Source organism: Lacinutrix sp. MEBiC02404, assembly GCF_053601575.1.
Map to the genome: position 1 here is coordinate 1 of NZ_JBSHNV010000183.1, position 57,671 is coordinate 57,671.

Annotated in this window: 50 protein-coding genes; 22 read left to right on the plus strand and 28 right to left on the minus strand. The window is 33.0% G+C overall.

The window, feature by feature from the left end; translation table 11 throughout:
• The first annotated feature begins 276 nt into the window (after window positions 1–276).
• Window positions 277–2,886 carry an ATP-dependent chaperone ClpB gene (gene clpB, locus ACVCXO_RS10395; RefSeq protein ID WP_452229527.1) on the plus strand — a complete coding sequence of 870 codons (2,610 nt, stop codon included), beginning with the start codon at window positions 277–279 and terminating at the stop codon, window positions 2,884–2,886.
• A 353-nt stretch (window positions 2,887–3,239) separates the two neighbouring features.
• Here clpB and ACVCXO_RS10400 read toward each other — a convergent pair whose 3' ends face one another.
• The 3 genes from ACVCXO_RS10400 to ACVCXO_RS10410 all read right to left on the minus strand — a co-directional run bounded on the left by ACVCXO_RS10400 (window position 3,240) and on the right by ACVCXO_RS10410 (window position 8,164).
• Complete coding sequence (locus tag ACVCXO_RS10400; RefSeq protein ID WP_452229528.1) at window positions 3,240–4,688, minus strand: T9SS type A sorting domain-containing protein; 1,449 nt, start codon at window positions 4,686–4,688, stop codon at window positions 3,240–3,242.
• A 1,225-nt stretch (window positions 4,689–5,913) separates the two neighbouring features.
• Complete coding sequence (gene mqo / locus ACVCXO_RS10405; protein ID WP_452229529.1) at window positions 5,914–7,398, minus strand: malate dehydrogenase (quinone); 1,485 nt, start codon at window positions 7,396–7,398, stop codon at window positions 5,914–5,916.
• Window positions 7,399–7,507: 109 nt separating this feature from the next.
• The gene (locus tag ACVCXO_RS10410) at window positions 7,508–8,164 is read right to left on the minus strand and encodes an OmpW/AlkL family protein (protein WP_452229530.1); all 657 of its coding nucleotides are present in this window, start codon (window positions 8,162–8,164) and stop codon (window positions 7,508–7,510) included.
• A 172-nt stretch (window positions 8,165–8,336) separates the two neighbouring features.
• Between ACVCXO_RS10410 and deoC the strand changes: the two genes are divergently transcribed.
• Window positions 8,337–9,005, plus strand: a complete 669-nt coding sequence (gene deoC, locus ACVCXO_RS10415; protein WP_452229531.1) for a deoxyribose-phosphate aldolase — start codon at window positions 8,337–8,339, stop codon at window positions 9,003–9,005.
• 68 nt (window positions 9,006–9,073) lie between these two features.
• Entirely contained in the window at window positions 9,074–9,772 is a 699-nt protein-coding gene (deoD, locus tag ACVCXO_RS10420; protein WP_452229532.1) for a purine-nucleoside phosphorylase, read from the plus strand.
• A gap of 31 nt (window positions 9,773–9,803) precedes the next feature.
• Here the strand turns inward: deoD and ACVCXO_RS10425 are convergent, their stop codons facing one another.
• The gene (locus ACVCXO_RS10425) at window positions 9,804–10,541 is read right to left on the minus strand and encodes a DUF6503 family protein (protein ID WP_452229533.1); all 738 of its coding nucleotides are present in this window, start codon (window positions 10,539–10,541) and stop codon (window positions 9,804–9,806) included.
• An 85-nt stretch (window positions 10,542–10,626) separates the two neighbouring features.
• On the opposite strand from ACVCXO_RS10425, the gene smpB reads away from it, so the two are divergent.
• Window positions 10,627–11,088 carry an SsrA-binding protein SmpB gene (smpB, locus tag ACVCXO_RS10430; RefSeq protein ID WP_452229534.1) on the plus strand — a complete coding sequence of 154 codons (462 nt, stop codon included), beginning with the start codon at window positions 10,627–10,629 and terminating at the stop codon, window positions 11,086–11,088.
• A gap of 132 nt (window positions 11,089–11,220) precedes the next feature.
• Here smpB and ACVCXO_RS10435 read toward each other — a convergent pair whose 3' ends face one another.
• Window positions 11,221–11,862 (minus strand): protein-L-isoaspartate(D-aspartate) O-methyltransferase, encoded by a 642-nt coding sequence (locus ACVCXO_RS10435; RefSeq protein WP_452229535.1) that lies wholly within the window; start codon window positions 11,860–11,862, stop codon window positions 11,221–11,223.
• Between the two features lie 119 nt (window positions 11,863–11,981).
• Window positions 11,982–12,254, minus strand: a complete 273-nt coding sequence (locus tag ACVCXO_RS10440) for a hypothetical protein (protein ID WP_452229536.1) — start codon at window positions 12,252–12,254, stop codon at window positions 11,982–11,984.
• Window positions 12,255–12,463: 209 nt separating this feature from the next.
• On the opposite strand from ACVCXO_RS10440, the gene ACVCXO_RS10445 reads away from it, so the two are divergent.
• From ACVCXO_RS10445 to ACVCXO_RS10495, 11 genes are all read left to right on the plus strand, one after another.
• On the plus strand, window positions 12,464–13,423 hold the full coding sequence (locus ACVCXO_RS10445; protein ID WP_452229537.1) for a Gfo/Idh/MocA family protein: 960 nt from the start codon (window positions 12,464–12,466) through the stop codon (window positions 13,421–13,423).
• 211 nt (window positions 13,424–13,634) lie between these two features.
• Window positions 13,635–14,525 carry a 3-hydroxybutyryl-CoA dehydrogenase gene (locus ACVCXO_RS10450; protein WP_452229538.1) on the plus strand — a complete coding sequence of 297 codons (891 nt, stop codon included), beginning with the start codon at window positions 13,635–13,637 and terminating at the stop codon, window positions 14,523–14,525.
• 118 nt (window positions 14,526–14,643) lie between these two features.
• Window positions 14,644–15,012 (plus strand): four helix bundle protein, encoded by a 369-nt coding sequence (locus ACVCXO_RS10455; protein WP_452229539.1) that lies wholly within the window; start codon window positions 14,644–14,646, stop codon window positions 15,010–15,012.
• 69 nt (window positions 15,013–15,081) lie between these two features.
• Window positions 15,082–16,320: a DUF1015 domain-containing protein gene (locus tag ACVCXO_RS10460; protein WP_452229540.1), complete on the plus strand. Its 1,239-nt coding sequence runs from the start codon at window positions 15,082–15,084 to the stop codon at window positions 16,318–16,320.
• An 84-nt stretch (window positions 16,321–16,404) separates the two neighbouring features.
• The gene (locus ACVCXO_RS10465; RefSeq protein ID WP_452229541.1) at window positions 16,405–17,067 is read left to right on the plus strand and encodes a YggS family pyridoxal phosphate-dependent enzyme; all 663 of its coding nucleotides are present in this window, start codon (window positions 16,405–16,407) and stop codon (window positions 17,065–17,067) included.
• Window positions 17,068–17,114: 47 nt separating this feature from the next.
• A complete protein-coding gene (locus tag ACVCXO_RS10470) occupies window positions 17,115–18,479 on the plus strand; it encodes an exonuclease domain-containing protein (RefSeq protein WP_452229542.1) in 1,365 nt (454 codons plus the stop codon).
• A gap of 1 nt (window position 18,480) precedes the next feature.
• Window positions 18,481–20,442: a DUF3857 domain-containing protein gene (locus tag ACVCXO_RS10475; protein ID WP_452229543.1), complete on the plus strand. Its 1,962-nt coding sequence runs from the start codon at window positions 18,481–18,483 to the stop codon at window positions 20,440–20,442.
• Window positions 20,443–20,468: 26 nt separating this feature from the next.
• Window positions 20,469–21,302, plus strand: a complete 834-nt coding sequence (locus ACVCXO_RS10480; protein ID WP_452229544.1) for an ion transporter — start codon at window positions 20,469–20,471, stop codon at window positions 21,300–21,302.
• A gap of 216 nt (window positions 21,303–21,518) precedes the next feature.
• Window positions 21,519–22,445 (plus strand): tRNA (adenosine(37)-N6)-dimethylallyltransferase MiaA, encoded by a 927-nt coding sequence (miaA, locus tag ACVCXO_RS10485; protein ID WP_452229596.1) that lies wholly within the window; start codon window positions 21,519–21,521, stop codon window positions 22,443–22,445.
• Window positions 22,426–22,941: a YybH family protein gene (locus tag ACVCXO_RS10490; protein WP_452229545.1), complete on the plus strand. Its 516-nt coding sequence runs from the start codon at window positions 22,426–22,428 to the stop codon at window positions 22,939–22,941. Before miaA ends, ACVCXO_RS10490 begins: the two co-directional genes overlap by 20 nt.
• Before the next feature lie 42 nt (window positions 22,942–22,983).
• Window positions 22,984–23,745, plus strand: a complete 762-nt coding sequence (locus ACVCXO_RS10495) for a DUF5995 family protein (protein ID WP_452229546.1) — start codon at window positions 22,984–22,986, stop codon at window positions 23,743–23,745.
• A gap of 88 nt (window positions 23,746–23,833) precedes the next feature.
• Here the strand turns inward: ACVCXO_RS10495 and ACVCXO_RS10500 are convergent, their stop codons facing one another.
• From ACVCXO_RS10500 to ACVCXO_RS10575, 16 genes are all read right to left on the minus strand, one after another.
• Window positions 23,834–24,544 carry a response regulator transcription factor gene (locus ACVCXO_RS10500; protein ID WP_452229547.1) on the minus strand — a complete coding sequence of 237 codons (711 nt, stop codon included), beginning with the start codon at window positions 24,542–24,544 and terminating at the stop codon, window positions 23,834–23,836.
• 4 nt (window positions 24,545–24,548) lie between these two features.
• On the minus strand, window positions 24,549–26,129 hold the full coding sequence (locus ACVCXO_RS10505; RefSeq protein WP_452229548.1) for a sensor histidine kinase: 1,581 nt from the start codon (window positions 26,127–26,129) through the stop codon (window positions 24,549–24,551).
• A gap of 70 nt (window positions 26,130–26,199) precedes the next feature.
• Window positions 26,200–26,793: a dephospho-CoA kinase gene (gene coaE, locus ACVCXO_RS10510; RefSeq protein ID WP_452229549.1), complete on the minus strand. Its 594-nt coding sequence runs from the start codon at window positions 26,791–26,793 to the stop codon at window positions 26,200–26,202.
• Window positions 26,794–26,833: 40 nt separating this feature from the next.
• Window positions 26,834–27,799 (minus strand): CdaR family protein, encoded by a 966-nt coding sequence (locus ACVCXO_RS10515; protein WP_452229550.1) that lies wholly within the window; start codon window positions 27,797–27,799, stop codon window positions 26,834–26,836.
• Complete coding sequence (locus ACVCXO_RS10520; protein ID WP_452229551.1) at window positions 27,799–28,803, minus strand: glycosyltransferase; 1,005 nt, start codon at window positions 28,801–28,803, stop codon at window positions 27,799–27,801. Before ACVCXO_RS10520 ends, ACVCXO_RS10515 begins: the two co-directional genes overlap by 1 nt.
• A 72-nt stretch (window positions 28,804–28,875) precedes the next feature.
• Entirely contained in the window at window positions 28,876–32,556 is a 3,681-nt protein-coding gene (locus ACVCXO_RS10525; protein WP_452229552.1) for a T9SS type A sorting domain-containing protein, read from the minus strand.
• A gap of 317 nt (window positions 32,557–32,873) precedes the next feature.
• Entirely contained in the window at window positions 32,874–34,979 is a 2,106-nt protein-coding gene (locus ACVCXO_RS10530; RefSeq protein WP_452229553.1) for a choice-of-anchor J domain-containing protein, read from the minus strand.
• A 200-nt stretch (window positions 34,980–35,179) separates the two neighbouring features.
• Entirely contained in the window at window positions 35,180–38,215 is a 3,036-nt protein-coding gene (locus ACVCXO_RS10535; protein WP_452229554.1) for a choice-of-anchor J domain-containing protein, read from the minus strand.
• 206 nt (window positions 38,216–38,421) lie between these two features.
• Window positions 38,422–39,234, minus strand: coding sequence for an enoyl-ACP reductase FabI (locus ACVCXO_RS10540; RefSeq protein WP_452229555.1), 813 nt, complete (start codon window positions 39,232–39,234; stop codon window positions 38,422–38,424).
• Window positions 39,235–39,351: 117 nt separating this feature from the next.
• Entirely contained in the window at window positions 39,352–41,004 is a 1,653-nt protein-coding gene (gene recN, locus ACVCXO_RS10545; RefSeq protein ID WP_452229556.1) for a DNA repair protein RecN, read from the minus strand.
• Window positions 41,005–41,091: 87 nt separating this feature from the next.
• The gene (gene porD / locus ACVCXO_RS10550; protein WP_452229557.1) at window positions 41,092–41,979 is read right to left on the minus strand and encodes a type IX secretion system protein PorD; all 888 of its coding nucleotides are present in this window, start codon (window positions 41,977–41,979) and stop codon (window positions 41,092–41,094) included.
• The gene (gene coaBC / locus ACVCXO_RS10555) at window positions 41,972–43,183 is read right to left on the minus strand and encodes a bifunctional phosphopantothenoylcysteine decarboxylase/phosphopantothenate--cysteine ligase CoaBC (RefSeq protein WP_452229558.1); all 1,212 of its coding nucleotides are present in this window, start codon (window positions 43,181–43,183) and stop codon (window positions 41,972–41,974) included. The genes porD and coaBC overlap by 8 nt, the downstream gene beginning before the upstream one ends.
• A 9-nt stretch (window positions 43,184–43,192) precedes the next feature.
• The gene (locus tag ACVCXO_RS10560; protein ID WP_452229559.1) at window positions 43,193–43,519 is read right to left on the minus strand and encodes a DNA-directed RNA polymerase subunit omega; all 327 of its coding nucleotides are present in this window, start codon (window positions 43,517–43,519) and stop codon (window positions 43,193–43,195) included.
• A 6-nt stretch (window positions 43,520–43,525) separates the two neighbouring features.
• Window positions 43,526–44,338 (minus strand): outer membrane protein assembly factor BamD, encoded by an 813-nt coding sequence (locus ACVCXO_RS10565; protein WP_452229560.1) that lies wholly within the window; start codon window positions 44,336–44,338, stop codon window positions 43,526–43,528.
• A gap of 472 nt (window positions 44,339–44,810) precedes the next feature.
• Window positions 44,811–45,692, minus strand: a complete 882-nt coding sequence (gene dapA, locus ACVCXO_RS10570; protein ID WP_452229561.1) for a 4-hydroxy-tetrahydrodipicolinate synthase — start codon at window positions 45,690–45,692, stop codon at window positions 44,811–44,813.
• The gene (locus tag ACVCXO_RS10575) at window positions 45,685–46,212 is read right to left on the minus strand and encodes a DUF6913 domain-containing protein (protein ID WP_452229562.1); all 528 of its coding nucleotides are present in this window, start codon (window positions 46,210–46,212) and stop codon (window positions 45,685–45,687) included. The genes dapA and ACVCXO_RS10575 overlap by 8 nt, the downstream gene beginning before the upstream one ends.
• A gap of 71 nt (window positions 46,213–46,283) precedes the next feature.
• On the opposite strand from ACVCXO_RS10575, the gene ACVCXO_RS10580 reads away from it, so the two are divergent.
• Together ACVCXO_RS10580 and ACVCXO_RS10585 are read left to right on the plus strand one after the other, a co-directional pair.
• Window positions 46,284–47,045 (plus strand): 5'-nucleotidase C-terminal domain-containing protein, encoded by a 762-nt coding sequence (locus ACVCXO_RS10580; protein WP_452229563.1) that lies wholly within the window; start codon window positions 46,284–46,286, stop codon window positions 47,043–47,045.
• 5 nt (window positions 47,046–47,050) lie between these two features.
• Window positions 47,051–47,968: a bifunctional metallophosphatase/5'-nucleotidase gene (locus ACVCXO_RS10585; RefSeq protein WP_452229564.1), complete on the plus strand. Its 918-nt coding sequence runs from the start codon at window positions 47,051–47,053 to the stop codon at window positions 47,966–47,968.
• 13 nt (window positions 47,969–47,981) lie between these two features.
• Here the strand turns inward: ACVCXO_RS10585 and ACVCXO_RS10590 are convergent, their stop codons facing one another.
• The 5 genes from ACVCXO_RS10590 to ACVCXO_RS10610 form a co-directional block, all read right to left on the minus strand.
• Window positions 47,982–48,683 carry a hypothetical protein gene (locus ACVCXO_RS10590; protein WP_452229565.1) on the minus strand — a complete coding sequence of 234 codons (702 nt, stop codon included), beginning with the start codon at window positions 48,681–48,683 and terminating at the stop codon, window positions 47,982–47,984.
• A gap of 548 nt (window positions 48,684–49,231) precedes the next feature.
• Window positions 49,232–49,924: a hypothetical protein gene (locus ACVCXO_RS10595; RefSeq protein ID WP_452229566.1), complete on the minus strand. Its 693-nt coding sequence runs from the start codon at window positions 49,922–49,924 to the stop codon at window positions 49,232–49,234.
• 115 nt (window positions 49,925–50,039) lie between these two features.
• Window positions 50,040–52,034 carry an NAD-dependent DNA ligase LigA gene (ligA, locus tag ACVCXO_RS10600; protein WP_452229567.1) on the minus strand — a complete coding sequence of 665 codons (1,995 nt, stop codon included), beginning with the start codon at window positions 52,032–52,034 and terminating at the stop codon, window positions 50,040–50,042.
• Between the two features lie 97 nt (window positions 52,035–52,131).
• On the minus strand, window positions 52,132–53,022 hold the full coding sequence (gene prmC, locus ACVCXO_RS10605; RefSeq protein WP_452229568.1) for a peptide chain release factor N(5)-glutamine methyltransferase: 891 nt from the start codon (window positions 53,020–53,022) through the stop codon (window positions 52,132–52,134).
• Window positions 53,023–53,028: 6 nt separating this feature from the next.
• Entirely contained in the window at window positions 53,029–53,520 is a 492-nt protein-coding gene (locus ACVCXO_RS10610; protein WP_452229569.1) for a GNAT family N-acetyltransferase, read from the minus strand.
• A 52-nt stretch (window positions 53,521–53,572) separates the two neighbouring features.
• On the opposite strand from ACVCXO_RS10610, the gene ACVCXO_RS10615 reads away from it, so the two are divergent.
• The 5 genes from ACVCXO_RS10615 (at window position 53,573) to ACVCXO_RS10635 (ending at window position 57,135) form a co-directional block, all read left to right on the plus strand.
• Entirely contained in the window at window positions 53,573–54,028 is a 456-nt protein-coding gene (locus tag ACVCXO_RS10615) for an LEA type 2 family protein (protein ID WP_452229570.1), read from the plus strand.
• Window positions 54,029–54,035: 7 nt separating this feature from the next.
• Window positions 54,036–55,019, plus strand: a complete 984-nt coding sequence (gene ribD, locus ACVCXO_RS10620; protein ID WP_452229597.1) for a bifunctional diaminohydroxyphosphoribosylaminopyrimidine deaminase/5-amino-6-(5-phosphoribosylamino)uracil reductase RibD — start codon at window positions 54,036–54,038, stop codon at window positions 55,017–55,019.
• Window positions 55,020–55,048: 29 nt separating this feature from the next.
• A complete protein-coding gene (locus tag ACVCXO_RS10625; RefSeq protein ID WP_452229571.1) occupies window positions 55,049–55,660 on the plus strand; it encodes an HAD family hydrolase in 612 nt (203 codons plus the stop codon).
• A gap of 131 nt (window positions 55,661–55,791) precedes the next feature.
• On the plus strand, window positions 55,792–56,520 hold the full coding sequence (locus ACVCXO_RS10630) for an EamA/RhaT family transporter (RefSeq protein ID WP_452229572.1): 729 nt from the start codon (window positions 55,792–55,794) through the stop codon (window positions 56,518–56,520).
• Window positions 56,521–57,135: an IMPACT family protein gene (locus tag ACVCXO_RS10635; protein ID WP_452229573.1), complete on the plus strand. Its 615-nt coding sequence runs from the start codon at window positions 56,521–56,523 to the stop codon at window positions 57,133–57,135. It abuts the gene before it with no gap.
• 10 nt (window positions 57,136–57,145) lie between these two features.
• Here ACVCXO_RS10635 and ACVCXO_RS10640 read toward each other — a convergent pair whose 3' ends face one another.
• Window positions 57,146–57,538, minus strand: coding sequence for an acyl-CoA thioesterase (locus ACVCXO_RS10640; RefSeq protein ID WP_452229574.1), 393 nt, complete (start codon window positions 57,536–57,538; stop codon window positions 57,146–57,148).
• Window positions 57,539–57,671 lie beyond the last annotated feature (133 nt).

The following is a 57,671-nucleotide window of genomic DNA, read 5'->3' on the forward strand; positions in this document are numbered from 1 at the left end:
TTCTATTTTTTATTTCCTCGAAAATGGAATTAATTTTAAATTAAACACCTTAATATCCATTTACTGATATAAATCATTCTTTTTGTCGAAACATTTTTGCAAACTTACTATCAGTAAACGTAATTACAGAAATAGACAAAAAGTCACCCTATTATTCACAAAAACAGACATTTTGTCTTGCAGATTAAACTGGTAAGATTGTTGCCTTAAACTAATAACAATAGAGAAAATTAAAAGATGTACATCTTATACTAAATTATAAAACACAACATAACTATGAACTTCAACAATTATACAATAAAATCACAAGAAGCCATACAACAAGCACAACAAATTGCGCAAGGTTATGGTCATCAACAAATAGAAAACGAGCACCTTTTTAAAGCTATTTTTGAAGTAGATGAAAACGTTTTACCATTTATATTAAAAAAACTGAATGTTAACGTTGCCATGCTTCAGCAAATATTAGAGAAGGATTTAGAAAGCTTTCCTAAAGTTACAGGTGGAGATATTATATTATCTAGAGAATTAGGAAAAACCTTAAATGAAGCATCTATTATCGCGAAAAAAATGAACGATGATTATGTTTCCATAGAGCATTTAATACTCGCTATTTTTAAATCGAAAAGTAAAATAGCGCAAATATTAAAAGACCAAAGCGTTACAGAAAAAGGCTTACAAGCAGCCATTGATGAATTACGAAAAGGAGATCGAGTAACCTCTCAAAGTCAGGAAGAAACCTACAACTCATTAAATAAATACGCTAAAAATTTAAATCAATTAGCAAGAGATGGAAAACTAGATCCTGTAATTGGTCGTGATGAAGAAATTAGAAGAATCCTTCAAATATTATCCCGTCGAACCAAGAACAATCCAATTTTAGTTGGGGAACCAGGAACTGGAAAAACAGCAATAGCAGAAGGTTTAGCGCATCGAATTGTAGATGGCGATATTCCGGAAAATTTAATAGATAAGCAAATCTTTGCCCTTGATATGGGAGCCTTAATTGCTGGAGCAAAATTTAAAGGGGAATTTGAAGAAAGATTAAAAGCGGTTATAAAAGAAGTAACAGAAAGCGACGGAAACATTGTTCTCTTTATAGACGAAATACACACGCTAGTTGGTGCTGGTGGCGGACAAGGAGCAATGGATGCTGCAAACATTTTAAAACCCGCATTAGCTCGTGGAGAACTGCGTGCCATTGGAGCAACCACTTTAGATGAATACCAAAAATACTTTGAAAAAGACAAAGCTTTAGAGCGTCGTTTTCAAAAAGTAATGGTGAATGAGCCAGATACCGAAAGTGCTATTTCTATTTTAAGAGGAATTAAAGAAAAGTACGAAACACACCATAAAGTGCGTATTAAAGACGAAGCTATTATTGGTGCCGTAGAACTTTCAGAAAGATATATTACCAATCGTTATTTACCAGACAAAGCTATTGACTTAATGGATGAGGCTGCTTCTAAACTACGTATGGAAATAAATTCTAAACCCGAAGAGTTAGATGTTTTAGATCGCAAAATCATGCAATTAGAAATTGAAATTGAAGCGATTAAACGAGAAAAGGACGAAACGAAATTAAAAGCATTACGTGCCGACTTAGCAAATTTAAAAGAAGATCGCAACGAGATTTATGCGCAATGGAAAACCGAAAAAGACGTTGTAGATAACATTCAAACAGCAAAGTCTAATATTGAAGAGTTTAAGCTAGAAGCGGAACGAGCAGAACGTGATGGCGATTATGGTAAAGTAGCTGAAATCCGTTACGGAAAAATTAAAGACGAACAAGAACAATTGGAGAAACTGCAAAAAGAACTGCAAGAAAACCAAAGCGAAAGTTCTTTAATTAAAGAAGAAGTTACCTATGAAGATATCGCAGATGTTGTAGCAAAATGGACAGGTATTCCGGTTACTAAAATGCTGCAAAGTGATCGTGAAAAACTTTTAAAACTAGAAGACGAATTGCACAAACGTGTGGTTGGTCAAGAAGAAGCAATTGTTGCTGTAAGTGATGCTGTGCGTCGTAGCAGAGCTGGTTTACAAAATCCGCAAAAACCTATAGGAACCTTTTTATTCCTTGGTACAACAGGTGTTGGTAAAACAGAATTAGCAAAAGCGTTGGCAGAATATCTTTTTGATGATGAAAGTGCCATGACTAGAATAGATATGAGTGAATACCAAGAACGTCATGCGGTAAGTAGACTTGTTGGTGCACCTCCAGGATATGTTGGTTATGACGAAGGAGGACAACTTACGGAAGCGGTACGAAGAAAACCGTATTCTGTGGTTCTTTTAGATGAAATTGAAAAAGCACATCCAGATACCTTCAATATCTTATTACAAGTATTAGACGAAGGAAGATTAACTGATAATAAAGGTCGTGTTGCCGATTTCAAAAACACCATAATTATTATGACCTCCAATATGGGAAGTCAGATAATTCAAGAGCGTTTTGAAGCTACCAAAGATGTAGATTCAGCAATAGAAGCAGCAAAAGTAGATGTATTAGCTTTACTGAAACAAACGGTAAGACCGGAGTTTTTAAACCGAATAGATGACACGATTATGTTTACCCCTTTAAGCAAAGAAAACATTGTTCAGATTGTTGGTTTACAGTTAAAAGGAATCACTAAAATGATTGCACAACAAGGCATTACTTTTGATGCGACACAAGAAGCTATAAATTATTTAGCAGACAAAGGTTATGATCCAGAGTATGGAGCAAGACCTGTAAAACGAGTAATTCAGAAAGAAGTATTAAACGCTTTAAGTAAAGAAATACTAGGAGGAACAGTAACTACAGATAGTATTATTCTCTTAGATGCTTTTGATGGAGAACTTGTTTTTAGAAACCAAAATAGTTTGGTTGCTGAAGAAGTATAAAATAATATATTCTTTATGGGAAAACACTTTTATATAGAATAAATCACAAAGTATTGTTAACGTAAAATAAGTTAAAAGTTTCTACGTTTTCATAATAAGTTGGTTAGTTAGTTGAAAAACAGCGCGAATCTTTTTAAGACGAGCGCTGCTTTTTTTTATGATTTAACCAGTTGTGTATTTTGATGAAATTCGTCAATTCGAGTGAATTTCACGATTGAAAATGAGTGAAATTTGTATCGAGAATAAGAATTTTAACTAATATTTAGTTCTCGATACAATTTTTCGTACCTCAAAATCACTCGAACTGACGTTTTAAAGATTTTAATTTATAATGCACAACGAGCTAATAGTTATTAGTCTACTACTAAACGCTTAGAATCTATTTTTCTTCCATCTACATACAGTGTATAAAAGTAAACTGCAGATTGTAAATTATTTTTTGTTAATGTAACAGAACCATCACCAAATTGCGTGATAGGAATATCATAAACAACTTGACCTAAAGCAGAAACCACTTGAATATTTGCAGTTTTATATTGCATTGGAATATAATAATCGATAGTTGTATTTACTTGAAACGGATTTGGAATATTTTGGTTTAATCGAATACTCGCGTTCCCATTCAAATCATCAGAAGGACTTTCTATACTTAAAGTTCCATCACAAGCACAAGCTTCAACTGCATCCATTCTAGCTATTAACGCATCAATTTGTGCCTGTTGCGCAGTATTTTCATTTTCTAAATCTGTAATTGCAGCTTGTAAAGGTGTTAAAATTGGTGCTAAATCTACAGCTACGGAAGTTCCATTTTCAATAGCAACCGTTAAAGTGGTATCTGTTAAAGAAGCAGAAGCTAAGTTTTGATTGTCTTCTGAAGGATTTACCCAATTGGTTCCATCAAAATAATAGGTTTTATTTTCATCGGTATCATACACTAACATTCCTGCAACCGCTCCCGCAGTAGCTAAGTCTCCACGACCAACCGTTGTTAAGCGGTTTAATAATAAAGCTTTATCTGTTGCAGCTAAATCTAAAGACGCATTAGCATCTGGCGTAATCGTTGCAATTCCTGCTTGACCAGCAATAAATGTATTACCAGTAATTGCAGCATTACCATTTACCTCTAGTCTTTCTGAAGGAGAAGCATCTCCCAAACTTACATTACCTGTAGCTGCAATATATAGAGAATTTGTTGCTGCTTGTGGTTGTATTCTAAAAGGAAGTAAACTTCCATTCGTAACATCTCTTACAAAAAAATTGGTTTCATTACCTGCAACATCCCAAATTTGAGGAGTCCAGCCATTAGCACCATCTTGTTCTAAACGCATTGTTGGCGAATCTCCATCTGTAACGTGTAATTCTACTGCTGGAGCTGCTGTTCCTAAACCAACATTACCAGCTGTCCCTATATATAATGCATTATTTCCTGCTCCTGCTAAAACGCGAAAAGGATTTGTTCCCGCCGTAGCATCGTCGATTGCAAAATAGTTAAGACCTCCATTAGCAGTATCGTTAATGGAAATTCTCCAGTCATTATCTGGAAAAGTCCCAGTACCAGAAGTATCATCAAAATGAATTCTTAGGTTGTTTTCTTTTAACCTAAAGGTATCAAAACCAAAGCTTTCTGCTGAAGTAACATCAAAACCAATTGCTAAACTTCCTTGAACAACTAAATCTTCGGCAATCACTTGTACACTGGTATCTACAGGAGCAAAACTACTACCTGGGTCGTCTTGTTGTGCAAATAAATTTGGGCTAAGCGCAATGCATAGCATCAAAAAATAAGTGTTTTGTTTTTTCATAATATAATTAAATTAATTATTAGCACTCGAAAGGTATATTAATTTAATAGAGGAGAAAATAATTGCTTATTGTATTTTATAAAAAACAGGGGTTTCTACGTGGTTTTAAACTTTATTTATTAAAATAATCTTTCCATAAAATATCCTGTTTAGCGAAGTTTTAGCGCAAATCTGCACCTCTCGTTTTTTAGAAACAAACTCCTCTTTCTTCCGATTTTCTATGGAAAACCAAAATTCATTCTCCTCTTAAACGTAAGAGGAGAGCTAAACACAGTTCTAAAATCTCAAAACATTAAAAAGTCAAAACGTATAATTATCATGTAATCCAAACCATAATTAGAACCTGCTCCTCTCTTTAGCTAAAGAGAGGTGGATTTATTAAAAATAAATTCGGAGCGTTTGACCTAAAACGCGAAGCAGTTTTTATCAAGACACATGCTTTATACTATTTAAAACAAACTCTCCTTTCTTCCGATTTTCTATGGAAAACCAAAATTCATTCTCCTCTTAAACGTAAGAGGAGAGCTTCTTTCTATTCTAAAACCTCATAATATTTAAAAAACCAAAACGTATAACTATCATGTAATCCAAATTACAGTTAGTACCCGCTCCTCTCTTTAGCTAAAGAGAGGTGGATTTTATGTAAAGGAAATCCGGAGAGTTTGACATAAAATGCGAAGCTATTTTTATCAAGACACATGCTTTATACTATTTAAAAACAAACTCCTCTTTCTTCCGATTTTCTATGGAAAACCAAAATTCATTCTCCTCTTAAACGTAAGAGGAGAGCTAATTACATTTCTAAAATCTCAAAACATTAAAAAGTCAAAACGTATAATTATCATGTAATCCAAACCATAATTAGAACCTGCTCCTCTCTTTAGTTAAAGAGAGGTGGATTTATTAAAAATAAATTCGGAGCGTTTGACCTAAAATGCGAAGCTGTTTTTATCAAGATACATGCTTTATACTATTTAAAAACAAACTCCTCTTTCTTCCGATTTTCTATGGAAAACCAAAATTCATTCTCCTCTTAAACGTAAGAGGAGAGCTAATTACATTTCTAAAATCTCGAAACATTAAAAAGTCAAAACGTATAATTATCATGTAATCCAAATCACAGTTAGAACCTGCTCCTCTCTTTAGTTAAAGAGAGGTGGATTTATTAAAAATAAATTAGGAGCGTTTGACCTAAAACGCGAAGCAGTTTTAAGAAATAGAAACTTTATAATCGCAATGCTTTTTTAGATTTCTCTAATTGTTCTTGAAACAAAGTAGCATCCACTTCTTTCTTCCACATAGGAACAATTTTATGCAATAATTCTTTTCCTTCGGAAGTATTTAAAATTTCAGGAAAAGCTTTTTCTAAAACTTCTAACATTACAGATGTTGCAGTCGATGCTCCAGGAGATGCTCCTAATAAACAAGTAATACTTCCGTCCTTACTACTTACTACTTCTGTTCCAAATTGTAAAACACCGCCTTCAAATACATCCTTTTTAATTATTTGAACACGTTGACCTGCCACTAGAATTTCCCAATCTTCACTTTTAGCATCCTTAACAAATTTTCGTAATTCTTCCATTCTATCTTCATGGGAAGAAGTTACTTGTTCGATTAAATATTTCGTTAAAGGTAAATTATGCCAGAATGCGCCCAATAAAGGTGAAATATTATCCAATTGCACCGATTTAAATAGATCTAGATTAGAACCTTCTTTTAAAAACTTCGGACTAAACCCAGCAAAAGGTCCAAAAAGCAACTCGCGTTTACCATCAATATATCTAGTATCTAAATGCGGCGTAGACATTGGCGGATCGCCAATTCCTGCTTTACTATATACTTTTGCGTTATGCTGTTTTATAATTTCTTCATTTTTACAAACCAACCATTCGCCACTTATTGGAAAACCGCCATAGCCTTCCTTTTCATCGATTTCTACTTTTTGTAATAATAGCAAACTTCCTCCTCCCGCTCCAATAAATACATGCTTCGATTCTAGGTTATGTTTTTCATGGGTCACTAGATTTTTCATTTCTACGGTCCAATCAATATCTGCGCTAGGATCAACATCTTGCACTTCCATATTACAATGTACAGGTGTATTATATTTCGTTTCTAGAATTTTAAAAAGTGCTTTTGTAAGTGCGCCATAATTCACTTCTGTTCCTCGATCTATTCGAGAAGCAGCCATGATTTCGTCTTCTTTCCTATTATGCATTATTAAAGGAAACCAATCGGCCATTTTACTTTTTTCTCTAGTAAAATCAATAGTATTAAACATAAAATGATCTTTCATGGTATGAAAACGCTTCTCTAAATAATCCGCATTTTCTTTTCCTAAAACCCAACTATGATGTGGTACAGAAGTAATAAACGCTTCGGGATTTTCTAGTAATCCCTCTTCGACTAGATAACTCCAAAATTGTTTAGAAAACTCAAACTGTTCACAGATTTTTATCGCTTTTTCAATAAGGACAGAACCCTCTTCATTTTCGGGACAATAATTCAACTCACAAAGTGCCGAATGTCCTGTTCCTGCATTATTCCATGCTGCAGAACTCTCTTGCGCCACGGCATCTAATCGTTCTACAATTAAAACTTTTAAATCTGGTTTTAATATTTTTGAAATAAGCGCTAATGTTGCGCTCATAATTCCTCCTCCAACACAAATTAAATCGTATTCTTTAACGGCATTTATATCTTGCATAATTATATACTATCATTTAGGCTTAAATATATGCAAGTCCTTTCATATAAATAATTTTTAAACAAAAAAAAGGCCGCATATAGCGACCTTTTATAAGAAATCATGAATATTAAAATAATCTATAACCAATACCAACACCTGCCATAAAAGGATTAATGTCTACATCAGCACCAACTGTAGCGCCTAATGCGGTAGTAGCATTTACAGTTACATCTGTGTTTAATAATAAGTACTTAGCATCTAAATTAATAAACCATTTGTCGGTAATATCGAAATCAAATCCTAATTGAAAAGCAAAACCAAAAGCGTTATCATATTCCACTTTATCTGCTACAGGACCAGAATTTTCATCATAAAACAAAGTGTAATTCACTCCTGCTCCTACATAAGGATGCACCATATCGCCATTAAAATGGTATTGTAATGTCAACGTTGGAGGTAATAATCTAACATCGCCTAACGGAATATCTCCTGCCGCAGTAGATATCGCTTTCACATCATGTTGGGTTGTTGCTAAAATTAATTCTGCTGCTATGTTTTTAGTAAAAAAATAAGTTAAATCTAATTCTGGAACGTAATCGTTTGTAATAGTTACATCTCCACCAATAGCTTCTATATTTGCAGATTCATTTGGAACAACTGCTAAAGCTCTCACTCGGAGTTGAAATTTTGTAAAACCTGTATCTTCTATTGAAATATTCTCTTGTGCGTTCGTTGAAATAAAAGCGAAACTTGCAATTAAGGCGGTTATAAATAATTTTCTCATAATAATTGGGTTTAAATTTTAAACAAAATTAATTATGTAAAACGCCCTAAAAGCTGACAAAAGTCATAGTTTGAAACCTTATTTTTTAATCCAATTTTTTAGATAAAAATTCGTAAAAACAGCCTCCGTTTTAAAAAAAATAAAGTAATTTTAATGACTATTCTAAGCTAAAATGAAATTAAACAAATACATCGATCACACGCTTTTAAAAGCAACAGCAACCAAAGAAGACATTATACAAATTTGTAAAGAAGCTATAGCACATAATTTCTTTTCGGTATGTGTAAATTCATGCTATATCCCTTTAGTTAAAGAGCAATTAAAAAACTCGGATGTAAAAGCATGCAGCGTTATTGGTTTTCCTTTAGGTGCCATGAGTACCAATGCAAAAGTAGAAGAAACCAAACAAGCTTTAAAAGATGGAGCAGATGAAATTGACATGGTTATCAATATCGGACTTCTAAAAAGCTTAGATTTTGATGCCGTTTCTAAAGATATAGAAGCTGTAAAAAAAGTAATGCCTAATCACACTTTGAAAGTGATATTAGAAACTTGTTATTTAGAAGCGTCAGAAATCCTAAAAGCCAGTGCACTTGCGATACATTCTGGTGCAGATTTTATAAAAACTTCTACAGGATTTGGAACTGGAGGCGCAACGATTAAAGATGTAAAACTAATGCAATCTGTTATTGCAAATGGCAACACTAAGATAAAAGCTTCCGGCGGAATTAGAGATACTAAAACGGCTTTAGAGTATATTGATCTTGGTGTGAATAGAATAGGAACTTCTAACGGAATTGCGATTGTAACAGGAATGTCTTCCGAAGAAAACAACTACTAATCATAAGCGTAAGAACTATTTCAACTTTAAATACTTTTTAGTACACGTACAACTTTTAAACAAAAAAAATGAGCATACATATTGGAGCCAAGAAAGGCGATATTGCAGAAACTATTTTATTACCAGGAGATCCTTTACGCGCAAAATGGATTGCCGAAACTTTTTTTGAAAACCCAGTTTGTTTTAACGAAGTAAGAGGTATGTTGGGCTATACTGGAACTTATGAAGGGAAACGCGTTTCGGTAATGGGAACCGGAATGGGAGTTCCTAGTATTTCTATTTATGCCCATGAACTGATTACGCAGTTTGGTGTTAAAAACTTGATTCGTGTTGGTAGTTCTGGTTCATACCAAGAACATATTAAAATAAGAGATGTGGTTTTCGCAATGGCTGCTTCTTCTAATTCTGGAGTAAACGAGTTACGTTTTGGAGGTGCGGACTACGCTCCTACTGCGAGTTTTGAACTTTTTCAAAAAGCGGTAGATGCTGCAAAAGCAAAAAAAATTGCCATTAAAGCTGGAAACGTTTTTACTAGTGACGAGTTTTATGCAGATGATTTTGAATCCTACAAAAAGTGGAGCAAATTTGGTGTGCTTTGTGTAGAAATGGAAACTGCAGGCTTATATACGGTTGCAGCAAAACATAATGTAAATGCACTTACTATTCTTACTATTTCTGATTCTTTAGTAACAGGTGAAACCACTACTAGTAAAGAAAGAGAAACTACTTTTAAAGATATGATAGAGATTGCTTTAGATTTAGCTTAAGCATTCGTTGTTATTACCGTAAAAAGGAACTCTATTTTACGGTAATTTCTTTCAATTCTATTTTAGAAAGCAATTTAAGTGTATCGTTTTCAAAAGCCTTGTCTGTATCCAAAAGATTAAGGCTTTCGTCTGCTGGTTTAAAATTATTATAATCTACAAAACGCAATCCATTTATAGTTCGCACATTATACGCTTCGCGGAAACGAATGCCAACACCAGAATCTTCTTGATACGAATACGCTAAATAATCTACCGTGAAAGTTTTAGTGTTTATCCAATATAAAAACTCATCTTCAAAATCTTCTCCGCCACCTTCTTGTTTAAAAGTCACTTTAATTTTATGATATTTTTTTCCTTTAATAAAAACCTCTCCTAAATCTTCTTTAATTACCGCAGCATCGTTTAAGCCGTAAGGTAGTAAAGCAAAATAATGCACAGAGTTTACAGATGCTGCATATTTTACAGCCATGGTATCGGCAACTACCATCTCTTTATTGTTGATAAATCTTTTAAAACCCTTATTATTTAATACATCACGAGTTACCTGCGTAGAATCTTTGAACTCGCGTTCATATTGATATATATCCTTTTTACGAATGGCAGTATACTGCTTATCTCTAAAATTAAATACTATTTCTGCGTCTCCATATTTTTGGCCACCAGCGACTTCTATTGCTTTCTCAATAATAGTATTTGCTGTTTCGACTTTTTCGGTTTTACAAGCTATAAATAGGACACAAACCACAATTAGGTATTTTAAATTTTGCATGAAATATAAGTTTCTTTAGATTGTCGCGAAATTAATCAATTAATAACATTTTAGTACTTAATTAAATTATGTAATTTTGGCGTACATGCAAAACAAAGTAAACATAAAAAACAAAAAGGCAAGATTCGAATACGAGATACTCGATAAGTATACCGCTGGAATTGTTTTAACTGGTACCGAAATAAAATCTATTAGAGATAGTAAAGCTTCTATTACAGAAAGTTTTTGCGAATTTAATGAGAAAGGAGAGCTGTTTGTTATCAACATGACCATTCAAGAATATGTTTATGGTAACTACTATAATCATGCGCCAAAAGCAGAACGCAAACTTTTATTAAATAAACGCGAGCTTAAAAAGTTAGAAAAAGACGTGAATACAAAAGGTTTAACGATTGTTCCGTTACGTTTATTTTTAAATGAAAGAGGTTTAGCCAAGCTAGTTGTTGCTTTAGCAAAAGGGAAGAAACTGTACGATAAGAGAGAGACGATGAAAGACAGTGATAATAAACGGGACTTAGCCAGAATCAAGAAAAGTTTTAATAATTAACTGCTTTTAATTATTAAAACTTTTCTTCTGAATTAGTTCCTTTAAACATAAAAACAAATTTCTGAATCTCATTTGGAAACCTATATTGTTTTTGTGTTCATATTGCTTCGTTTTCTAAAACTATAGAAAAGATTAGTTCTTATCTTCTAATAAGGGCACAAAACGAAACTCGCCAAATTCGTGTTTTTCAAATTCTTTTTCTCCATTTCTAATAAATAAAGTCATGGTTTGCACGTCATCTCCAACAGGAATTACTAATCGGCCGCCAACTGCCAACTGACTTAATAATGGTTTTGGGACAAATGGAGCACCAGCAGTCACAATAATACTTGCGAAAGGAGCTTCTTCTTTCAACCCTTTATAACCATCTCCAAAAATGAGTTTCTTTGCGCGATAGCCTAACTTAGGCAAAAACTTACTTGTCTTTTTAAAAAGCTCTTGTTGTCTTTCAATACTATACACTTTTGCGCCTAATTCGCACAAAACAGCAGTTTGATAACCACTTCCTGTACCTATTTCTAAAACTTTATCGGTGGGTTTTATTTGTAATAATTCCGATTGAAAAGCAACCGTATAAGGTTGTGATATCGTTTGGTCTGCACCAATAGGAAACGCTTTATCCTGGTATGCATGGTCCAAAAAACTAGAATCCATAAACAAATGTCTCGGTATTTTTCTAATAGCAGCTAGCACCTGTTTATCCTGTATTCCCTTAGCAACTAGAACATCTACTAGTTTTTGTCTTAATCCTTGATGTTTAAATGTATCTTTCAAAAAGTGAGTTAGTTTAGAATGCTAAAATTAAACAAACATTTTAAAGACCATGAATAAAAGAGCAAAAAAAAACATCAAATTATAACAACTTGATGCTTTGTCTTTTATTATAAAGAAGTTTAATTGGAAACAATTATCTTATAAGTGGTAACATCTTCTTTACCAACTAAAGCAACCATTTCTTTCGCTTTTTCAAGAGATGTAGAATAACCCGTTGCTGTACCATAATTACTTTCTACTTCCCATAAATACATATCTTTTTTATAGTTGTTTTTAAATGTCTCTAATTTCGTTTTTAAGTCGTTCGCTTGTAAAGTTTGTGTCCCGTTGCTTGCAGAAATAGTTGTTGTAATAAAAAATACTGCGCTTAATGTTATCATTAATTTTTTCATGATTCTATAAATTTTAAGTTAAACAATGTGTGCTCTTATAAGTCGTACACTATATCTACGAACTAAACTTTAACAATAGATTTCGCACAAATCACAAATTTCCGTTAAAGGGTAGTTAAGGATTTCTTAAAATGAATTCCTTTAAAAAGATTGCCAAGAATTAACAATTAAAAAATTAAAAATCTTATTTTTGTTAAAAACGTAAAAGAATGCTAAAAGCTGGAGTTCTTGGTGCTGGTCACCTTGGGAAAATTCATTTAAGACTACTTCATCAATCTGATAAATATAATCTTGTAGGTTTCTATGATGCCGATGAAGAAAACGCAAAAAAAGTAGCTGCCGAATTTGGGTACACTTATTTCAATTCTATTGACAAGCTTATTGAAGCTGTAGATGTTGTAGATATTGTAACTCCTACGCTTTCTCATTACGATTGTGCTAGAAAAGCGATTGCAAAAGGCAAACATATTTTTATTGAAAAACCAATAACCAATACGGTGGAAGAAGCCGAAACACTAAGAACCTTAGTTGCTGAATATGGTGTAAAAGGACAAGTTGGCCATGTAGAACGCTTTAATCCTGCTTTTATAGCGGTTAAAGATATGCTGGACAAACCAATGTTTATAGAAACACATCGTTTAGCCGAATTTAATCCTCGTGGTACAGATGTTCCTGTAGTTTTAGATTTAATGATTCACGATATAGACATTATTTTAAGTGTTGTAAAATCTAAAGTAAAACACGTTAGCGCAAGTGGTGTCTCGGTAATTAGTGACACTCCAGATATTGCAAATGCCAGAATAGAATTTGTAAACGGCTGCGTGGCAAACTTAACTGCGAGTAGAATTTCTTTGAAAAACATGCGTAAAACGCGTTTCTTTCAACGGGATGCTTATGTTTCTGTAGACTTTTTAGAAAAGAAATGTGAAGTAGTTAAAATGAAAGATGCTCCAAAAGAACCTGGAGATTTCGATATGATTTTACAAAACGCAGAAGGCATTAAAAAGCAAATCTATTTTGATAATCCGCAAGTAGATGGTAACAATGCTATTCTGGACGAATTAGAATCTTTTGCAGATGCCATAAATAACAACACAAAACCAATTGTAACCTTACATGATGGTACAGAAGCTTTACGTGTTGCAACGATGATAATTGATCAGTTTTAGAAATCCCAATCGTACTTTTTCCCTAAGGGAAAGACACGCAATTGGAAGAACTATTCATCAATACATAACAGTTTCCTTTCCTTTTCATGAAAAGACAGTAAAATGGTAAAATATACAAATAACGGTTTCCTTTCCTTTGGAAAGGATTAAGGATAGGAAAAACATTAACAAGATTCCCATTTTCATGGGAACAAAAAAATATATTTTTTTTATGAAAAACGTAGCAGTAATTGGCGCTGGAACCATGGGAAATGGTATTGCGCATACATTCGCACAATCGGGATTTAACGTACAACTGATAGATATTAGCGAAGCCTCTCTTGAAAAAGGGATACAAACCATTTCTAAAAACCTAGATAGAATGGTTGCTAAAGAAAGAATTACAGAAGCAGATAAAGCAAAAACTTTAGGAAATATCACCACCTTTACGAGCATTCCTGAAGGTGTAAAAAATGTTGGACTTGTAGTAGAAGCAGCAACAGAAAATGTAGATTTAAAACTTAAAATTTTTAAGCAGTTAGACGACGCTTGCGCGGAAGACACCATCTTAGCATCCAACACTTCTTCTATTTCCATCACACAAATTGCTGCGGTTACTAATCGTCCCGATAAAGTAATTGGTATGCACTTTATGAATCCGGTACCAATTATGAAGTTGGTAGAGATTATTAGAGGTTATAATACCAGTAACGAAGTTACCAATACCATTATGGAACTTTCCAGAAAACTAGGTAAGACACCAACAGAGGTGAATGATTATCCTGGTTTTGTTGCTAACCGAATTTTAATGCCAATGCTTAATGAAGCTATCGAAACGCTATACAATGGCGTTGCCGGAGTGGAAGAGATTGATACGGTTATGAAATTAGGAATGGCGCACCCAATGGGCCCCTTACAATTAGCAGATTTTATTGGACTAGACATTTGTCTTTCCATTTTGAATGTGATGTATGACGGGTTCAAAAATCCGAAATACGCTCCTTGTCCGTTATTAGTAAATATGGTAAGAGCAGGGAAATTAGGAGTGAAATCTGGTGAAGGTTTTTATGATTATTCCGAGAGTAGAAAAGCGGAGCATGTAGCGAAGCAGTTTTTGAAATAGAATGTGTTCAGTGTTCAGTGTTCAGTGTTCAGTGTTCAGTGTTCAGTGTTCAGTGTTCAGTGTTCAGTGTTCAGTGTTCAGTAAGTTTCCAAACTAGAAATGAGTTCAAAAATAAAAGATGTTAAGGTTTCAAGATTTATTAGCTTATAAAAAAGGATTCGATTTAGCAATGAAAATTTTCAACATTTCTAAATCTTTCCCAAAAGAAGAAACGTATTCTTTAACAGATCAAATTAGACGATCTTCAAGAAGTGTATGTGCTAATCTAGCGGAAGCTTATAGAAAAAGATTATATCTAAAACATTTTATTAGTAAATTAACGGATAGTGATGCAGAAAACTCTGAAACTCAAACTTGGCTAGAATTCTCGTTAGCTTGTGAATACATCAATCAAGAAACTTTTAATGAATTGACAGCGAAAAGCATTGAAGTGGGCAAACTAATTAACTATATGATTCAAAATCCAAGTAAATTTGGTTCAAAATAACAAAGTTCTGTTCACTATTTACTGTACACTGAACATGGATTACTGAGTACTGAATACTTTATATAATACATGGCTAAAATAATTCCTTTTAAAGCAGTAAGACCAACGCGGGATAAAGTAAGTTTGGTAGCATCACGCTCGTACCAAACTTACACGCAAGCAGAACGTGAAGCACGATTAGATTATAATCCGTTTTCCTTTCTACATATTGTAAATCCCGGCTATAAATATGCGCATGAAATTACGGGAGAAGAACGCTATACGTTAGTAAAAAATCGTTATTCTGAATTTAAAGAGGATAACATTTTTGTGCAAGACGAAAAAGCATCCTTTTATATTTATAAAATTGTAGATCGCGAACAGCAAGTTTTTCATGGTATTATTGCTGCTGCGAGTGCGGAAGATTATGAAAAAGACATCATCAAAAAACACGAAGACACTTTAGAGTTTCGGGAGACTATTTTTAAAGACTATCTAAAAACAGTTGGCTTTAATGCAGAACCAGTACTACTCACCTACCCAGATAATAAAACAATTGCTTCCATTTTAAAAAATACCGAAAAGAAACGCGCTGAATACGAATTCACCACAACCTACAGAGATACACATTATTTGTGGAAAGTGGAAGACGAAGCCATAATTGAAACCATCTCTCAAGAGTTTAAAAAAATGGAGACCATTTATATTGCAGATGGTCATCATCGTTGTTCCTCTTCCTATTTATTAAGTAAAGATTTAAAAGAAAATAACACAAAGCATAACGGAACGGAGCCTTATAATTTTTTTATGAGCTTTTTAATTCCGGAATCGGAATTACGGATTCATGAATTCAACCGGTTAATTAAAGATTTAAATGGTTTAACTAAAGAAACTTTTCTAATTAAATTAGATACGGCTTTCCGAATTGAAAAAAGAGGAATAATTCCATACAAGCCAAGTAAAAAACATCATTTCAGCATGTATTTAGATGGCGATTTTTACTCTTTATATTTACGCAAAACGAATTACAATTTCAATAACTCACTTGATGCATTAGATGCACAGTTGTTGTATAAAACCATTTTACAACCTATTTTAGGTATTGATGATTTAAGAAATGATAGTCGCATAAAGTATCTAAATGGAAAGACAGATATTATCAATTTAAAAAGCAGTATCGATAGTGGTGCATTTGCTGTTGGTTTTGGTATGGTTCCTGTTACTATAAATGAAATGAAAAAAATTGCAGACGAGGGTTTAAAAATGCCACCAAAAAGCACGTATATTGAACCGAAACTGAGAAGTGGCGTAACTATTTATGAGTTTTAGTTTAAGTCAAAAGGTTAAAAAAATCAGGCATTCGTTGTCATTGCGAGTGCAATTGAGTAATCTATTTAAAAGGAAAAAATACAGATGAGCATAACAAAAAATCTACAAGACATACAATCACAACTCCCAGAAAACGTAACCCTTGTTGCGGTTTCTAAAACCAAACCTGTAAGCGACATAATGCAAGCATACGAAGCTGGACAGCGCATTTTTGGCGAAAACAAGATTCAGGATATGGTAGATAAGTTTGATGCAATGCCAAAAGATATTGCTTGGCATATGATTGGTCACGTGCAACGTAATAAAGTGAAATACATGGCGCATTTTGTAAGCCTAATTCACGGTGTTGAGAATTTTAAAACGCTAAAAGAAATAAACAAGCAAGCAGCAAAACACGATAGAAATATAGACTGCTTGTTACAAATAAAAATAGCTTCCGAAGATTCTAAATTTGGAATGACTGCCGATGAAGCTTCCGAAATATTACAATCTTCAGCATTTTCAGAATTAAAAAACGTTACCGTTGTTGGAGTCATGGGAATGGCTACTTTTACCGAAGACCAAGAACAAATTAAAAAAGAATTTAGTACGCTAAAAACAACGTTCGATAACTTAAAAGAAATAAACACAGAGCTCACCACCATTTCCATGGGAATGAGCGGTGATTTTAAGTTAGCAATAGATTGCGGGAGCACCATGGTTCGCGTTGGAAGTAGTATCTTTGGCAATAGAAATTATAATAATTAAGTAAACACTGCAAGTTTACACTCAAAAGTAAAACACATAGCACTTATTTGTACACAATAGTAGACATAGAAACCACCGGAGGAAAGTATAATGAAGAAGGAATTACAGAAATTGCTATCTACAAATACGACGGTCACGAAGTAGTAGACCAATTTATAAGTTTAGTAAATCCAGAACGAGAAATACAACCTTTTGTAGTTAATCTAACAGGAATAAACAGCAATATGCTGCGCAACGCTCCAAAATTTTACGAGGTAGCAAAACGAATAGTAGAAATTACAGAAGACACCATTCTTGTAGCACATAATGCAAAATTTGATTACCGAATTTTACGTACAGAGTTTAGACGCTTAGGCTTCGAATTTAAACGAAAAACCTTATGTACTGTAGAGCTTTCTAAAGACCTTATTCCAGATCAGCCTTCCTACAGTTTAGGAAAACTTACTAGAGCATTAGGAATCCCTATAGCCGACAGACATCGCGCTTCTGGAGATGCCTTTGCCACCGTGAAGCTATTTAAAATGTTATTGGATAAAGATTTGAAGAAAAATATCATTCAAGAATCGATAAGACAAGAACCAAAAAACCAGGTAGAATCCAGGCTTTTAAATATTATAGATAGTTTACCTTCTATCACTGGCGTTTATTTTATGCATAAAGCAGATGGCGAAATTATTTATATTGGTAAAAGTAAAAATATAAGAAAACGTGTTAATCAGCATTTTACAGGCACCACGCATAAAGCTAAAAAAATACAACTACAAGTTGCAACGGTAACGTATGAAGCTTGCGGTAGTGAACTAGTTGCTTTACTAAAAGAAAGCGAAGCCATAAAACAAAATAAACCTATTTTCAACAGAGCATTAAGAAAAACGGTTTTTACGCACGCGCTTTATAGTTTTGTAGATGAAAAAGGTTACATCAATTTAACTATTGATAAAGTGGATGGCAGAAAAAGACCAATAACGACATTTAGCAATAGACAAAGCGCCAAAAACTTTATGTTTAGTAGAACGGAAGAATATAACCTTTGTCAGAAACTTACCGGTTTATACGAAACAAAAACAAGTTGTTTTAATTACAGCGTAAAAAGCTGCGACGGTGCTTGTGTGCAAGAAGAAGATCCAGAAACATACAACAAACGTGTGCAACAACTTATAGATAAAAACGCTTTTACCAACGAAAACATTGTCATCATAGATAGAGGCCGCGAAGTAGATGAACGCGCAGCCATACTAATACAAAATGGTGTTTTTAAAGGTATTGGTTTTTATAGTTTAAACTATCAAATAAACAATATCGATGTGTTAGAATCTGTAATTACTCCGATGGAAAATAATAGAGATACACAACATATTATTAAAAGTTATTTAAGACGAAATAAAAGACTGAAAGTTTTAACTTTAGATTAGAATGAAAAAAATTTATCTGCTATTATTCTTTATTAGTACTGCTAGTATTTTTAGTCAATCCCATTCGTTTAATTCCAAAGATTACACAGTTACAAGAAGCGACATAGAAACCAATACCTTTGAAAAAGATTCTACAGCAAATGCGTTAGTTCTTTATGAGTTTGGTAAAAGCTATATTGATGAAAATTCGTTTCTGCTAAAACACGAATTCAAACAAAAATTAAAAATCTTAAATAGAAAAGGATTTAACCAAGCTACCTTAACGGTTTATCTTTATAATTCGGATACGAAAAAAGAAAAAATAACGAAACTTTTCGCAACGTCTCATAGTCTTATAAATGGCAAAGTAGTAACAACAAAGCTTAAAGAAAATGAGATTTATACCGAAAAATATAACGACAACTACACCCTCGTAAAATTCACACTTCCTAATGTTAAAGAAGGCACAGTAATCACCTATAGTTACACCTTAACTTTGCCTTTTATTTATAAATATCAAAATTGGGCGTTTCAGAGTGATATTCCAAAATTATATAGCGAATATAATACGAGTATTCCTGCAAATTATGAGTATCACATCAAGTTAGTTGGCTCCATTCCGTTAACTAAAAACGAATCGACTATAACAAGAGATTGTCTAGAAGCTGGTCGCGGCGGATCTTCAGATTGTACCGAATCCATCTATATCATGAAAGATGTTCCTGCTTTTATTGAAGAAGACTACATGACCACTAAAGACAATTATTTGTCAAGAATAGAATATGAATTAAAACTAGTTCAAGGCTTTGATGGTGTTGTAGATAATATTACCAAAACATGGAAAACTACAGATAGTGAAATTAAAGGAAATAAAAATATAGGAAAACAATTAAATAAAAATATAAATAAAGAAGACCTATTAAATGCTGCTATTTTAAATGAAACAGATCCTTTAAAAAAAGCAGAATTAATATATAAACATATTCAAAACAACTATACTTGGAATAACACTTACAGCATTTTTAGTGATGTTTCGGTAAAAGAAGTCATAGAAAAGAAATCTGGTAATGTTTCCGGAATTAATATCTTATTACATAATTTACTAAAAGCATGCGATATAGATGTAAAACCAATACTTCTTTCAACAAGAAACAATGGTTTACCAACGACTATTTATCCTGTGATTTCCGATTTTAATTATCTAATTGTTCAAGCAACCATTAATAATAAAACCTATTTACTAGATGCAACCAACAAGTATTTATACTTTGGGCAAGTTCCGTTTAGATGCTTAAATCAATACGGAAGACTTTTAGATTTTAAAAATAAAAGTGAATGGGTAAATATCGAGGCAGCAAACACTTCTAATACCAGTTACCGCGTAAACTTGAGTCTAGATAAAGAATTAAATATAACTGGAGAAGTTGATTTTGTTACCAGAGGATATCATGGATTATCCAGAAAGGAATCCTATTTTGAAAATCCCAGCCAACATGAAAAGAATTTAGCAAATAAATACGAAAACATTACATTTTCGGAATATCAAGCAGAAACAACAGAAATAAACAGTTTAGATTTTAAAGAAAATTTTAAAATTAATTACGAAGTAGAAAAAATTGGAGACCATATTTATCTAGATCCTTTTATCTTTAAATTCTTTGAAGAAAACCCTTTTAAACTTCAAGAAAGATCCTATCCTATCGATTTTGGTTATAAAGATGCCTATGTGTATTCCTACAAAATAAAAGTTGATGATGCCTTCGAAATTGTAGAATCACCTAAAGAGGTTATGCTTCAATTACCAGAAAACGCAGGCAGATTGATATTTAATACTACGGTTAAAAATAATGAAATTATAATGTATTTTAAGCTTAATTTCAATAAAGCCATATATGTAAACGAGTTTTACCCGTATTTAAAAGAAATAATGAGTACCGTTGTTAACCTACAAAACAACGCTACCATTGTTTTAAAAAGAAACTAACAAACTTTTTCACTACTTTTGACACTATGACTACTTATAAAGTAAATAAATGGCGGCTTAAACTTCAAGAAATTATCTATGAAGCAGATACGCCTGCTGGTAAATTATTTGATGTAGTCTTACTAATTACCATTATTGCTAGTATTATACTTGTAATGCTAGAAAGCGTAAGAAGTATTGATATAAAATATCATAACCTTCTAAATATTTCAGAATGGGTTATCACTATCCTTTTTTCATTAGAATATGTCGCTAGAATTATTACCGTAAAAAAGCCACTAAAATATATTACTAGCTTTTATGGTGTCATCGATTTACTTTCTACCATCCCAAAATATTTATCCTTAATATTTGGTGGTGTGCATGCACTTGCCGCTTTACGTGCCTTACGTTTATTACGTGTTTTTAGAATTTTAAAACTCGCTCGTTATTTAGGAGCCTCTAATAATCTACTAACCGCAATAAAAGCAAGTCGTGTAAAAATTTCGGTTTTCCTTTTTGCTGTAGTGATTATATCTATTATTTTAGGAACCATTATGTACATGATAGAAGGTGAAGAAAATGGTTTTACTAATATCCCTAAAAGCGTCTATTGGTGTATTGTAACCCTTACAACGGTTGGCTATGGTGATATTGCACCACAAACGCCAATTGGTCAATTTATAGCATCTATTGTTATGATTTTAGGGTATGGTATTATTGCGGTTCCAACTGGAATTGTAACTTCAGAGCTAACTAAAACGATGGGACCAGATAAAAAAGTACATACCAATACACAAGCTTGTCCTAGTTGTAGTAAAGAAGGGCACAAAGACAATGCGGAGTTTTGCTATTCTTGCGGACATCAATTACATATTTAATTTTTGGGCGTTTACTACTACGCAAAAGCTTCGTAGCACCAGGCTTTCCGTTATATCTTTTTTGTCTTAGAACTTATTTAAGTGATGATTGGTCTTTCTATTTAGATCTATTGCTACCGCAGCAACCTTCCTCTAAACAAAAAAGGATGCCACTTCAATCCTTAACGCTTTTGTTTATTACGAATAACAAGTATCTTTACATCAAATCCATAAATTATCAAACCAACAACTTCACATAAAACATTAATTTCTATTGTAGGTCCAACTGCTATTGGTAAAACAAACCTCAGCATTACACTTGCAAAACATTTTAATACCGAAATTATTTCCGCAGATTCCAGACAGTTTTTTAGAGAAATGCAAATTGGTACTGCTGCTCCTACGCGATTAGAATTAGCCGAAGCTACCCATCATTTTATTCACCATAAATCTATTCTCGAACCATACAGCGTTGGTACTTTTGAAAAAGATGCTTTACAAAAATTAGAAGATCTATTTAAAAATCATGATATCGTTATTATGGTTGGTGGTTCTGGTTTGTATGTAGATGCGGTTACCAAAGGATTAGATCATTTTCCGGAAGTAGATAAAAGCATCCGAGAAAACCTAAATACCCAATTAGAAAAAGAAGGTTTAGTACCACTTCAAGAACAGCTTAAAACCTTAGATAAAATTACGTATAACACTATTGCTCTAGATAATCCACAACGTGTAATTCGCGCTTTAGAAGTTTGTATTGGTACTCAAAAACCGTATTCCTCTTTCTTAAATAAAGAAAAAAATAATAGACCTTTTAAAACCATTACAATAGGTTTAACAGCAGAGCGCGAAATTATTTACAACAGAATAAATAAACGTGTAGATATCATGCTTGAAGAAGGATTGCTAGACGAAGTAAACAAACTCACACCACACAAAAACTTAAACGCATTAAATACAGTAGGTTATAAAGAAATTTTTAATTATTTTAGTGAAGCGTGGACTTTAGAATTTGCCATTAGCGAAATAAAAAAGAATTCGCGAAGATTTGCAAAACGACAGCTTACCTGGTTTAAAAGAAATCAAGAAACCTTGTGGTTTGATTACTTAACAGCTTCCGAAGCTGTAATTAAAAAAATAACCGATGAAATTAATAAAGAGTAATATATACATACTTTTAGTTCTAACTACTTTCATCTTTATTTCTTGTGGGAAAAAAGAACAAAAAAATCCGCTTATAAATTACGAAGTACAAAACGAAATGTTTTTTGTTGCAACCATGCAAAAGCATTTAAACGCTGTTACGAAAAAAGACTTAACGACATTAAAAAGCACATTATCTCCAAACGGAAATATGCAACTCATACTGCCAAATACAGAAATAACAAATACGGTGGATGCTTTTATGGAATACCATAAAAACTGGTTTGCGGTAGAAATGCCTTGGACCTTTGAAACCAAAATTTTAAATACCGAAATTGGTAAAGACTTCGGTATTGCCATTACAGAAATAGTATACCGAGAACCAGAACGAAATGGCGAACCCTATTTTAATAGAATGCATGTTAGTTATGCACTTCAAAAAATAGAAGGAAAATGGTATATAATTAAAGATCATGCAAGTTCTATTGAAAAGTCTACAGACAAAAAGGAACTATAATTACTAACAATTTATTATCTTAATTGGATAATAATCCATGTAATGCAGCGACCAACCACCATTCAAGAAGTTCTAGATCAATTAGATAAAATTATAGAACTAGCAATTTCCAATAATGATAGAGTTGGTTTATTTGCTTTTATATATAGAAGAACTACTGCCGAAATTCAAAAAGAAATACTACTACAAAATTTTGAAGATAATGCGCGTTTAGAAAAACTAGATGTCGCTTTTGCAAACCTGTATTTAGACGCGTATAGTAATTATACAAAGCAAAAACCAATACCTAAATGCTGGAAATTTGCTTTCGATACTAAAAACGACAGTCTTACCATTTTACAGCACATTATGCTAGGTATGAATGCGCATATTAATTTAGACTTGAGCGTTTCTACAAGTATAACAATGGCTGGTGCCAGCTTAATAGCCATTGAAAACGATTTTAATAAAGTAAATGATATTCTGTTTAATATGGTTAATGAAATGCAGGACAGACTGAGCAAAGTATCTCACGCAATGTTTTTGCTAGATCTCCTTGGGGAGAATACCGACGAAAAAATCATAGATTTTAGCATGCGAAAAGCAAGACAACAAGCCTGGAACAGTTCTAACTTGTTATGGTCTTTAGGAAATAATGTAAATGCAGAAGCTATAGATAAAATAGATATACTTGTTTTAAAGCTTTCCGAAATTATTAAATCTCCAAAATCGAAGATTCTAAAATTTGCATTAAAATTAATAAGTAGATTTGAAGAAAAAGATATCGGAATTATTATCTCTAAACTGAAGAGCAACTCCTATTAAAATACCTTTTAAACCTTTTTAAGAACAATAGGAAACAAAAAAATCCAGCGTAAACGCCAGATTTTTTTATTGGTAATACGGATAAGATTTAAGCTTCGGTATTCACTACCAGTCTAAAACCTTCACCATGTATATTTAGTATTTCTACTTTTGGATCTAGTTTCAGGTATTTACGTAGCTTTGCTATATACACATCCATACTTCTAGAAGTAAAATAATTATCGTCTCTCCAAATTTTAGTTAACGCCAATTCTCTTGGCATTAAGTCATTTTCATGTAAAGCTAATAAACGTAAAAGCTCATTTTCTTTTGGAGATAATTTTACTTGATCTCCGCCATTATACGTTAAAAAACGAAGTTTAGAATTCAAATCAAATCCTCCAATTTTAAACTCAAATTGTTTACTATCGGTAACGGTATCAGAAGCTTTACGTTGTATAATTGCTTTAATTTTCATTAAAAGCACTTCACTATCAAATGGTTTATTTAAATAATCATCTGCACCAACTTTATAGCCTTTAAGTACATCTTCTTTCATTGCTTTTGCAGTTAAGAAAATAATTGGCACATCTGTGTTTTTCTCACGTATTTCTTTAGCTAGTGTGAAACCATCTTTATAAGGCATCATTACGTCTAAAATACATAAATCGAAATCGTCTTTCTTAAATTTTTCAAAGCCTTCCATACCATTTTTGGCATGCGTAACTTCGTAATCATTCATCATTAAATAATCTTTTAAAACGGTTCCAAAATTGGGGTCGTCTTCTACTAATAATATCCTCTTTTGTTGTTCATTCATAGCTTTATGATATTAGCGGAAGTCTTATAATAAAAGTACTTCCTTTGTCTTTTTCACTTTCTACAGATACATGACCTTGATGATCATCTATCATTCTTTTCACATATGCAAGACCTAATCCGTGTCCTTTTACATTATGTATATCTCCTGTGTGTTCTCTATAAAATTTTTCGAATACACGTTTTTGAGCTGCTTTGCTCATACCACTTCCATGGTCTTTAATTTTTAATAAAATATTGTCTCCTACATTTTCTGTAGAAACCTCTATTTCTGGTGCTTCTGGAGAATACTTAATTGCGTTATCCAGAATATTTACTATTACATTAATAAAGTGTGTGTCATTAGCTAAAACCGAAGTTTTTTTGGCTGCTAAATTTGTTTTTAGGTAGCCTTTCTTATCCTCTATAATTAACTCTACATGTGTAACTGCATCTTCTATTAAGTCGTGCAAGTCTACATTTTCCTTACTAATGTTTAGTTCATTTTTTTCAAGTTTAGATATCCTTAGTACATTTTCTACTTGCGCATGCATCCGTTTGTTTTCCTCTTTTATCATACCGAGATACCGTAGTACTTTCTCTTTATCGTCTATAATTTTCGGATTACGTATCGCGTCTAAAGCTAAGTTAATAGTAGCAATTGGCGTTTTAAACTCGTGCGTCATATTATTTATAAAATCTGTTTTAATTTCAGAGATTTTACGTTGCTTAAAAAGTTGTAATAAGGCGCTTGCATATGCTATAATAATAATCGTTGTAAATACTACAGACAAAATCATCATGGTAATTATAGAAGACCAGATAAACCTATTGTGCTCTGGAAAATTAACCAGCAACCTATAATTATTATTATTTAATTCGTTTTCAAAAATAGGCACACTAAAAGTGGATGCATTTTGTAATTCAAAAGCTTCACTATGTACTTTTGTTGCTAGATCATTATCATAAATTGCATATTGAAAATCTATATTAATATTATCTTCATTAAGCTGTTTTTCCAACAATCTATTAATTTCTTTTTTGGAAACTCTTTGATGAATTGGCATTCTACTTGCTATTGTTCTAAAAGCCTTTTCAAAAGATATTTTTTCTGCTTCGGTAAGTCTTCCTGAATTAGAAATACTTAAAACAGGATTCATATTTAAATCGGTATCTGTTCCGTTAGAATTAGAATAAATTTTGGTTTCCGAATTGCTTAATATTTTCTGAATATTAATACTATCTCTATCTAAACCTATGTCAAAGAACGCTGTTGATAAGGTGTAATTTTTTTCAAAAATCCCACTTTTATACACTATTGTTTCGTTCGTGTTTTGATTTTGCTGTACTATAAATAAGTTTCTAATAGCAACAGTATCTGCTTGTTTTTGCTGGTCTGCGAGTTGCTGATACATCGTGTAATACTTATCTAGCTCTTTTTTTTCTATAGCCGATGTTGTATAACTTAGTGCTTTTTTTACATTAAAGTTAAACTGCTCTTTTTTATTGTCTACGGAGTTCTTTATATAATATGCTTGTACAGAAATAATTCCTATAAGCGATAAACTCATTAAAACAATTAATAAGATGAATAGTTTTTTGCTCATCCCGTCAAAATTAACATTTTAACATTTAGGTGTTATCCCTTTTAACCTTACATTAACACAAATGTTAAAATTATAGACTTTTAATAGATTTAAGTATTTGATTATGTGTTTTTTGTACCTGAATAACGGTGTTTTCTAGAATATTATTATAAATAACAAATTGAGACAATGCTATTTTCTTTTCATCTTGCCATTGATTATTCATAATAGCTTCAATTTTAGAAACTGTAGTTTCGTCTCTTTTTAGCAAACGCTCTATTCTTGTTTCCATTGCTGCAGTAACTGTTATGATGTAATCGCATTGCTTGTAGCTTCCGTTTTCAAACAGAATAGCAACTTCTTTAATGATATAAGGTGCATCTTGTTTTTCTAACCATCTTTTAAAATGACTAGCGACTTTAGGATGTACTATCGCATTCATTTTTTCTAGTACACTTGCGTCACTAAAAATAATTTTTGCTAAATAAGGTCGGTTTAACGTGTCGTCTTTATACGCATCTTCACCAAAAAGCGCGATTAGCTTTCGCCGAATAACTTTAGACTTATTCATGAGTTTTTTAGCTTCATCATCTGCAATATAAATAGGCACACCCAGTTTTTTAAACTGTTTTGCAACGGTAGTTTTTCCGCTACCTATCCCTCCTGTAAGACCAACTATTTTCATGTATTAATTTTCTGTATATATCCTTTTTTAGTTCTGTTTTTTATTCTGCTATAATAAACTCTATATACTCTTCCTTAATTTTAAAGTGCTTCACAAATTCAGGTTTTTTATCCACTTCTGGAACTAAGTAGGATTGCCCTTTTACCAATTTACTATAGTCGCAAATAACTCTAAAGTCCTTAGCTTCTATAGTATTAAAATTAGCCAAACTGGTGTAATAAGAAACATGGACTGTTTTAGGAAAATGCTTAAGCTTGATATCTATTGGCACATTAATTATTTGTACTGTAATTGGCAATGTGCCTTCTGTATATTTTTCTACTTTAGCTTCTAATCGAACTTTATTAATAGAAAATTTTAAGTCTTTATCTAAGCCTTGAAAATTTAAATTTGTGAATTTAGAAATATTCTGTTTTATATCACTTAGCACCACAGTATCTGTTTCTATTTGATTAATTTTATCCAATATCGCTTTTGCTCCTATGATTTTAACCGAATCGGGTTGCAAAACAATAGCATTCGTAAGATTATACCCAGGACTATAACTAATTTTAGAGCGTAATTTAATAGGAACCGTTTTAACGGCATTTACATCATAAGTAAACCACAAACTATCCGGAACAATATTAACTAGCTCTATCTTTTTGCTAAATTGTTTATGTAATGCCGCAAAGGCTTTGTTTTTACTCCAAATATAAGCAGAGTCTGTTTTATCTATATGTTTCGAAAAATCTATACTAATTTTAGGTTTAGAAAAATGATACTGCAACAAATCAAAACCAAAAGTTTTTAATGTGATTTCTAGCACTTGACTACTATCATTAATAATTACTTCTTCTTCTGGAATGTTAATCTTATCAATACTAAAAACAAATGTATTGGTATAACTTTTAGATAATTTTGTTAGTAATAAAATACCAAATGCTAATGCTAAAAACAATAAAAAAACATTAATTTTTTTAGTTTTTACAAACGATATAATTTCAGATTTAATTTTTTTTATCATTATTTTTTAAAAAATAATTCTGGAAATTGAACTTCCGGATTTTTCTTTAATACACCAACGAGTATTGTCGATTTTAAAAACCCATAACCATAACCAAAAAACTGAATACAAATTGCTAGCATAGCCTGTATTGCTATTCTAATATTTTTTGTTTTTAATATAGCTAAAAGGAATGCCAAACCAAAGTATAATATATAAACATATAGTAAAGCTTGAAAATTAAAAAAGATTAAAATTATAGCTAGAATTAATCCTAAACTAAAAAGACTAGGAAACCAATACGTTATTTTTTTTGTCTGTGGATGCCAGGTATTAAGAATGGGTCTAACCATACCAAATTTAAACACTTGTTTATAAAATTTAGACCACGAAATTCTTCTTTTATGATATACATAAGCTTCCAGAATTAGTTTTGTTTTAAAACCAAGTCCCCATAAACGTATAGATAAATCTGGATCTTCTCCAGGATGTATAGACCCAAATCCTTTTGTTTTATCAAATGCTTCCTTAGACAAACCCATATTGAAACTTCTTGGCTGAAAGGTATCTACACTATTTTTATTTCCTCTAATTCCGCCAGTAGTAATAAAAGAAGTCATTGCAAAATTGATTGCTTTTTGAAGATTTGAAAAAGAAGCATCTGCTGCATCTGGACCACCAAAACAATCCACATATTCTTTTTCTAAACTAGTAATAACTTCGGTTAAATAGGTTGTTGGTAAAATACAATCGCTATCTAATATAATAAAATAGTTTCCGGTTGCTTTTTGCATCCCAAAATTTCTAGAATCCCCAGGACCAGAATTGGGTTTAAAATAATAGGCTATATCTAGTTGTTCCCTATACTTTTCTACAATCTCTTTAGAAGCGATGGTAGAACCATCTTCAATAATAACAACTTGATATTTTACATTTGTTTTTAGCAATGTAAAGCTATGTAGTAACTCCTCAATTTCTTGAGGTCTATTATACACAGGAATAATAAAAGAAAACTGTAATTGCATAACACAAATGTAGGTGTTACCCATAAAAAAAGCCACCTTAAAGGTGGCTTTTTAATATATAAAGATCTAAAATTAGTTCTTAATAACTCTTACAGTTTCTGTAGCATTATCTATTGTTACTTTAACAAAGTAAGCTCCAGATTGTAAATCAGACATATTAACCTCTGCATTAACAGTATTAGGAGCAGCACGAAGTACTTCTTGACCTAACATGTTATAAACAGATATATTATCCATTTCTTTTTGTGCTTTTAGCACCAAGCTATTATTTACTGGATTTGGAAAGTAAGTAAATGCTAAACCATTATCAAAATCATCTACCGATAAAGTAGTACAAATCACTGTAGCTTCCCAACCTTCTCTTGTTGCTGAGCCATCAGAAGAAAACACAAATGTTAAAGCTCCAGATGCATGTGAAGATGTTATTGTCATACCTTCTAAATCACCAGAACCTGAAGGCGTTGCATCATCTCTATCCCAACACCATATTGATCCGCCTGCTGGAGGATCTATTGTTGTTGCCGTAGCATCGGGACCATCATAAATGGTTAACCCATCATAACAACCGGTGCCATTATTTTCAGCACTAAAAGCATTAAAAAGCACGGAAACAATATCACCAGCAGTATCTGGCATAATAGTATATGTAACATTTTCACCACTGGTGTAATCTCCTGTTACTCCACCTGAATCTAGGAATATCTCGCTAGAACATGAAGCTGGTACAGCTACATAAGGCGTTGCAAAAGTAAATGGTCCTGTCCATGCAGACACATCTCCTGATCCACAGTCTGCTTGCACATAAAAAGAATACGAACTATCTCCTACTAAACCTGTAGCACTATATGGACTCGTAACCCCCGTTTCTGTTGCAGTACCGGTTACCATTTCTCCAGCAGTATTGTTTACTAATTCAATATTCCATGAAGTAGCTCCTCCATTTTCTGTCCATTCTAACGCTGCTGTTGTTAGTGTAATCCCAGTAGCACCTAAACCAGATGGTGCAGGACAAGTTTCTAAAGTCGTAAACGCAAAAGGTCCAACCCATGCAGATAGTCCACCTGCTCCACAATCGGATTGCACATAGAACGAGTACTCATTGTTCTCTGTTAAACCTGTTAATAAATAAGGATTTGAAACTCCTATTGCTGTTGCCGTTCCTGTCACAGTACCAGCAGCAGTTACATCTACTAATTCAATATTCCATAAAGATCCTGTTCCGTTTTCTGCCCAACCTAAATCTGCAGAACTATTTGTAATATTTATAGCTGTTAACATCGATGGATCCAAACATGTTGGTAATTCATCAAAAGTTACATCATCGATTGCTACATCATCGTAAAAACTCCCTGAATCTGCTACTGAAAATCTTGCTTGTGCAGGCCCAGTAAATGTTAATCCGCTAAGATCAATTATTTTTTGCTCCCATCCAATGGTATTGGTAGCATAGGTACCTACTGTATTCCAGGCTGCTCCATCCCAAACCGATACCGTTAAAGTTGCGTTACCAAACCCTTCATTATCTCTAATTTCATAGAAAGATAATGCTGGTGTTGTTAGTCCGGATACATCTACCAAAGCAGAACTTAATTCTGCGTTTGTTGCAGTAGGATCAGAATCGTCTACCCAAGCAAAGTAACCGCCAGAAGTAGTATTTCCATTTAATGTTCCATTATTTCCAATATGATTTCCTGCTCCCGTATTTGCGAATTTCCAATCTTCATCACCACCTTGATTCCAGCATCCTGGAAGCGCACCTGCACTTTCAAAATCCTGTGTATATGGTGCTGTAAATGCATTACAAGCAGTTACAAAGGCAAATGGGCCAACCCATGTCGATGCTCCATTTGTTCCACAATCTGCTTTTACATAAAACGTATAACTATTATTATCTACTAATCCTGAAGCATTATAAGGGTTTGCAACGCCTAAAGCTGTTGCTGTACCTGTTACGGTTCCTCCTGCTGTAACATCAACAATTTCAATATCCCATACGGTTTCTGATGCACCTGCTGTCCAACCTAAATCGGCAGATGTTGTCATTATATTAGTTGCCGTAAGCATAGAAGGCTCGGGACATGCTATTGTTGTAGTGAATGCAAATGGTCCAGCCCAATCGGATACGCCATCTACACCACAATCTGCCTGTACATAAAATTCGTAGTCGTTAGCAGGTACTAGTCCTGTTACATTAAAAGGATTTGTAACTCCTAAACTAGTTGCGGTACCTGTTACTGTTCCAGCTGCTGTAATATCTACTAATTCGATATTCCAAGATGTAGCGGTTCCTCCTTCTGTCCAACCTAAATCGGCAGAAAAACCATCAATATTTGTAGCTGTTAATCCATTTGGAAGTATACAAGCCGGCAATTCATTAAAATTCACATTATCAATTGCCATATCCCCTTCATAAGTACCAGCACTTGTCGCTCTAAAGGTTATAGAAATGGATTGACCAGCAAAGGCTGTTAAATCTATTACTGCTAATTCCCAATCTGCTGTAGCACTCGTTTGCTGCTGACCAGAAATAGTAAATACATTTGTTGTTCCGTTCACTAAAACATCTAATGTTCCCATTTGCATACCAAACATATGATAATTAAATGCTACTGAAGGTGTCGTAAGACTAGATAAATCTACTAACGGAGAGACTAAATCTGTGATATCACCACTAGCTCCTCCGGTAGCTTCCGTATAGAAATAATTACCTGTTGTAATAGTTGGATCTGGTCCTGTTCCTGCAGAACCGGTATCGGTTCCCGGAGCAGACTCCCAAAAATAGGCGCCACCTGTTCCTGCCCAACAGTTTTCTGTAGTAAATGCAGTCCCTGCTGTAGTAAATGTCTCAAAATCTTCTGTATAAGGTGTTGCAATTGCAGCACAAGCCGTTCTAAAAGTGAAAGGACCTACCCAAGCAGAAGTTCCATCCACACCACAATTAGCACGGACATAATAATCATATAATGTATTTTCTGTAAGTGTCATTGCCGTATATGGATTGGTAACTCCAGCAGTTGTTGGTGTTCCTGTTGCTGCCGATCCACTTGTTACAATTTCAACATCCCATGCTGTTGCACTTCCGCTTTCAATCCACGATAAATCTGCCATTGTATCTAGTATTCCAGTTGCAGTTAAGACCGATGGATCTGGGCAAGCTGGAGGTGTTTCTGAGCTAATAGTTGGAGATTGAAAACAAAATCCCCACTCGTAACCTGCGCCACCTACTAAATCATCAAAATAAATTCTATATCTAAATCCGGATAATTGTGTAGCACTAAATCCCACAATATTAAGGATCTCTGAGGTATATGCTTCTGAAGTTCCTGAACAAAAATTATCTAATGGAGGCGCAGTAGTATCTGTATCTATAGGAAGTCCAATAATGTTCCATGAGCTTGCATCTGCATCCCAATATTCGAATTGCAAAATGTCATCATCATTATAATTGTAAACAAAGTTTCCAGAAATAGAAAGCCATGTTTCTCCTGCATTAAAAGCTGCAGTTAAGTCAATTACTGGCGATTCTGCAGCAATAATATCATCACTTCCACTTCCCGCATCATCATCATCGAAAGCGAAATTAGCAGTTGTAGTAGGATCTGCTTCAAACGCTAGCGGATCCGTATTATACGTTCCCGTAACAGACCAGGCTGCATTAGGCCACGAGGCGTTTTGGTTTAAAGTTTGCGCATAAGAGCTAAAAGTAAAAGCCCCTAAAATAGCAAACATAAAAAATAAGGTAATTTTTTTCATATTAAATTGGTTATTTAGGATTTACCTTCTAATGTATTATTATTAAATAACAAAATAAATGAAAGTAATTACAAATCGCTAAAACACTTAAATCTTCGATAAAGAGCAAATATTTTTTACTTAAAGGAGTTTAAAAATCGGATTAAATGAATGCAATACTCCTATTATTAGTTACCAATACTATAGAAAATACGACTAGAACGTCTTTTTAGTAAAAAGCAAAATACCTCAGAAAAAAAAATGTTTACTTTTTATAAAATCTACAACATAAAAAAAGCCACCCGAAGGTGGCTTTTTTCTATACTAAGATCTAAAACTTAGTTCTTGATAATTCTTACTGTTTCTGTAGCACTACCTATAGTTACTTTAACAAAGTAAGCTCCAGATTGTAAATCAGACATATTAACCTCTGCATTAACAACATTAGGAGCAGTACGAAGTACTTCTTGACCTAACATGTTATAAACAGATACGTTTTCAATATCCTTTTGTGCTTTCAATGATAAAATATCATTCACTGGGTTTGGATAATAGGTCAATGCTAAACCATTTTCAAACTCTGGTGTAGATAATGGCGTACATGTAACTGTTAATTCAAAATTACCTGTATTCCCAAAATTATATCCTTCTATAGAGATCCAATATTGCGTTCCTGCAACAGAGATAAAATCTGTTTGTGCAGCATAACCACCAGCACCACCACACTCATCATATCCATCACTTATTAATTGTAGAGCACCAGAAGCACCTGTAAATACTAATATTTCTGTATCAAAATCTGTTCCAGCCATACAAGTATCTAATAAAACACTATCTCCTGTACCCATAAAACTATACCATACATTTGGAGAATCTGTATCTGCACCTAGCGCGGCGTCAGGAGCATCATCTTCATCTAAAGTAGCTGATGTTGTATTCCCTAAAACTGTATCTCCACAATTAATTGCTATAGCATCTGCCAAGTTATCATTAGCAGGAGCTTGTGCTAATGTAGTAAATGTGTAAGGTCCATTGTAAATACTTACATCTGTATCATCCATTCCACAATCTGCACGAACGTAAAAATCGTAAGTAGTAGTCCCTGTTAAACCAGTTACCGTATATGGGTTACTTCCAACATCATTAAGTGTTGGTGTTCCTGTAGGCGTAAATCCTGTTATTCCATACTCAATATCCCAAGCAGTAGCGGAACCATTTTCTGTCCATCCAATTTCTGCTGTAGTTTCTGTAATATTAGTAGCAGTAAAATCAAGTATAAAATTACAAGTAATATCTTCAAAACAAACGGTAGAAGTTCCTGTAGTAGCTGCTTCTTTCCAGATTGCGATTAAATATGCTGTGTTTGGAAGAAATCCAGTTAAACTAAATTCTGGAACTAATGCGCCATTGCAATACAGTTCAGATCCACAGTCTGTATATACTACCATTCCAGTAACATCTCCTGTTGTTAAAACTCTAATTGCACCAGAATCGGTTGTAGTAATTTCATACCACGCACCATTACTTCCAGCAGCAGCACAAGTAACAGCACTTAAATCTGCTGTAGCAACCGCGTAATCAATAGTATTAGGCGTTGCTGTTGCACAATTAGCTTCTAAAGTCGCAGCGATTGGTAAAGCACAAACATCACCAACATTACTTGGCTGCGTCCAACTAATTGGTCCAACCCAAGCACTTAAATCTCCTGCTCCGCAATCTGCTTGTATATAAATATCATAATCTCCACCAGCTAAGGCAGAAAGACTTAAAGTTGCTGCCGCAGTAGTACCGGTTGTACCAGCACCTTGTACAAATCCAGCAGTACCATATTCATAGTTCCATGCTGATTCACTAGCTCCTGCAGTCCAAGAAATGTCTGCATCTGTAATAGATGTAGGGCCAGCAGTTACTGCTGTTGGTGCAGGGCAAGTAGGTGGCGTATCATTTACAAACTCATCAATATGTAGATAGAATTTATCTGCAGCTGTAGCTCTAATTGCAATATACACTTGCATACCATCATAAGCTGATAAATCATACGTGTATTGTGTATAAGTTGGTACATTCGTTAAAGGAGCTTCATCACCTAAAACTACCGTAAAATCTGCAGGAGCTAAACCAGTTGTAGATAATCTAACCTCAAATGTTTCCGCCCAATTAGAAGAAATTCCAGACCAAAAAGATATTCTGTCTGAGACATCTGCAGTTACTGTAAATTGTGGTGTAATTAAATAATCATCATGTGCATTTGAATTATAAGTAATTCTGGCATGCCCCGCTCCTGAATGACTATCAGTAGTATTATAAACCCATGTATTACCTCCATCAACATCTGTAACGGTCCATGTAGCAGGTATTTCGGTATCGAAACTCTCTGTAAATTGTGCATTAGACTGCCAAGTAAAGGCAACCATAGCAAATAATAGTAAAGTAATTTTTTTCATATTAAATTATTTTTATTAATTAATTATTAGCATAAGACTTAAAAATATTGATAATAATTGAAAGGTTTTACCAAAAACCCAACTAATCGACAAAATGACAAAAATTACGATTAAATACATTTTTCCTTAATTTTATGGGTGCAAAAAAAAGCCACCTTAAAAAAGGTGGCTTTTAATAATATTATTTAAAGATCTAAAAATTAGTTCTTAATTACTCTTACTGTTTCTGTAGTATTACCTATAGTTACTTTAACAAAGTAAGCTCCAGTTTGTAAAGAAGACATATTAACTTCTGTATTCATAGCATTAGGAGCAGTACGAAGTACTTCTTGACCTAACATGTTATAAACAGCTATATTATTTATATCTTTTTGAGCTTTTAAAACTAAAGCACTAGATACAGGGTTTGGATAGTAAGTGAATGCTAAATCGTTATCAAAGCTTTGCGTAGATAATGTAGAACAAGTTACTGTAGCTTCCCATCCTTCTCTTGTTACACTACTATCAGAAGTAAACACAAAGGTTAAAGTTCCTGATGCATGTGTGGATGTTATAGACATACCTTGTAAATCTCCTGTTCCTTGGTTTATAGAATCATCTCTATCCCAACACCAAATTGTTCCACCTCCTGGAGGATCAATAGTAGCAGCTGTTGCATCTGGACCATTATAAACTGTTAATCCGTCCCAACAACTTGTTGTTCCATTATTTTCTGAGCTAAAAGCAGTAAAAGTAACCGTAACAGCATCACCTGCAACGTCTGGCGCAATTACATATGTAACATTTTCACCACTTGGATAATCACTACCGGCTCCTCCTCCATCTAAGAAAACACCACTAGTACAACTTGGTATTACAGCAACGTAAGGTGTTGCAAACGTATATGGTCCTGACCAATCACTAGTGTCTCCACCACCGCAATCTGATTGCACATAAAACGCATAAGAATTATCTCCTACTAAACCAGTAGCAGCATAAGGATTTGTAACCCCTGAAGCTGTTGCATTTCCTGTAACAGTTCCTCCACCAGCAACATCAACTAATTCTATATTCCACATTGTTGCAGTTCCATTTTCTGTCCAACCTAAGTCAGCAGAAGTTTCTGTAATTGCAGTTGCAGAACCTGCAGTTGGTGCAGGACATACTTCTGTAGTTGAGAATGCATATGGTCCAGACCATGAACTAGTGTCTCCACCACCACAATCTGCTTGTACATAATATTCGTAATCCGTTTCTGCAGTTAATCCTGTTAATACTTGTGGGTTTGTCATGGTACCAGTAATCATAGTTCCTGTTCCCATTGTTAATGGAGCAGTTCCCCATTCCACATTCCAAGTTGTTGCAGTTCCACCTTCTGTCCAACCTAAATCAGCAGAAGAATCTGTAATTGCAGTTGCAGAACCAGCAGTTGGTTCTGGACATGTAGGTGTTGGCTTAATACAAAACTCTAATGCACCTTCATCATTACTACCATAATCCCAATATCTTAAATATACTGTATCTCCAGGAGTTAAGCCTTCAAATATTTTTTCGTCTAAAGAGCTATTACAAACGACAGGATCTAAAGCTGTTAAAGCACCACAAGTTCCTGTGTACACTTCTACAATAGAACTATATCCAGGCCCCACAATACTATCATAAATAAACCCTCCTGAAGCAGGAACAGTTAAAGTAAACCAAATATCACTAGGATTTGGATCTGATGTAGCATTTGTACAAGTACTACTAGGAGCTACTTCTCCTGTAGAACTAGTTGCACCAAGATTACTACCAGTATACGTTAAAGTACATGTTACTTCATCTACATTCATTACGGAATCTAAATCTATAGCGTTTGCACACTCATCATTTGTTGCTGGGCAAGCATCTTGAACTAAACCATTAAATGATGAAGAACACACTGCGTCTTGATCATTAGCAACCGTTATAGCTACAACTGTTCCGTTTGTATAAGGTCCAAAAGTTAACATTCCTGCCGCGTTTAAAGTTTGCGAAGCACTTGCTTGGTCGTCTGAAGCTGTCATTGACGTCGCTGAACCTAAATCTGTAATATCTACTTCAATCTTAAATCCTCCAGAAGCTGCACAATCGTCAACCAATGTTGCTGTTACTGTTGCAGGAGCACAAGATAGACACTCTACATTAAAATCTATTGAAGTTTGCTGTGCACTACCACAAGAGTTTGATGAATCTCCTGCTATTCTTACAAATAGTGAAGTACCTGTAGAATTAAATGTTAATCCAGTTAAATCTCCAGCAGTACCATAACCGTTATATAATTCTGGTGCCGTAGCATCTACTCCGTCATATACAATAAATTCATCATACGAACTTTCAACTGTTCCAGAATTAACTGTGATTTTTAATCCACTAGTACCATCTGAACTTGCAAACAACCAATCTAAATTACTACTATTTTCATAACAACCAGTAGCATTTGTTGGTGTCCCACAAATAACTTGTGTTGGACAATCATCGTAACTAAAATCTCCAAGAGAGAAATCACAAGCAGCATCTGTATGCTCCAAATTTAAAGTTACTGTAGTACCAGTTGCATAAGGTCCAGCAGTTACAACTCCTAAAACAACAGGAAAAGAACCTCCTAAACCATCGGTAACATTAGCACCATCTCCTACTGTTGCTACATCTACATCCACGCTAAATTGTGCATTTGAACAATCTGACGTTACCGTTGCACTATTTACTACTGCTGTAGTACACGTTGGAGCTGCATCATTAACAAACTCATCAATATGCAAATAGAACTGATTATTACCTGTAGCTCTAATTGCGACATAAACAGTCATACCATCATAGGATGATAAATCATATGTATATTGTACATAATCTGGCACGTTACTAGTTACCGTTTCACTACCCAAAACGGTAGTGAAATCAGCTGGAGCAAAACCTGTAGTGGATAATCTAACTTCAAATGTTTCTGTCCAATTATTTGAGATTGCGGCCCAAAAAGACACTCTATCCGAAGCACCTGCAGTAACTGTGAATTGTGGTGTAATTAAATAATCGTCATGAGCATTAGAATCATAAGAAATACGAGCATGACCAGCACCTAAGTAATTTTCAGTGGTCACATGAAGCCAAGTATTTCCACCGTCGACATCCGTTACTGTCCAAGTTGCTGGAATTTCAGTATCAAAATTCTCTGTGAATTGCGCATTAGCTTGCCAAGCAAAGGCAAACATCGCAAAAAGTAATAACGTAATTTTTTTCATGTTAAATTGGTTTTTGTTGATTAATTATTAGCATAAGCACTAAAACTATTGATAATAATTGAAATCTTTTACCAAAAGCTTAACTAATCGTTAATACTCCGATTTTTACGATAAAATACATTGTATAGCTAACTATAAATTTTAAACATAAAAAAAAGGCTTCGTTTTCACAAAGCCTTTTTTTTATCCTAATTTCATAAAATGAACTACTTTTCCATAAAAGCTTCCATCACTTCATTACTTACTCCCATATTGCTAAATCCTCCATCATGAAACAAGTTTTGTAAGGTCACCATTTTAGTTAAATCACTAAACATAGCTACGGTATAGTTTGCACAATCTAAAGCGGTTGCATTCCCTAAAGGCGACATTTTATCTGCATATGCAATAAAACCGTCAAATCCCTTAACACCAGAACCAGCAGTTGTTGGTGTTGGTGATTGTGATATGGTATTTACACGAACTGTTTTATCTTTCCCCATAAAGTACCCAAAACTACGAGCAACACTTTCTAGATATGCTTTATTATCTGCCATATCATTATAATCTGGAAAAACACGTTGTGCTGCCATATACGTAAGCGCTACAATACTTCCCCAAGGATTCATTGCATCTTTTTTATATAAGGTTTGCATTACTTTATGAAAAGACATTGCAGAAATATCTGTTCCTTTTTGTGTCCAATCATAATTCTGATCTGTATAAGCGTTTCCTTTTCTAACATTTATAGACATACCAATAGAATGTAAAACAAAGTCTATTTTACCTCCTAAAATCTCCATAGATTTTTCAACAAGGTTTTCTAGGTCTTCTATAGAAGTAGCATCCGCAGGAATTACTTGTGATCCCGTTTTTTCTGCTAAAGCATTAATAGTTCCCATTCGTAAAGCAACAGGAGCATTTGTTAATACAAAGGTTCCTCCTTCTTCATGAACACGTTCTGCGGTTTTCCAAGCTATCGAGTTTTCATCTAATGCACCAAAGATGATTCCTTTTTTTCCTTTTAATAAATTGTACATATGTAATATGTTATTTTGGTATTGTTAGTTTTATAAATTGTTATTCAAAGGTAACTAAATTAATATTTATGGGCTACCTATTCATTTGGTATTAGTTATGCATACATAGTATGTTGCTTAATTCAACAACTGTTTTGCATGCGCCATAGCAGAGCTAGAAACTTCTATTCCTCCTAGCATTTGCGCTATTTCTACAATACGATCGTCATGATTTAGCTTCACTAAATTGGTAGTGGTTACCTCATCGACATCTTCTTTATAGACTTTAAAATGTGTATGTCCTTTTGCTGCAATTTGCGGTAAATGTGTAATAGCAAATACCTGCATGGTTTTACTCATATCTTGCATAATATCTGCCATTTTATTTGCGATTTCACCAGAAACTCCGGTATCAATTTCATCGAACATAATAGTTGGCAGCTGAATATAATTGGATAATATAGATTTTATGGCTAGCATAATTCTTGCTAACTCTCCTCCAGACGCTGCTTTTTTAAGCGCATTAAACTGTCCTCCTTTATTTGCTGAAAACAAGAAGGATAATTGATCTTTCCCATTATACATATATTCCTTAACCAATGCTACTTCTATTTTAAATTGTGCATTTGGCATTCCTAAATCGTTTAAAATACGTTCTAGTTCTTTGGTAAGCTTCGGAATTGCTTTTTGTCTGTTCTTATGTAGACTTTCAGAAATACCATCGAGTTTACCCTTTATTGTTTCTATTTCTTTTTGTTTCTGAAGGATGCTTTCTTCTAGATTTTCGGAAGCAGAAACCTTTTCTATTAATTCCGTTTTAATACTAATTAACTCCGAAACATTTTCCGCTACATGTTTTTGCATCAAATTATGCAACGTTTGTAACTTTGCATTTACCACTTCTAATCTTTTGGGATCTGCGTCTAAGTTTTCCTGAAGTGTTTCTATTTCTGCAAAAGTATCGTCTAAATCTATAAGACTACTATTTACTCTTGTGTATAAGTTTTGATAGGTACTTGCATACGTAGATAGTTTTTGTAATGTATTTTTTAATTGCGTTAACATATTAAGAATACCTAAATCTTCTTCTTGTAGTAATTGATGAGAATGCGTTAGTTTTTCTTGAATCTCTTCCATGTTATTCAAGGTTTCGTATTCTTCTTCTAACGTTTCTAATTCACCATCTACTAAATTAGCTTCGGTTAATTCTTTTAACAAAAAGGTATTATAGTCTTGTTCTTTTAATGCTTCGGCTTGTAAATTATGAAGTTCTTTTAATGCTTTCTGAAGTTTTTTAAAACCATTTAATTCGGTTTGATACTTTTCTAAGTTCGTTTTATTATTTGCTAAAGCATCAATTATTTGAAACTGGAAATCATCATCTACCAATTGCATGGTTTGGTTTTGCGAGTGTACATCTATTAAATGTTTACCCAACAATTGTAAAGAGTTTAAATTAACAGGACTGTCATTTACAAACGCTCTAGATTTACCAGAAGGAAGTATTTCTCTTCTAATAATGGTTTGGCTTTCAAAATCGAGATCTTCGGTTTTAAATAGATTTTCTAGTTGGTAGCTTTCAATATTAAAAACGGCCTCTATAACACATTTTTGATCTTTGTTTTTTAAACTACTTAAATCTGCCCGTTTTCCTAAAATTAAAGATAATCCGCCTAAAAGAATCGATTTTCCTGCTCCAGTTTCTCCCGTAATAATAGTAAACCCTTGGTTAAAATCAACCAAAAGTTCATCGATTAAAGCATAGTTTTTTATGGAGAGTGAGCTTAGCATTTTTTTAGTATTCAGTGTTCAGTAGACAATAAAAAGTTTTTAGATAAAGGTACTTACAAAGATTGCTACGCTAGTAAGAATGGCAAATTAAAAGGTAATGTTTCGCCATTTACTAGAGTGCATTGGCGCCACTTTATTTAGGATCCCCATTAATTCACTAATATCTACGTTTGGTCCTCCAGAGAAAATTTGTTCAATTTCATCTGCTTTAGCATCAAAGAAAGTACGGGATACAAATGAGTTTGGTCTTTGTCTGTGTACTGCATCCATTTTAATAATTGCTTTTGCAATTTCAGATTTAGCTTCTTTATCATTTTCACTCATAGTATCTAATCCTTTTCTATGGTAATCATACAAAACTTCTCTGTAGTCTTTATATGTTGGTGATAAAATATTATCTATTAAAACAAATCTACTTTGTAAACCGTCTTCTAATTTCCATCCTTTAAAACTTTCTTGTTGCGAGAAACTCACAATGTTCTGCGCTTGTTTAAAGTATGCATCGCCACCTCTTAATTTAAAAGTGTCTGCATCTAAACCTAATATCATTTGGACATGAAATGCGATCACAGAAACTAAATTAGATTCGAATTGATTCTCATTATATATAAGATTTTGAAATTCTAAATATCGAAAAGAAAAGTCTTTGTCATTTATATTATAAACGGGAGTGGTATAGGTGGATCCGTAAACTGGTCTTGCAGATTGCACTTGTATCGATGCGGTAAATAAATCGCTACTCTGCCCTGTAACATTAATAACCATACTACATTCTATAAGTTCTTGTGGTCCAAATTTTTTCTTCGTCCACTCTGTCTTATTTACAAACTCATTAAGTTGCTTCTCTAACGTTTTAAATATTTGTAAGTTTTCATTACCTGTTAGCTGTGCATTTACTACTACCTTGCAGTTTAATTCTTGCGAAAATCCTGCAAAACTAATACACATTATAAGACCTAATAGTATGTTACGCATGTATTTGTTGTATAATTTGATTAAAAATATCTTTTGCTACTTCTGTTTTAGATTTCAGAGCATATTCTGTAATATTCTCATTAACATCTATAAGCGTTACTTTGTTGGTTTCTTTTTTAAAACCAGCTCCTTCATCATTTAACGAATTTAATACAATTAAGTTTAAATTCTTCTTTTTTAGTTTTCCTTTTGCATTTTCAAGCTCATTATTAGTCTCTAACGCAAAGCCTACAAGAAATTGTTTTTCTTTAATCTCTCCTAAAGATGCTAATATGTCTTTTGTTTTTTCTAACTCTAAGGTTAACGTAGTATCTTTCTTTTTTATTTTCTGAGTTGCTACTTTTTTAGGTTTGTAATCTGCAACGGCAGCAGAAAGTATTGCAATATCCACCGATTTAAAATACTCATGTGCCGCATCATACATTTCTTGCGCGCTAACTACAGGAATTACTTGTATTAAACTATGTGCTACTTTTTGGTGTGTTGGCCCGGTAACTAAGAATACTTGAGCGCCTAAATTAGCTGCTGCTTTAGCTAACTCAAATCCCATTTTTCCTGAAGAATGATTACCTATAAAACGCACAGGATCTATAGCTTCGTATGTTGGCCCTGCCGTTATTAGTACTTTTTTATCACGAAGCGGAAGTTTACTTAAAATATCCTTTTCTAAAAAGGAAACAATATCTTCTGGCTCTGCCATTCTACCTTCGCCAACCAAACCACTAGCAAGTTCTCCACTTGCAGCAGGAATAATTATATTATTAAAGGATTTCAATTTTTTGAAGGATGCTAATGTAGATGCATGCTTATACATATCTAGATCCATTGCAGGCGCAAAATAAACGGGACATTTAGCCGAGAGATATGTTGCTAAAAGTAAATTATCACAAACACCATTTGCCATTTTAGACATGCTGTTTGCTGTAGCTGGTGCTACAATAAAATAATCCGCCCAAAGACCAAGTTCTACGTGGTTATTCCAAACACCGTTATCCTCTTCTTCATTTGTAAAAGAAGAATATACTGGGTTTTTAGAAAGTGTAGATAAGGTTAAAGGCGTTATAAAGTCTTTACTAGCTGGAGTCATAACAACTTTTACGTTTGCTCCAGCTTTAATAAATAACCTTACTAATGAAGCTGTTTTATAAGCAGCAATACCAGCAGTTATTCCTAATAGTACATTTTTGCCGCTTAATATAGACATCTTCTTTTTTTACTGGTTGTCTTCTTCTGTATTTCTATGGTAAATCTTATTATCTAACCATTCTTTAACTGCTAAAGCGTGTGGTTTTGGTAATCTCTCATAGAATTTAGATACTTCAATTTGCTCTTTGTTTTCAAAGATTTCCTCTAAACTATCATTGTACGTTGCAAACTCTTCTAATTTTTCAATTAATTCCTTTTTAATTTCAGAATTTATTTGCTCTGCTCTTTTAGAGATAATTGAAATAGATTCGTAGATGTTTCCCGTAGCTTCATCTATTGCATTTCTATTGTACGTTGTTGTACTTGTAGGTGCATCAATCTTCTTTAAATCCATAGTATATTAACTTTTAGTACTGTATTTTTTTAATTCTTCTTCTAAATTTTCTAGCATATCTTTTGTATCATCGCTATGCTTTGAATTTGCATATTTACCTACAAAAGAAAGGTAATATGTTTTTGCTTTTACTAGTCTTTCTTCCTTTTTTCTTTCCACACTATTAATAGCCAATTGGTAAGCAGAATCTAATCTGTAAAACAAAGCGGTTTCACGAAGTTTAGACCCAGGAAATTCAAATATAAAATTATCGAAAGCTTTTATTGCTGCGTTATAGTCTCTAGTGTATCCTACTGTTTTGTAATACTGATATGCAATATCAAAAGATTTCTGTTCTAATTTACCATCTAACTCATGTACTAGCGTATTTGCTTCTACAATAAACTCCGAATCTGGATATGAGTTAATAAACACTTGAAACTTTTCGATAGCATCTTTAGTTGCGTGTTGCTCTTTAGTGTACGCTGGCGATAACATATAGCTACTTTTAGCGGAAAGAAATTGTGCTTCTTCTGCTTTTTCACTTTTAGGATATGTGGAAGCAAAACGATCAAATTGATAACCTGCTAAATAATAGTCGTTAGATTTGTAATACGAATCTGCGTGTAAAAACGAAAGTTTTTCGGCTTGAGGTTTCCCTCTATATTGTGGCATAATTTGCTCAAACAACCTACTAGCCTTCATGTATTTCCCTTTGTTATACATGGCTTCTCCTACTTTAAATTTCGAAGAAATATCTTCGCCATTTAAAGCTTTTTGATATGGACTGCATGAACTTAATGCTAAGCCTACTAATAAAATGTAAATTAATTTATTCATTTGTTAACGTTACTGTTTTTAACTATCTCATGCAATTCTATAATAGAATCAAGTGTTCTAATGTTTCTTGTATTAGTTACACTTATTTCTTGATTTTAAAACAGAATGCAAAATTAGTCTTTTATTATGGATTTTAAAAATATATTATTCTGCTAAAATAATTGATGAAATCAAGGAATGTAAAGGTTTAAGTAATATTTAACTTTTAAACCTGAGTTTGACCTAAGATTTAATTTTCAGAATCCTAAGAAAAAGTGAGATCAGAAGTGTGAAATTATAAGAATATCGAGATATTATAATAATTTTATACGATAAGATTGCATTTTCTTTGGGTTTCTAAAAAGATTTGGTGAATTCTCCCCAATTATTGTTATAATATATCCAATTAACTAGTTAGTCTTTCAAAATTACAACTGCAAATTGAATAAAAATTCATTCCAACTGAAAACAAACATTAGGTCAAACTCAGGTTTTAAACAAATACTTTCAGCGCTTCTTCCATTTTTTCTTTTAATTCTTCTGTAGCTTCTACAAGCGGTAATCTTACCTTTGCGCTACACATTTTTAATGCTTCAAAAACTGCTTTTATTCCTGCAGGATTATTTTCAGCAAAAATAAGAGCGGTCATTTCCATTAACTTAAAGTGCAAAGCATATGCTTCTTTAGCTTTCCCTTCTAGGCCTAAATTAATCATTTTAGTAAAATCTTTAGGAAGCGCTTGACCAAGTACAGAGATTACTCCTGCTCCACCAGCTAATATCACTCCTAATGCCAAATCATCATCTCCTGAAAGCACTAAAAAATCTTCCGGCTTATTTTTAAGTAGCTGTAAATATTGGTGTACATTATTTCCTGCTTCTTTAACGGCAATAATATTTTTAAAATCTTTTGCTAAACGCAAAGTCGTTTCTGGCGACATATCTTTAGCTGTTCTTCCAGGAACATTATATAATATTATTGGAACTGGTGACGCTTCTGCTACTGCTTTAAAATGCTGATACAAACCTTCTTGCGTAGGCTTACTATAATATGGAGATACAGATAAAATAGCATCCATATTAGACAAGTCTGTATTTTTAATCTCTTCCACAACTTGCGCGGTATTATTCCCTCCAATTCCTATAACTAATGGCAACTTACCATTATTTGCCTTAATTATTGTATTCGTTATCGCTAATTTTTCTGCTGCTGTAATCGTTACACTTTCTCCTGTCGTGCCACTTATAACAAGATAATCGGTTCCGTTTTCTATGTTATATGCCACGATATCTTCTAAAGATTTGTGATCTACACTTAAATCCTCATTAAAAGGTGTTATTAAAGCAACTCCCGTACCTACAAATTTATTATTCATTACTTATTTTATTAAATGTATTAAGGTATTTTATTAATTCATTTTTAAATACATCAAACTGTTTTAAATTGGTTTTAATAATAAAATCATTCAATCTATTATCCGACTGTAAAACACCAATTTTAAATTTAGCTTTAGATGTCGCTGTTAAAACTTTAAGCGCTAACACATCTTGTTCATAATAACTAATTAAAGCATCAAACGGCGTATCTAAAAAAACTTGAAGCTCCTTATTTGTTATTTTTCCCTTCCAATTTAAATCTTTCGGATTAAAACAAAAATCCCAAGTACTTATATCTTCTTTTTTATTAGAAGTAAACGCTATAATTTTAAGTTTATTTGGCCTTACATGAATTGTTTCTGCTAGCTTTCTAAAAGACTCAAAATCATCAATTTCATCTATATTTATAATGACTCCTAGACTAGCGATCTTGTCCTTATTCAGAAATACCTGTCTAGAATTTAATAATTTACTAAGATGTTTTTTAGTAGAATTTTGTTTAAAACCCTTTAAAATCATTTATATTTATACTTTCTTACAAAGGTAACAAAAGTAGTTAGTTTTGTTTATTAAAACCTATTCCTTTACACATGAATTATAAACATCTTTTTTTAATTGTTTTTGCACTCTTTATATATAGTTGCAAACAAGAAAAACTATTCCTTACTAAAATTGAAGGAAAACAAATAAACATTAAGGATAGCCTCGAAATTAATCAAGAGGTTGAAGACTTTGTTAAACCATATAGAGATCATGTTAATAAGAATTTAGATAGCGTCATTTCTTATGCTGTAGATACCTACACGAAGACAGATGGAGACTTCAACACCGCAATTGGTAACCTATTCGCAGATGCTGTTATTGAAGAATCCAGCACGATATTTAAAAAACGAACCGGACATAACGTAGACGTGGTTCTACTTAATCATGGAGGAATTCGTGCCATTATATCTAAAGGAAACATAACTACCAGAACGGCTTATGAGATTATGCCTTTTGAAAACAGCCTTGTAGTTTTAGAAATGAAGGGAAAAACGATTCAAGACAGTTTAATAAATTATTTAAGTAAAGCGAAACGCGCACATCCTATTTCTGGTTTAAAAATTAAATTAGATAAAGATTTTAATGCGGTTTATGCTTCTATAAATAATCAACCTATTGAAGCCGAAAAAACCTATTATGTTGCTACTAATGATTATTTATATCATGGTGGTGATAGAATGACCTTTTTTCAAACCAATGACAGCTTACATGTTTTAAACTACAAGGTAAGAAATGCTTTATTAGATTACTTCCTTAAAAAAGATACCATTAACCCTGTTATTGATGACAGATTTATTCAATTAAAATAAACCAGATGAAAAGAAGAGATTTTATACAACAAACATCTGCAACAGCGGCATTAATCACATTAGGAGGTTTAGGCTTACAATCGTTTACCTCTGGAAGCAAAGCAACAAAAATAACGATACTTCATACCAATGATGTGCATAGCCATATTGATGCTTTTGGACCAGAAGATGGAAGAAATCCAAACCAAGGAGGTGTTGCCAGAAGAGCTAGTTTAATACAGAATATTAGAAACGAAAACCCAAACACCTTATTATTAGATGCTGGAGATATTTTTCAAGGAACACCTTATTTTAACTATTATGGTGGCGAGCTAGAATTTAAACTCATGAGCATGTTAAAATATGATGCTGCAACTATAGGAAACCATGATTTTGATAATGGCATAAATGGCTTATTAGCACAATTACCTCATGCTAAGTTCGATTTTCTATCTGCTAATTACGACTTCTCTAATACCGTACTGGACTCCTTTGTAAAACCGTATAAAATATTTAAAAAGGACGGCATTAAAATTGGTGTTTTCGGCTTAGGTATTGAGCTAAACGGCTTGGTAGACAAAAACATGTATAAAGAAACGAAATATCTGGATCCTACGGAAATCGCGCAAGACATGAGCCGAATTTTAAAAGAAAACGAAAAATGTGATTTAGTTATATGTCTATCGCATTTAGGATATCATTATAAAAATTTCACAGAGAAAATTAGTGATTTAAACCTTGCTAAAGCAACAAAAGATATCGATTTAATTATTGGGGGACATACTCATACTTTTTTACCAAAACCAACCATTGCCAAAAACAGCATAGGTGAAAATGTTTTAGTGAATCAAGTGGGTTGCTACGGAATTAATCTAGGAAAAATAGACTTCTATTTTGATGCCGACAAAAACAAAGCCGCAAAAGGAACTTCTATTTTAGTGTAAATCTGTTCTCTTTTTATGAAGAAAGAATAACGGTATTAACTTCCACCCTTTTTTCTTCTTTATTCCTTTCTAATATATAACTAAATAGAAAGAATAAACCAACTAAATGTAAAACTCGATCTATCATTACAAAGCTCGAATTATATAAATAGTAGGTGCTTATGTAATGTAACACATCGGAAAACAAAAAACATAAAACCATAATTAAAAACAGAATAGATTCTTTAGTTTCTGAGTTTAAATAATCTACAAAAGAAACAAAAGCAAGCGCTATTAAAGCAGTACTTTTAATACCAAATAAAGTCACCTCGACACTATCTGGAATATAATACTTAATGACGTCAAAAAGAATGTATAACAGATACGCGTTAATTAAAAACACAAAAATTAGATACGAACTAATCACTTTATCTAATTGCAACTTTTTAATTCTAGAGGCTACCGCTACAATTAAACTAGCATAACTTAAGCAATACGCTAAACTAGAAATATTAACAAGCATTAAATTATAGGTAAAAACAGAAGTAAAGTCTCCAATAAAAGAAAATAATAAAAAAGCAAAAACACCCATTGTAATTTGCTTATTCTTTAATAGAAAATAGATTAAAAATACAGGAACAAAAAGAGGTTTTGTTAATTGCTGAAACAAATCATTTTCACTAATAGTAGCAATTACATTAATTAATATAAGGGCAAACAATATGCCTAAAAACATTTTGTTTGGAAATTTATTTATCCAATTTTTTAGAATCATAATCATAAGTAGGTTATCGCAAATATAAAATAAATTTACTTACAACGGATAAATTACACATTTAATCGATGAAATACATAGGTTTTATTTGATTTACAGTAAAATTCTTCAACTATATAATAAGCTAAAGCCACTTTCTACTAAACATTTCATTTTAAAATATTTAAACTTGAAAAAACACTTGCCTTTAAAATTAAACATAATTATCTCTATACCTTTAAAGACCATCTTTACAATTTAAATGTACAACACATCTGGATAGTGCATTTATTTTTGAAAAAATCAGATTAGAAGTTTACTAAGGATTTTAGAACTTATCGCTGGTATTTCAATAAGGCTTGCATTAGAGCAACGCTATCCATAACCTCAACGGGAGGCCATTATAATATAGCTAAAAACTAGGGATTACAACTAATCCAGACAGTGGTGCACTATCTATTACTGTAGTAGTCTCTTTTATAGTATCCGGAATATTCTGAACTGGGATAGACAAGATGCGCTGAAATTAATTACGCAAAAATATTAGCTCCTTTTTTTTTTGAGTTTATTTCTAAATCTGTTTGAAGGTAAAACATTACAAAAGCAAATATATTTAACGCGATAGCAATATAATTTAAAATTTCAAGGTCCGACAGATAGTAATAGCCAATCAATAAAAAATCTGAAAAACTTATTGCTAAACAACCTATAAACAGAAACAAGGATTTCCGGGTATCATTTTCAAGAAAATTCAAAAAAGAGATAGCCAACAAAACTAACAATATAAAATTATAGCTATGCTCTACAAAACGCACCAAATTTAGAACCTTAGAATCAAACAAAATAGGGTCTATTATTCCATACAAAACGGTGAACAGATAGATTACAAGAACAAATAATACAATAGTTTGAATTAAAAATTTCTTAATAAGGACTCTAAAATCCAAAGCCTTAAAAATTTCGAACAACAAAAAAAAGAAGGAAACAACATAAAGTATATTACATACAAAATATAGCGTTTCTGATAAATTATCATCATCCATTATATGCAAAATATCTGCAGAAGAATAACTAACTAAAAAGAGAAAAAAAAACAAAGACTTCTTTTTTCTGGATATAAAATAAATCACAGTAATTACCGGGACAACTAGTAATTCTAAAATAGAAAAGATAGAAATATCTAGTAGACCTAAAAGTGTAAAACCAAGATAATCAGCTAACATAAAATAATTTAAGCACCCTAAAAAGTGAAGTTATCAACTTTCAAATATAAATAAAAAATGTAATTTATCGGTAATAAATAACTTTTATCGGTTTACCTCTGAAAAAACACCGGAATTAGCGAACCATTTGTAAGAATTCCTGCTCAGATATTAAGGACACTCCCAATTTCTCTGCTTTTTCTTTTTTACTTGGCCCCATTTTGTCTCCAGCTACAATATAACTGGTCTTAGCAGAAATAGAAGACGAAACTTTACCGCCATTATCTTCTATTAGCTTTTTAAGTTCGGTTCTTGAAACAACTTCGAAAACCCCTGAAACTACAAATATTTTGCCTTCTAGCTTATTGGTTTGATTTGCTAATTTTTCGGCCGAAACTTCCAATTGCACTCCAAAACTTCTTAGTTTTTCAATCGTATTTCTATTTTCTTCCGAAGTAAAAAACAGGACAACACTTTCCGCAATTTTAATTCCTATTTCATCTACATTTACTAATTCTTCTTGTGTCGCTTTTTCTATTGCATCTATACTTTTATAATGCTTGGCTAATTTTTTAGCAACCGTTTCTCCCACATATCGAATTCCTAAAGCAAAAAGAACCCTTTCAAAAGGGATTTGCTTAGAAGCTTCCACGCCATTGATTAAATTCTCAGCACTTTTTTCTGCCATTCTTTCTAATGGCATCAACTGTTCTTTAGTTAGCGTATATAAATCGGAATAATTTGTAATCAAGCCTGCTTGCACTAAAAGCGCAACGGTTTCTCCTCCTAAACCTTCAATATCCATTGCTTTTCTAGAAATATAATGCTGTATTCTTCCAACAATCTGTGGCGTACAGCCATTATAATTCGGGCAAAAATGTTTGGCTTCCCCTTCATCTCTTTCTAAAAGCGTGTTACATTCCGGACAATGGGTTATATATATGGTTGGTTGTGAATCTTCTGGTCGTTTGGTAAAATCTACCGCAATTATTTTAGGTATAATCTCTCCTCCTTTTTCTACAAACACCTCATCACCAACTCGAATATCTAACTTTTCAATTTGATCGCTATTATGTAAAGAAGCTCTTTTTACAGTCGTTCCTGCTAATTCTACAGGCTCCAAATTGGCAACTGGCGTTATCGCTCCCGTTCTTCCAACCTGATACGAAATACTATTTAAACGCGTAGAAACCTGCTCTGCTTTAAACTTATAAGCCATCGCCCAACGTGGTGCTTTGGCAGTATATCCTAATTCTTCTTGTTGCTGTAAATCGTTCACCTTTACTACTACGCCATCTGTTTCGTATGGCAAATTATGTCTTTCTGTATCCCAATAATTTACAAATTCTAAAACGGCTTCAATAGAATTTGCTAGTTTGGCGGCTTCTGGAACTTTAAAACCCATCTGTCTTGCTTTCTCTAGACTTTCCATTTGTGTAGCAATCCCTAAATTATCTCCTGTAATATTATACAACAAACATTCTAATGGTCGTTTTGCAACCTCCGCACTATCTTGAAGTTTTAAACTTCCCGAAGCTGTATTTCTTGGGTTTCTATATGGTTCTTCCCCAATATCAATGCGCTCTTCGTTCATCTTATTAAACCCTTCAAAAGGCAAAACAATTTCTCCACGAATATCAAATTTTGCTGGATAGCTTCCTTTTAATTGCAATGGTACCGATTTAATCGTTTTAATATTTGCTGTTACTTCATCTCCTTGCATACCATCTCCACGAGTTACTGCGCGAAGTAAACTTCCGTTTTCATACGTCAAACTAATCGATGCACCATCATATTTTAATTCGCAGGTGTATTGAATTTCGCCATCCACCATCTTTTTAATCCTAGTTTCCCAATCTTGTAAATCTTCTAGAGAATACGAATTATCTAAACTATACATTCTATGCGCATGTACAACCGTATTGAAGTTTTTAGTAACCGTTCCTCCCACTCTTAAAGTTGGCGAATTGGCATCAAAAAATTCTGGATGTTTTTCTTCTAAGGCCTGTAGTTCTTTTAATTTTATATCAAAATCGTAATCACTAATAGTCGCATTATCTAAAACGTAATAATTATAGTTGTGCTCACGAAGCTCGCTACGTAAGTTTTGTATGTATTCTTTTGTATTCATTTAATTCTTTTATCTCTTTCCCTAAAAAACCTTTCTGTCAACAGATGGATATAAGGATCTATTTTCTTAATCAAAATCTGAAATCAACAATCTCTTATCAGCAATCGTTAATCTTTATTCCTTTTAGCATTCTATCTTTTCCAAAAATATCTTGCTTTAATTCTATAGCTTCAAAACCATTCTCTTCTAATAAAGCAATCATTGCTGCACCAAGATACTCGTTTATTTCAAAATACAATTCGCCTTTTGGTTTCAAGTGATCTACCGCAAATGTTGTTATTGCTTCATAAAATTGTAACGGATTATTATCGGCTACAAACAACGCCAAATGCGGTTCGTTATTTAAAACGTTAGGTTTCATTTCTTGTTTCTCCAGGTTTCTAACATATGGCGGATTGGATACAATGATGTCAAATCCCAAACTAGAAAACGCCAAATCCCAAGACTTTTCATTTAAAATATCTGCTTCTATAAATACCACTTCTACATTATTTAATGCTGCGTTTTCTTTTGCTTGTTCTATCGCTTTCGCGGAAACATCTAAAGCATAAACCTTCGCTTTAGGTAAATTTTTAGCTAACGAAATAGCAATACAACCACTTCCTGTTCCAATATCAAGAATAGAAATAGGTTTCTGGAATGCGCTCGAATTGACATCGTTTAAAATAAGGTCTACGAGCTCTTCCGTTTCTGGTCTTGGTATTAACGTATGTTTGTTCACTTTAAAAGGCAAACCGTAAAATTCTGTTTCGCCTAAAATATATTGAATCGGCTCTTCTTCTTTCAACCTTTTTAACGCATTAATAATAGCTTCTTCTTCCGCTTTAGTAATCGTTTTTCCTGGTTCAAGTGCTAGTTTCATTCTAGAAAAATCACAGCATGCTTCGATTAGCAAATAGAAAAAACTATTTACTTCGTCTACACCATAAATAGCATCTAACTGTTCGTGAAATATATTTTGTATTTCTTTTAACCTCATTAATTCCATTATCAATTACAGATTTTTCAGCATCCAAATACCACAAGCGTTATGTCCTGTGTTTCCTAAAGGAGCTTCCAAATGCTTAAACCCGAAAGTTTCATAAATATGAATTGCCGCTTTTAGATTCGGAATCGTTTCTAAATAGCATTGTTTATATCCCATTGCTTTAGCAGCTTCCATACATTTCTCAAAAAGAGGCTTTCCTATTCCCTTTCCTCTTACTTCCGGAGCAAAATACATTTTCTGAATCTCGCATATTTCGGTTTCAAAATCTTTTAAAGGCTGTATTCCTGCTCCCCCAAAAACCTTTCCATCTAATTCCACAACATAATAAACATCGTTATTATTTTGATAAGATTCAAACATTCTTGGCGTTTCTGCATCTTCATAAGCAGTACCTACCAAAGGGATTTCATATTCATGAAAACAACCTCGTATAGCCGCTTCTATTTGCGCATTATCCTTTTGTTCAATTTCTCTTATAATGATATTGCTATTCCTCACTTTTAAATATTATTTTTGCTGGTGAAGATACATTAAATCTAAAAAAATTGAAATGAAGAAGTTTATAATCTTATTAACAGTAATCCTTACTATTATAAGTTGTTCTGTTAAAGAAAAACCAGAATTTTTAAGAGTCGACAATATAAAGGTAGACGATTCTAATTCTAAATTCATTACACTTACTGCAGATGCGTATTTTTTGAATAAAAACGATATTAGTGGTGAATTAAAAACAGACGAAATTAAAGTGTTTGTTAACAACAACCAAATGGCAACGGTTACCACAGAAAGCTTTAAAGTGCCAGCAAAAAAAGAATTTTCTATTCCGCTAAAAGCAAATGTTCCTACAGACAGTCTTTTTAGTGATAAAAGCTTAAGTGGTTTATTAGGAAGTTTTCTCTCACAAAGAATGAAAGTACAGTATAAGGGACAAATTAAATATAAAGTATTTGGTTTTTCACATACGTATGATGTGGATCAAACCGAAAACGTAAAAATCAAATTCTAAACTTTTTATTATTACACACGAAGACTACATAAAACGCTGCATACAAATTGCAAAACTCGGACTAGGAACCACAAGACCAAATCCTATGGTTGGCGCTGTAATTGTACACAATAGTCGTATTATTAGCGAAGGCTACACTAGTGCTTATGGTGGCAATCATGCCGAGGTAAACGCAATAAATGCTGTTGTAGATAAAACCCTTTTACAAGAATCCACCTTATATGTTACACTAGAACCGTGTAGCCATTTTGGAAAAACACCGCCTTGTAGCGATCTTATTATTACTCATAAAATACCGAATGTGGTCATTGGCTGTGTAGATGATAATCCGGAAGTTGCAGGTAAAGGAATTAAAAAACTACGAGATTCTGGCTGTAATGTAACTGTAGGTATTCTAGAGGAAGACTGTAAAAAGCACCACAAACGTTTTTTTACATTCCATAACAAAAAGCGTCCGTATATTATTTTAAAATGGGCAGAAACTACGGATGGTTTTATCGCTCCCAAATACAAAGATGAAAACAAACCTGTTTGGATAACCAATGAGATATCTCGCCAATTAGTACATAAATGGCGCGCAGAAGAACAAGCAATTCTTGTTGGTACCAATACCGTTATTAAAGACAACCCGAGTTTAACGGTTAGAGATTACACCGGTAACAATCCGATTCGCATAGTTTTAGACAGAAACAACTTACTATCTAAGGAGTACGCAATTTTTAATGACCAAGCCGAAACCATCACTTTTAAAGACCATAATGCAAAAGCTATTTGCACTCATTTACATAAGGAAAACATAAATTCTATAATTATTGAAGGTGGTTCTAAAACCTTGCAACTATTTATAGATGAAAATCTTTGGGATGAAGCTCGAGTATTTACAGGAAACATACTATTTAAAGAAGGCGTTAAAGCACCAAAATTTTATGGACATCTTGCTTCTACAGAAAAGTTAATAGAAGATACTCTTAAAATATTTACTAATAATTAAAAAGATTCCTGTCTACGCAGGAAATAAATATGATTAAAAATTTAATATTCGATTTTGGAGACGTATTCATCAACCTAGATAAAGCCGGAGCCATGCAAAATGCTTTAGACGTATTTAAGGTAGATACGCTTCCGGAAGACGTAATTGCCATCAATACCTTATATGAACAAGGATTATTGGACACGGAAGAATTTTTAGAGTTTTACCTAGAAAACTTTCCGAAGTTAACTGCGGATGAAATTATAGATGCATGGAATTTTATTCTGAAAGACTTTCCGCGAAAGCGATTAGAATTCATCCAACAATTAGCTGCAGATAAAAAGTATAAACTTATTTTATTAAGCAATACCAACGAACTTCATATCGATTGGATAAAAGAAAATGTTTCGTTTTATGAAGATTTTAAAAGCTGTTTTGATCCTTTTTATCTTTCGCACGAAATTCAATTACGAAAACCAAATGCGAATATTTATGAATTCGTTTTAAACAAAAACAATATAAAAGCAGAAGAATCACTATTTATTGACGACACCTTAGAAAACACCGAAGCTGCAAGCAAACTAGGAATACACGTTTGGAATATTGATGAAACTAAGGAAGACATCATCGATTTATTTACCATTATGAAAGACTTATTTTGATATACCTTTTACTCAGCATCTTAGCATCTACGCTAATATTCATTATTTTTAAACTGCTTGGGAAATACAAAATCAATACGCTTCAAGCTATTGTTGCCAACTATTTTACAGCTTGTTTAACAGGTGTTCTCATGTACGAAGAACCCGTAAATATTACTAAAATCCTAAATGAAGATTGGTTTTTTGGCGCTATTGGTTTAGGCTTTCTGTTCATCTCCATTTTTAATGTTATGGCATTAACTGCACAACGAAACGGACTAACGGTTACTTCTGTGGCTAGTAAAATGAGCGTTGTAATTCCTATTATTTTTGGTTTGTATGCTTATAACGAAAGTTTAGGTTGGCAAAAAGGAGTTGGTATAATTCTAGCTTTGGTTGCAGTGTATTTAACTTCGGCAAAATCGAAAACCGAAGCGTTTAATATTAAAAATTTATGGCTTCCTATTTTATTGTTTTTTGGATCTGGCGCCATAGATACCTCGATAAAGTATATTGAAACAAGCTATGTTTCACAAAATGGCATTCCAATATTTTCTGCAACCATTTTTTGTATTGCTGGTTTAATAGGAATAGTACTACTTAGCATTCAAGCTATAAAAGGAAAATTTACATTTGACTACAAAAGTATTTTTGGCGGTATCCTTTTAGGTATCACGAACTACTATTCTATTTACATGCTTTTAAAAGCGTTACAATTTGAAGGCTTTGAAAGCTCTACTCTTTTTACCATAAATAATGTAGCTATCGTTATGCTGTCGACTTTAATCGGCCTTATTATTTTTAAAGAAAAATTACAAAAAAAGAATTGGATAGGAATTGCGCTTGCCATAATTTCTATTGTATTAGTTACTTTAGCGTAAATGGAAGAAAAAGACACCTATAAAACCATTACAACACCTTCTGAAGCAGTTTTGTTTAAAGATAAAAACTCCAAATTCTATGGTTATGCCTTTCCTATTCAGAATGAAGATGAAGTAAAACAGCACTTGGAAGATTTAAAAAAACAACACCACACAGCAGGTCACTTTTGTTATGCGTACCAATTTGGAACCGACGAAAAACAGTTTTCCTACCGAGCAAATGATGATGGAGAACCTAATAATAGCGCTGGAATGCCTATTTACGGACAAATACAATCGTATGCTGTTACCAATATCCTAATCGTTGTATTGCGCTATTATGGAGGCGTAAAACTTGGTGTTGGCGGATTAATAAATGCGTATCGAACTGGAGCACAAATGGCTTTAGAAGCTTCCAAAATTATTACAAAAACGATAAATATCGAATACTGCATCTCTTTTGAATACAAAAACATGAATAAAGTGATGCGTATAATCAAAGAGAAAAACCTAAATATTACCAACCAAATTTTAGAATTGGACTGTAAAGTTTTTATTTCTGTAAGAAAAAACAACTCTGAATCTGTATTTGAAACATTCGACAATCAATTCGAAATAAAAATCGAAGTCGTATAACGAGAAGTTTCTACAGTTTATCTAAAATATAATCTGGACATTTCATCGGTCTTTTCGTTTTCATGTTAATAAATGCCAAAACGGTATTCGCCTGTACTAAAATCTCACCAGCTTCGTTTGTAATTTCATATTCAAATTCTATTTTTACGGAAGGTATTTTTTTAAGTTGTGTTTTAACTTTAACAACGTCGTCGTAATAGGCTGATTTCTTATAATTTAAAGACATAGAAATCACAGGAAGCATAACACCTTCCCTTTCCATTTGACTGTAAGAAATACCAAACGTTCTTAACCACTCTGTCCTTCCCATTTCTAGGTATAATGCGTAATTGCCATGATGAACAACACCCATTTGATCGGTTTCACCATATCTAATTCTTATAAAAATTTCATTCTCATTCATACTAATATCTCGTTATTTTTTTGTAGTTTCGGTAACGGTTTAAACATGCAATAAAATTTCCTAATATTCAACTATAAAATATTTTTTTATTAATAAATTTGTTCACATATTTGCCGAGCTATAATCAACGAGA

Coding starts and splice junctions, on each gene's coding strand:
- ACVCXO_RS10520 (WP_452229551.1), bottom strand. CDS start 28,803: ATGCAATTACAGTTTTCTTTTATTATTCCTGTGTATAATAGACCTCAA.
- ACVCXO_RS10585 (WP_452229564.1), top strand. CDS start 47,051: ATGAAAAGAAGAGATTTTATACAACAAACATCTGCAACAGCGGCATTA.
- recN (WP_452229556.1), bottom strand. CDS start 41,004: ATGCTAAGCTCACTCTCCATAAAAAACTATGCTTTAATCGATGAACTT.
- ACVCXO_RS10630 (WP_452229572.1), top strand. CDS start 55,792: ATGTACGAAGAACCCGTAAATATTACTAAAATCCTAAATGAAGATTGG.
- ACVCXO_RS10500 (WP_452229547.1), bottom strand. CDS start 24,544: ATGAATGAACAACAAAAGAGGATATTATTAGTAGAAGACGACCCCAAT.
- ACVCXO_RS10515 (WP_452229550.1), bottom strand. CDS start 27,799: ATGATAAAAAAAATTAAATCTGAAATTATATCGTTTGTAAAAACTAAA.
- ACVCXO_RS10560 (WP_452229559.1), bottom strand. CDS start 43,519: ATGGATTTAAAGAAGATTGATGCACCTACAAGTACAACAACGTACAAT.
- smpB (WP_452229534.1), top strand. CDS start 10,627: ATGCAAAACAAAGTAAACATAAAAAACAAAAAGGCAAGATTCGAATAC.
- ACVCXO_RS10580 (WP_452229563.1), top strand. CDS start 46,284: ATGAATTATAAACATCTTTTTTTAATTGTTTTTGCACTCTTTATATAT.
- ACVCXO_RS10460 (WP_452229540.1), top strand. CDS start 15,082: ATGGCTAAAATAATTCCTTTTAAAGCAGTAAGACCAACGCGGGATAAA.
- clpB (WP_452229527.1), top strand. CDS start 277: ATGAACTTCAACAATTATACAATAAAATCACAAGAAGCCATACAACAA.
- ACVCXO_RS10615 (WP_452229570.1), top strand. CDS start 53,573: ATGAAGAAGTTTATAATCTTATTAACAGTAATCCTTACTATTATAAGT.
- deoC (WP_452229531.1), top strand. CDS start 8,337: ATGAAATTAAACAAATACATCGATCACACGCTTTTAAAAGCAACAGCA.
- ACVCXO_RS10535 (WP_452229554.1), bottom strand. CDS start 38,215: ATGAAAAAAATTACGTTATTACTTTTTGCGATGTTTGCCTTTGCTTGG.
- ACVCXO_RS10530 (WP_452229553.1), bottom strand. CDS start 34,979: ATGAAAAAAATTACTTTACTATTATTTGCTATGGTTGCCTTTACTTGG.
- ACVCXO_RS10445 (WP_452229537.1), top strand. CDS start 12,464: ATGCTAAAAGCTGGAGTTCTTGGTGCTGGTCACCTTGGGAAAATTCAT.
- ACVCXO_RS10495 (WP_452229546.1), top strand. CDS start 22,984: ATGCAGCGACCAACCACCATTCAAGAAGTTCTAGATCAATTAGATAAA.
- dapA (WP_452229561.1), bottom strand. CDS start 45,692: ATGAATAATAAATTTGTAGGTACGGGAGTTGCTTTAATAACACCTTTT.
- ligA (WP_452229567.1), bottom strand. CDS start 52,034: ATGAATACAAAAGAATACATACAAAACTTACGTAGCGAGCTTCGTGAG.
- ACVCXO_RS10590 (WP_452229565.1), bottom strand. CDS start 48,683: ATGTTTTTAGGCATATTGTTTGCCCTTATATTAATTAATGTAATTGCT.
- ACVCXO_RS10640 (WP_452229574.1), bottom strand. CDS start 57,538: ATGAATGAGAATGAAATTTTTATAAGAATTAGATATGGTGAAACCGAT.
- ACVCXO_RS10565 (WP_452229560.1), bottom strand. CDS start 44,338: ATGAATAAATTAATTTACATTTTATTAGTAGGCTTAGCATTAAGTTCA.
- porD (WP_452229557.1), bottom strand. CDS start 41,979: ATGCGTAACATACTATTAGGTCTTATAATGTGTATTAGTTTTGCAGGA.
- ACVCXO_RS10635 (WP_452229573.1), top strand. CDS start 56,521: ATGGAAGAAAAAGACACCTATAAAACCATTACAACACCTTCTGAAGCA.
- ACVCXO_RS10625 (WP_452229571.1), top strand. CDS start 55,049: ATGATTAAAAATTTAATATTCGATTTTGGAGACGTATTCATCAACCTA.
- coaBC (WP_452229558.1), bottom strand. CDS start 43,183: ATGTCTATATTAAGCGGCAAAAATGTACTATTAGGAATAACTGCTGGT.
- ACVCXO_RS10475 (WP_452229543.1), top strand. CDS start 18,481: ATGAAAAAAATTTATCTGCTATTATTCTTTATTAGTACTGCTAGTATT.
- ACVCXO_RS10575 (WP_452229562.1), bottom strand. CDS start 46,212: ATGATTTTAAAGGGTTTTAAACAAAATTCTACTAAAAAACATCTTAGT.
- ACVCXO_RS10525 (WP_452229552.1), bottom strand. CDS start 32,556: ATGAAAAAAATTACCTTATTTTTTATGTTTGCTATTTTAGGGGCTTTT.
- ACVCXO_RS10450 (WP_452229538.1), top strand. CDS start 13,635: ATGAAAAACGTAGCAGTAATTGGCGCTGGAACCATGGGAAATGGTATT.
- ACVCXO_RS10440 (WP_452229536.1), bottom strand. CDS start 12,254: ATGAAAAAATTAATGATAACATTAAGCGCAGTATTTTTTATTACAACA.
- ACVCXO_RS10410 (WP_452229530.1), bottom strand. CDS start 8,164: ATGAGAAAATTATTTATAACCGCCTTAATTGCAAGTTTCGCTTTTATT.
- ACVCXO_RS10540 (WP_452229555.1), bottom strand. CDS start 39,234: ATGTACAATTTATTAAAAGGAAAAAAAGGAATCATCTTTGGTGCATTA.
- deoD (WP_452229532.1), top strand. CDS start 9,074: ATGAGCATACATATTGGAGCCAAGAAAGGCGATATTGCAGAAACTATT.
- mqo (WP_452229529.1), bottom strand. CDS start 7,398: ATGCAAGATATAAATGCCGTTAAAGAATACGATTTAATTTGTGTTGGA.
- ACVCXO_RS10480 (WP_452229544.1), top strand. CDS start 20,469: ATGACTACTTATAAAGTAAATAAATGGCGGCTTAAACTTCAAGAAATT.
- ACVCXO_RS10465 (WP_452229541.1), top strand. CDS start 16,405: ATGAGCATAACAAAAAATCTACAAGACATACAATCACAACTCCCAGAA.
- ACVCXO_RS10595 (WP_452229566.1), bottom strand. CDS start 49,924: ATGTTAGCTGATTATCTTGGTTTTACACTTTTAGGTCTACTAGATATT.
- ACVCXO_RS10400 (WP_452229528.1), bottom strand. CDS start 4,688: ATGAAAAAACAAAACACTTATTTTTTGATGCTATGCATTGCGCTTAGC.
- prmC (WP_452229568.1), bottom strand. CDS start 53,022: ATGGAATTAATGAGGTTAAAAGAAATACAAAATATATTTCACGAACAG.
- ACVCXO_RS10425 (WP_452229533.1), bottom strand. CDS start 10,541: ATGCAAAATTTAAAATACCTAATTGTGGTTTGTGTCCTATTTATAGCT.
- coaE (WP_452229549.1), bottom strand. CDS start 26,793: ATGAAAATAGTTGGTCTTACAGGAGGGATAGGTAGCGGAAAAACTACC.
- ACVCXO_RS10455 (WP_452229539.1), top strand. CDS start 14,644: ATGTTAAGGTTTCAAGATTTATTAGCTTATAAAAAAGGATTCGATTTA.
- ACVCXO_RS10505 (WP_452229548.1), bottom strand. CDS start 26,129: ATGAGCAAAAAACTATTCATCTTATTAATTGTTTTAATGAGTTTATCG.
- ACVCXO_RS10490 (WP_452229545.1), top strand. CDS start 22,426: ATGAAATTAATAAAGAGTAATATATACATACTTTTAGTTCTAACTACT.